A 56442-nucleotide genomic window follows, 5' to 3' on the forward strand; every position below is an offset into this window, starting at 1 on the left:
GCGGTGCTCGGCCTCGGCGTCGGCCGGGTCGACGTACGAGAACATCTCGACCTTGTCGAACTGGTGCACCCGGAAGATGCCGCGGGTGTCCTTGCCGTACGTACCGGCCTCACGGCGGAAGCAGGGCGAGAAGCCGGCGTAGCGCAGCGGGAGCTGCTCGGCGTCGATGATCTCGTCCATGTGGTACGCGGCGAGCGGGACCTCGGAGGTGCCGACCAGGTAGTAGTCGTCCTTCTCCAGGTGGTACACGTTCTCCGCGGCCTGGCCGAGGAAGCCGGTGCCCTCCATGGCGCGCGGGCGGACCAGCGCCGGGGTCAGCATCGGTACGAAGCCGGCCTCGGTGGCCTGCGCGATCGCCGCGTTGACCAGGGCCAGCTCCAGCAGGGCGCCGACGCCCGTCAGGTAGTAGAAGCGCGAGCCGGAGACCTTGGCCCCCCGCTCCATGTCGATGGCGCCGAGCTTCTCGCCGAGCTCCAGGTGGTCCTTGGGCTCGAAGCCCTCGGCCCCGAAGTCACGGATCGTGCCGTGCGTCTCCAGGACGACGAAGTCCTCCTCGCCGCCGACCGGCACGTCCTCGTGGACGATGTTGCCGATCCGCAGCATCAGGCGCTTGGCCTCGGCGTCCGCCTCGTCCTGGGCCGCGTCGGCGGCCTTGACGTCGGCCTTCAGCTGCTCGGCCCGCTTGAGCAGCTCGGCGCGCTCCTCGGGCGAGGCCTTGGGGATGAGTTTGCCGAGCGCTTTCTGCTCGGAGCGGAGTTCGTCGAAGCGGACACCGGACGACCTGCGCAGCTCGTCGGCGGAGAGCAGGGCGTCGACGAGGCCGACGTCCTCTCCACGGGCGCGCTGGGAGGCGCGAACACGGTCGGGGTCCTCACGGAGCAGGCGAAGGTCAATCACCCCTCCAGGCTACCGGTGCGCACTTCCCCCGCTCGAACCGATATGGACGAGCGCGTCACTTTGCCCAGATTGCCGGAATTAGTGATGCTGGGGGAGATTGTGCGGCCGGAGAGGATTCCAGACGTCAATGAGGAGTGCCTATTCGCCCGAATGGGGCAGATGGGTTCACTCGCATGACGTATCGGCCTTGCCTGGAGCGGCAGTTGGGCCTCGCTTGTCCACAGGGTCCGGGGCTCCTGAAAGTTATCCACAGGGTGTGGGGAAGTTCTGTGGATAGCGGAGGGTGGCATTCCAAAATCCGTGTGGTGGCTCGCGGATTCCTGATTCAAACCCGCTTCAGACGCTCGTTCGGGTGGGAATTGGCCATCTTCGCGAGTTGATCAATGGAATTGGGGGGTGTGGGGTGCCTTAGGTGACCTGGTGGACTGTGAACGTGCCTACGGCGACCGGGGTGATTTGTCGATGATGTCGTAGCGGGCTGTCGACTTGTCCCCAGGCTGAAGGCGGCCCCTGTGGATAACTCGGTGGATAACTCGGCGCCACGTCGGTGCAGCGCCGTCAGCCCCGGCCGTCCAGATTCCTGGCCAGCCAGTCGGAGGCCTCGGTGAACTCCGTGTCCGAGGTACCGGGCCGCAGCGGGCGTACGTCCTGCGGCGCGACCCCGGCCCGCGGATACGAGCCCAGGAACCGTACCTTCGGGCAGATCCGCTTCAGCCCCATCAGCGCCTCGCCGACCCGGCGGTCCGCGATGTGGCCCTCGGCATCCACCGCGAAGCAGTAGTTCCCGATACCGGCCCCTGTCGGCCGCGACTGGATCAGCATCAGGTTCACCCCGCGCACCGCGAACTCCTGGAGCAGTTCGAGCAGGGCACCGGGGTGGTCCTCGCCCATCCAGATCGCCACCGACGTCTTGTCCGCGCCCGTCGGGGCCGCCGGTCGGGCGGGGCGGCCCACCAGGATGAAACGGGTCTGCGCGTTCTCCGCGTCGTGAATCTCGGTCACCAGCGGCACGAGACCGTAGGTCGCCGCCGCGAACTCACCGGCGAAAGCGGCGTCGTACCGGCCCTCCTGCACCAGCCGGGCCCCGTCCGCGTTGGAGGCCGCCGACTCCCACACGGCGTCCGGGAGGTGGGCGGCCATCCAGTTGCGCACCTGCGGCTGTGCGGCCGGGTGCGCGGTGACCGACTTGATCTCGGAGAGCTCGGTGCCCGGCCGCACCAGGAGCGCGAAGCTGATGGAGAGCAGCACCTCGCGGTAGATCATCAGCGGCTCGCCGGAGGTCAGCTCGTCGAGCGTCGCGTTGATGCCGCCCTCGACGGAGTTCTCGATCGGCACCAGGGCCGCCGCGGCGGCCCCGCTGCGTACCGCGTCCAGCGCGGCCGGAACGGAGACCATCGGGACGAGTTCGCGGGTGGCGGCTTCCGGGAGCGTACGGAGGGCGACCTCGGTGAAGGTGCCCTCGGGGCCGAGATAGGCGTAGCGCGTGGCGGACATGACGTCACCCTAATGGGCCTTCCGGGCCCCGGGGCTCAGGATTCGAGCAGCCGCTGCCCCACGTACTCCCCCTCCGCCGCACCGCCCGGCACCGCGAACAGGCCGCTCGCCTCGTGCCGGATGAACGGGGACAGCGCGTCGCCCCGGTCCAGCTTCCGCTGTACCGGCACGAAGCCGCGCAGCGGATCGGCCTGCCAGCAGATGAACAGCAGACCGGCGTCCGGCGTGCCGTCCGCCGAGATGCCGTCGTGGTACGAGAAGGGGCGCCGCAGCATGGCCGCGCCGCTGTTCTTCCCGGGCGAGGAGATCCGGGCGTGGGCGTTGTCCGGGATCAGGAGCTTGCCGTCCGGGCCCGCCCGGTCGAGGTCCATCGGCGTGGTCTCGGCGCCGCCGCTGAGCGGGGCGCCGTCCTTCTTCCTGCGTCCTATGACCTGCTCCTGCCGGGCCACCGGAAGCTTCTCCCAGTCGTCCAGCAGCATCCTGATCCGGCGCACGACCGCGTACGAGCCGCCCGCGAGCCACTCGTACGCGGTACCGGCCCCGGCGGGGACGAAGACGCGGCGGTCGAAATCGCTCTCGGAGGGCTTCGGGTTGTTGGTGCCGTCGACCTGGCCCATCAGATTACGGGCGGTCATCGGCCGGGCCGTGGCTCCGGGGGACCGGTTGAAACCGTTCATCTGCCAGCGGACCCTGGCCGCCGGAGCGGCCGCCCGCTGCACGGCGCGCAGCGCGTGGAAGGCCACGAGCCCGTCGTCCGCGCCGATCTGGACCCAGAGGTCGCCCTCGGAACGCCCGGCGTCCAGGTGGTCGGAGGAGAAGGGCGGCAGCGGGTCGAGCCCCGGGGGGCGCCGGTCGGTCAGCCCCGTGCGCCCGAAGAAGGTCCGGCCGAAACCGAAGGTGAGGGTCAGCGAGGACGGCCCGGCGTCCAGTGCGATCCCGGTGTCGTGGTCCGGGCCGTCCGCCGCGCCGCTCCCGGCGGACTCCCCGGCCATCAGCCGCGCGGCCAGCTCCGACCAGCGGCGCATCAGGACGATGGCCTCCTTGCGCCCGGCGCCGGGCACCAGGTCGAAGGCGACGATATGGCCGCTGGCCTGAAGCGGAGTGGTGATCCCCGGTTGATGTTTCCCGTGAAACATCGCTCGCGTGGTCCCGACCGTGGTCAGCGCGGTGGATTCGTCGGGCCGGGTCGCGGCGTAACCGGCCGCACCGCCCGCCGCGCCCAGCACCAGCCCGGCCGCACCGGCCGCACCCGCGCCGCCGATCAGCCGGCGCCGGGAGAGGGAGCCGCCGGTGCGCGCGCCTGCGTCCGCATCGTCCGTACGGCGGCCGTCCCCGGGACGACCGTCCGCGGCACGACTGTCCGCGGTACGGGCGTCCGCGGCACGACTGCTCGCGGTACGACGTCCGTTCGCCGTTCCGCTCCGTGTCTTCTCGCTGCTGTCTGTGCTCACGATTCTGCTCAGCCGATCTTCATGGTCTTGTCGACGGTCGTCTGATCGATGTCAGACGTGCGGACGGTCACGGCGATCTTCCAGTCGCCGGCCATCGGGATCCGGACGTCGGCGGCGGTCCAGTGCCCCTCGGCCAGCCGGACGGGCGCGGCGGGGAGGGGGCCGATGTCCTGGGACTTCAGCGTGAGGGAGACCTTCACCTCGGGGACGTCCATGGGCTTGCCGTCGGCGCCGTCGATCCACAGGTGCAGCTCGGTGGCGCCGCTGCGGGCCGGGGTGATCTCCAGCCGTACCGTTCCACTGCCCTTCTCGCCGCCGGTGTCGAAGGGTGCCTTCATGGTGACCGGGCCCGCGGTGGCCGGGGCGGAGGCCGCCGTCGACGCGCGGGACGCCGCCTCCTCGGTGCGCGCGGGCTCGGTCGAGGTCAGGACGGTCGTCACCGCCAGCAGCACCACGGCGACCCCCACCTCGGCCAGCACCGAGCGGCGCAGCCCGGACCGGTCGGGGTCGGCGTCGCGGAGCCGCTTCTTCTCGGCGGTGGCCACGGCGGCCTGCTGCCGGGCGAGCTGTGCCGCACGCTCGGGGTCGGCATCCTGCCCGGACACATCGGCGGCCACGGAAGCCCCAAAAGCCCCGGAAGTTCCGGGAGGGGCCCCGGCCTCTGCCGCACGGCCGCCCGCGCTCCCGCTTCCGCCCGTACCCAGCCGGGCCGTCCAGCGCCGTGACGTGAAGGCGATCGCGACCATGACGGCGACCAGCACCACCTTCGCGATCAGCAGCTGCCCGTACCCCGTGCCGGTCAGCGCGGACCAGGTGCCGACCTGGCGCCAGGACTGGTAGATCCCGGTCGCGACGAGCACGACGACGCTGCCGAACGCCATGGCGGAGAAGCGCCGTACGGCCGCGGCGTCGAGGTCGGGCGTGCGGCGCAGGGCGACCAGCAGGGCCACGAGACCGCCGAGCCAGGCGGCGACGGCCAGCAGGTGCAGTACGTCGACCGGCATGGCGATGCCCGGCTGGAGCCCGGCGGAGGCGTGCTCGGCGAGCGCCCACGTACCGGCGATGCCGGCGGCGATCACCGTGCCGCCGATGGCCAGCCCGAAGGTGAGGTCCTTCTGCTCACGCCGGTCCTCACGCCGGGGGTAGGTCCCGAAGAGCACGGCGATGAAGAGCGCGGAGGCCCCGAGCAGCAGCAGCCGGGAGACCAGCGCGGCACCGGGCTTGGTGTCGAGCACGGCCTTCAGGCCGTCGAGGTCGAAGGCGTCCGCGAGCTTTCCCGACCCGGTGTACGGGCTGCGCAGCAGCAGCATGGCCAGGGTGGCGACGGTCAGCGTCATCCACCCGCGCACCACGAGACGCTGGAGCGGACGCGCCCCCGCCCCGCGCTGCCAGCAGGCCAGCACGAAGGCGGAGCCGCCGGCCAGCAGGATGAAACCGGCGTACGCGGCGTAGCGCGCGATGCCGTAGAGCGTGCCGACGAGCCCTCCGCCGGCCTCCTGGTCCGGCAGGGCCGCGGCGGTCTGCGAGGGGGCGCCGATGGAGAAGGTGAAGGCGCCGGACACCGGGTGGCTGTCCGCGGACACGGCCTGCCAGGCGACGGTGTACGTCCCGTCGGCCAGCCCGGTGCGCAGTGCCACGCCGTACCGTACGGCGGAGTCGTTCTGCAGGTCGCGGGGTTCGGCGCCGGTGTCGGCGCGCTTGCCGTCCGGGTCCAGGACGCGGACGGAGTCCTTGCCGAGGGCGACCTGTTCGGAGAAGGTGAGCGTGACCTCCTCGGGGGCGGTGGCGACCACCGCCCCGTCCTGCGGATCGCTCCCGGTCAGCGCGGCGTGCGCGGACGCCGGGCCCGCGCCCGCCAGCAGCAGGCCGAACACCAGGCCGGCGAGGACGGCGAGGAGTGCGGCGACGGCGAACGGACGGCGGGTCGCGGGAGTGGCCGGGACCTGGGCCCGGGCCGGTCCGAAGTGCGGGGCGGTGGCTGTCATGACGAGTCAGTCCCTCACTGCGTCTTCGGGTTGTAGGTGGTCTCCTTCACGGGAAGGTCGACCTTTATCGGGTCGGCCTTCTCGAAGTGCAGCTCCACGGACACCTTCTCGCCCTGCTCGGGCCGCTGCTTGAGCTTCATGAACATGATGTGGTTCCCGCCGCGCCGCAGATCCAGGCGGCCGCCCGCGGGCACGTCGAAGGACGTCACCATGCGCATGGCCTCGTTCTTCGTCTCGTGGATCGTGATGTCGTCGGAGAGCGGGCTGGTGACGGAGGTGAGCCGGTCGGAGGTTTCGCCGCTGTTCTTCACGACGAGGAATCCGGCCGCCATGTCACCGACGGGCTGCGGCATGAAGGCGCCGCTCACCGTCAGTTCCGGTCCGCTCTGTGAGGAGGAACAGCCCGCCAGCGTCAGCCCCGCGGTGAGGGCGGCGACGCAGGCGAGCGCGGTGCGCCGGTTCACGGAGTGGCCCCCGTGACGATCTTCGGGAGGTCCTTGGCGTAGTCGTCCGGCGAGGTGTCCTCGCTGTAGACGAGGTAGCCCTTGTCGGTCTTCGGGGAGAACGCGATGACCTGCGAGCCGTGCATCGAGACGACCGTGCCGTCCTTCTCCTTCTTCGGCGCGTCGATGCCGATGCCGATCTGGCGCGCGCCGGCCTGGATGGCGGGGAAGGCGCCGGTGAGGCCGATGAAGGACGGGTCCTGGGCCTTGAGCCACGTGCCGAGCGAGGACGGGGTGTCCCGCTCGGGGTCGGTGGTCACCATGATGACCTGGAGCTTGTCCTGGTCGGCCTTGGGCAGTGCCTTCTTGGCGATGGCGATGTTGCTCATGATGAGCGGGCAGACGTCCGGGCAGTTGGTGTAGCCGAAGTAGATCAGCGTCGGCTTGCCCTTGGTCCGCTCGCGGAGGTCGAACTTCTTGCCGTGGGTGTCGGTGAGGACGAGATCCGGCTTGGTGAACGGCTGGTCCAGGACGGTCGCGGCGCCGGTCTTCGGCTGGACCGACACGTCGGCGATGGGCTTCTTGGCGTTGTCGTCACCGCTGCCGCAGGCGGACAGGGTGAGCGCGGCCGCGGCGGCGAACGCCGCGGCCAGCACCGTTTTCTTGTACATGGAGCACTGATTCCTGGTGGTCGGTGGGACGGGTGGGGCAGTGGATCAGGTGGTACGGCGGCGGCCGGCGAGCACGCCGAAGGCCACTCCGGCCACGCCGACGACGATGCCGACGATGCCGAGAACCCGGGCCGTGGTGTCACTGGCCGAGGCGTCCGAAGCGGCCGCCGTCTCCTTGCCGTCGGCCTTCGCGTCGCCCGCCTTCGGGGCGCCGACCGAACCGTGGCCGTCCTCGGCCGGCGCGGTCAGCGCGAGCACGGGCGCCGGGCTCTCGGGCTCCTCGGCGCCGGGCTTCTGCTCCTCGATCCAGCGGACGACTTCCTTGTCGTCATAGGTCTGGACGGCCTTGAGCACCAGCTGGTCGGCGTTCTCGGGGAGCTGGCCGAGGGAGAGCGGGAACTGCTGGAAGGAGCCGGGGCGGATGCCGCGCTCGTCCTTGGCGCCCTCGGCGGTCCAGGTCACCTTGGAGACGGCCTCGTTGATCTTCTGGCCGTGCATCTCCAGCGGCTTCGCCAGCTTGCTCCTGGTGACCTCGACGTTCCAGCCGGGGACGGCCTGCGGCATGACGGAGGCCAGCGGGTGGTCGGTCGGGAAGTTGACCTCGACCTTGGTGGTCGCGGCGTCGTCGCGCTCGTTGGGCACCTTGACGTTGACGGTGGCGTACCCGCCCTTGGCGGCCTCGCCCACCGGCTGCACGCTGACGTGCGCGGAGGCCGTACCGGCGAGAAGGAGGACGGTGGACGCGGCGAGGCCGCCGGCGAGGGCGATGCGGGAAACGTTCATGACAGGAATCACTCCACGAAGCACGAAGGAAAGGTGGTCCGGCACGCGGGTGCGCGACGGAATCACGACACCTCTCCTCTCCCCCGCGAACGGCGGGCATGCGCCGGGCGGGCACGGTACGGGGAACGGGAGCGTTCCGGGCGCCGGGCGGAGGGTGTCGCGTCAGGCTGCGAGCGCGTACGCGGACGGCGGCCCGCGCCTGATCACCTGGTGCTGCAGAGGGTCCCCGGCGGCGGGAACCGGGGCATCGGCCGCCGTACGGGCGAAGCGCGGCCCGGTCGCCGGGCCGGAAAGCCCGGCCCGCAGGACGCCGACGAGGGCGAACGCCGCACGCAGCGCACTCAGCCGGGCCCCGGCCGCGATCTGCCGCGCCCCGTGGGAGGACAGCCGGACCAGCCGGAAAAGGGCGATCTCGCCACGGCGCAGCAGCCAGCCGGTGGCCAGCGCGGCCAGCAGGTGACCGAGCACCATGGGCAGGTCGGGCAGCAGGCCGAGGGTGCCGGAGCCCATGCCGGGCATGCCCGGCATCCCTGAAGCGGCGGCCACGTCGTACCGCGCGTCGGCCAGCACGGACGCCGGGTCGATCCCCGCGGTGGTGACGATGCGATGGGCATCGGCGGCGTTCAGCTGGGCCGGTCCGGCCCCGCAGACCAGGCTCGCCGCGAACCGGATCAACGCGTCGTCGCCGTTCACCGCGGCGTTCGCAGGGGTGCCGTGGGCGCCCAGGCCGAACAGGGCGTGCAGGGCGATCTGCCCGCCCGCCAGCGCGGCGGTGATGGACGGCAACGTACGCTCGCGCCCGGCGAGCGGCGCCGCCACCGCGAACATCCCCAGGAACCCCGCGAGCAGGGTCCACCAGGGAACCGCCGCACAGGAGGCCAGCGCATGACCGGCCGCGGACAGCGCGACACAGACCGCGGCGAACACCGCGGTCCTCAGGAGCCGCAGACCGGCTCCGGCGCGTGCGACGGGCATAGACATGGCGGGGCCATCATCGCACCGGCCCACCGCCACCGGAACGGCAGGTCCACCGGGTCGGCATCCGCCCCCGCGTGCCCCGACGCGCCCCTCACGTGCCCGACGCGCCTCCCCGCCGTCCGACGCGCCCGGCCGCCTCGGCATACACGGGCGCACGGAGAGCTGGCTATCCGCCGAATGAGCGGTCTCACATCCGGGGTGCGCTTACGAAGGTGACCGCGCGGTAATACGTATCGGTATGTCGAGCCGCAGCCAGGAGGCTGGAGCATGAGCATCTGGTGGTCCCTCCATCTGCGGCGAGAGGCCGCGAGCGTCCCGCTCGCCCGCCGCTTCCTGCTGGGCACCATGGAGACCGCCGGGGTCGACCCGGACATCTCCTTCGACCTGTCGGTCGCGCTCAGCGAGGCCTGCGCGAACGCCGTGGAGCACGGCGGCGCGCACCGGGCCGGGCCGGACCCGGAGAACCGGGAGGACGGGCGGCTCCAAGAGGACCGGCCGGACCCGGAGGAGCCGGCGGCCCCCTCGGGCCGGTACCGGGTCACCGCCTATCTGGACGGCGAGCGATGCCGTATCGAGGTCGCCGATTCCGGCCCCGGCTTCCCCGCAAGGAGCCCGCTCCCCGGCACCGAACGGCAGCCCGGCACCGATGCGTACGCCCCCCGGCCCTGTCCCCCGCCCGACGCCGAGGACGGGCGGGGGCTCTGTCTGATCGAGCAGCTCGCCGACCATGTGCACTTCGGCAACCGCCCCGGCAGCGGGGCCGTCGTCAGCTTCGACAAGATCCTGAAATGGCGGAAGGACGCGCTGCTCATGGTCTCCTGAGCAGCGCGTCCTTCCGTCCGGTTCTCCCGGGTCAGCCCTTGAGCGAGGCCATCCACGCCTCGACCTCGTCGGACCGGCGCGGCAGCTTGTCGGAGAGGTTCCGGTTGCCGTCCTCGGTGACGAGGATGTCGTCCTCGATCCGGACGCCGATGCCCCGGTACTCCTCGGGCACGGTCAGGTCGTCGGCCTGGAAGTACAGACCGGGCTCGACCGTCAGGCAGACACCGGGCTCCAGCGTGCCGTTGACGTACGTCTCGGTGCGCGCGGCGGCGCAGTCGTGGACGTCCATGCCGAGCATGTGACCGGTGCCGTGCAGCGTCCAGCGGCGCTGGAGCCCCAGCTCCAGGACCTTGTCGACGGAGAGGTCGCCCAGCAGGCCCCACTCCACGAGCTTCTCGGTGAGGACCCGCTGCGCGGCGTCGTGGAAGTCGCGGTAGGCGGCGCCGGGCTTCACGGCGGCGATGCCCGCCTCCTGGGCCTCGTACACCGCGTCGTAGATCTTCCGCTGGAGCGGGGTGAACGTGCCGTTGATCGGGAGGGTGCGGGTCACGTCGGCGGTGTAGAGGTCGTTGGTCTCCACACCGGCGTCGAGCAGCAGCAGCTCGCCGGAGCGCACCGGACCGTCGTTGCGCACCCAGTGCAGGGTGGTGGCGTGCGGGCCGGCCGCGCAGATCGAGCCGTAACCGATGTCGTTGCCCTCGATGCGGGCGCGCAGGAAGAAGGTGCCCTCGATGTAGCGCTCGCTCGTCGCCTCGGCCTTGTCGAGGACCTTCACGACGTCCTCGAAGCCGCGCGCGGTGGCGTCGCAGGCCTTCTCCAGCTCGGAGATCTCGAAGGCGTCCTTCACCAGCCGGGCCTCGGAGAGGTAGACGCGCAGTTCCTCGTCGCGCTCCGCGGTGACCTTGTCGGTGAGCGCGGCCTCGACGGAGGCGTCGTGGCCGCGCACGTTGCGGACCGGGCCGGTGGCCTCGGCCAGCGCGGCGGACAGCTCGCGCACGTCCTTCGCCGGGATGCCCAGCAGCTGCTCGGCCTCGGTCAGCGAGTGGCGGCGGCCGACCCACAGCTCGCCCTGGCCGTCGAGCCAGAACTCGCCGTTCTCGCGGTTGGAGCGCGGCAGCAGGTGGATGGTGGCCTCGTGGCCGTCCGCGGTCGGCTCCAGGACGAGGACGCCGTCCTGCGTCTGGTCGCCGGTGAGGTACGCGTACTCGGTGGAGGCGCGGAAGGCGTACTCGGTGTCATTGGAACGGGTCTTCAGGTTGCCCGCGGGGATGACCAGCCGCTCGCCGGGGAACCGCGCGGACAGCGCGGCGCGGCGGTCGGCCGTGTGCGCGGCCTGGGCGATCGGCTCGAGGCCGTGCAGCTCGGTGTCGGCCCAACCCGACTTCATGTTCGCGGCGAGTTCGTCGGAGACGCCCGGGTACAGGCCGTTCTTCCGCTGCTTGACCGTTTCTTCTTCCTCGGTCTCCGGGTTCTCCGGGGTGAGCTCCTCAGCCACGATTTGTCTCTCCTTGATACGACACTGGACCCCGACCATCGTACGGGCGTGCCGATAGGGGGCACAGAGCCGGAAGGCCTGTTACAGGCCCGGCCCGTGTACCGCACCGCGGTTCAGCCGAAGCGGGCGGCCAGGACGACCACGTCCTGGGTGGCGTCGCCGTGGTCGGGGCCGTCCGGCAGCATGGCGCGCAGCACGTGGTCGGCGACGGCCCCGGCGTCGTGGCGCGCCGCCTTCGGCACGGACGCGGCCGCCGAGTGGAGCCGGGCGAACGCCCGGTCCGTCGACCCGCCGGCGCGGCGCAGGAGTCCGTCGGTGCAGAGCAGGACGGTTTCTCCTGGTGCCGGGGCGATCTCCACACTGGGCGCCTCCCAGCAGGCGAGCATGCCCAGCGGGGCGGAGACCGAGGTCTCGACGAACTCGGTGCGCCGGTCGCCGATCACCAGCGGCGGGGTGTGGCCCGCGCCCGCCAGCAGGATCTTGCGCCCGGCCGGCTCGCAGTGGGCGAAGAGCGCGGTCGCGGTCCGGGACGGTTCGGTGAGCCGCAGCAGCAGCTCCAGATCGGAGAGCACGGCGACCGGGTCCTCGCCCTCCATCACCGCGTACGCCCGCAGCCCGGCCCGCAGCCGGCCCATGGCGGCCAGTGCGCCGGGCCCGGACCCCTCCACCGAGCCCACGGCGAGACCGAGCGCACCCTCCGGCAGCGCCAGCGCGTCGTACCAGTCGCCGCCGCCCTGCGACCCGCGGTGGTGCCGGGCGGCCAGCTGTACGCCGTTGACCCGGGGCAGCCTGCTGGGCAGCAGCTCCTCGGTGACGGTGGCGACATCGGCCCTGGCCCGCTCCAGCTCCACCAGCCTGGCCAGGTGCTCACCGGCGTACCGGGTGTAGAGGCCGACGAGATGGCGCCGGCGCTCCAGCGGTTCGGCGGGTTCGTCGTACAGCCAGACCGCGGCGCCGAGCAGCCCGGTCGCCTCGGCGGTGAGCGGTACGGCGTAGCTCGCCGCGTAGCCGAGCAGGGCGGCGACCTCGCGGCGGCGGGGGTCCAGCGCGGTGTCGCCGAGCAGATCGGGGGTGGCCGGTGCGGCCTCGGTATCGGGGAACCCCTCCAGGATGCGGCCGTACGAGGTGGCGGCGCGCGGCACCGTCTCGATCAGCCCCAGCTCGGCGTGGGTGAGTCCGAGGCCGACGGTGCTCACGGGGCCGCGGCGGTCGGAGGGTTCGAGGACGACCAGGCCGCGGCGGGCACCGACCAGGGCGGCCCCGGCGTCCAGCAGTTCGTGCAGCGCCTCGTCGAGGGTGCCGGTTCTGGCCAGCCGCTCGGTGAGTTCGTGCAGCGTGGTGAGATCGGAGATCCAGCCGGCGAGCCGGTCCTGGAGGAAGGTCCCCGGAGCGGACGGAACGTCGGACAGGGACCCGGGAGTGTGCGCTGAAACCGGAACAGTGGGATCGATTCCAGCCACTTTCGGAAGATGCGGGGCGCTCATGGCTTCCGGCTTTCCGACCAGTGTTTTTCGTCGAATAGCATCGCAAACCCCCATGTCATTCTGCGCCGCCATCTGCGCATCCACATGTACACGCAGCACCACATGTACACGCACATGTGAGGCGATGTCCAGCATTGTCCCCACGGGAAATATGGTGTCCAAGAGAACGTCAAGTTGGCCAAAAATCGTGGCTCAGGGTCGCCATTTGCGGTCGACTGGGCGTGCTCGACCAGGGGTGTTCTTCGGGTGAAGTCCTGGAGAGAGCGTCATTTCGGGCATGCTGGGTACGTAATCGATGAAGGCCGGGGACAGTCCGATCGTCCCGGAACCCAGCAGGCGGCCCGGGCGTCCTCTCTGGTGACGGCCACGCCCCCACCCTGAGTGGCGGGGTTCGCACTTCGGGACCGCGGGCGCGATATGCGCGCCGCTCCTCGCCATGCGTGTCCGGACCGTCCCGTCCGGGCCCGTCCCGCACCTGCTCGGCCCATGCTCGGTATCGACGACCCACCCGTACCGCAGACCTGAAGAGCATGTACGCACAGCGAAGCAAGGCTCACGTACAGCAATTCGCACGTGGTGTGACGTGGACCCTCGGCGTTCAACGGAAAGGAACGAGCGCTCATGCGCGAGATCCTCGGAAGGCGACGCAGGCTCCGGCGCGGGGGAAGGACCGCCCCGCTCGACGCGGCCCTGACCTGCGCCACCGCATGGCGGTGGCCCGTACTGCCCGGAGTGGGGCCGGGGGTGGGCGGCGGTCGCGGCTGCGCCTGCCCCGATCCCGAGTGCGCCGTGCCCGGCGCGCACCCCTTCGACCCCGGCCTCCTCGCGGCGACCACCGACGAGCGCATGGTGCGCTGGTGGTGGACCAATCGGCCGGGTGCTCCGATCGTCCTGGCCACGGGCGGGCGCGCGCCGTGCGCGCTGAGCCTGCCGGCCGTGGCCGCGGTCGGGGCGCTGGCCGCGCTCGACCGGATGGGTGTGCGGCTCGGCCCCGTGGTGGCGACGCCGACGCGGTGGTCGATCCTGGTCGCCCCGTACGACCTCGAACGTCTGGGCGAGCTGTTGTACGCCCAGGACTGGGTGCCCAGTTCGCTGCGCTTCCACGGGGAGGGCGGCTACATCGTCCTGCCGCCGTCCGTGGCGGGTGCGGGGCAGGTGCGCTGGGAACGGTCCCCCGTCCCGGGGATCCGGCCGCGTGCACTGGGCCGGACCAGGAAGAGCGGGGGCGCGGTCGCCGCCGCTCCGTGGCTGCCGGATGTGGGGACGGTGCTGGACGCGTTGGTCGAGGCGAGCACCGGCGCGCCGGACGGCGGCAGCCGGCTCGCGTACTGACCGGCGCGGCCCCCGGGACGCAACCCGGTCCGTAACCCGGGTCCGTACCTTGAAGGCACCCCTGCTCGGTGCCCCCGGCCCGGAATCCTGGCCTTGGGCCGGGCCGGGATTCCGGCTGGAATCATGGTCGGATTACCGGTCCGGATCGCGCCGTGCGAAATCTGCTGCTGCAAAGCCCGGTCCGAGAAGTGTGCCTGACGCCCTTTCCGCGGATCCTTCCGTAGGTCTTTCCGTGGATCTTCCCGTAATGCGACACCTTGAAGCTCGTCGAATGTTCATTCGATGAATTCGGGCGGAAAATGGCTCCGGAGTCAGATATTCGAAACCCCTCCGGGGTACGGGTATATGCCCCTCGTCCGGAGTCGCGGAATATGCGGTGTCCGATATCCGGTGTCGTGCATCCGCTGTCCGGCGCGGGCGATCCGGCACGTGTCGTTCCGGTATCTCCCCTGGGAGGCAGGGGTGTTCGGGGAAAGGAATGCGTCCGGGCTGCTCGGCGGCGAGGGTCCGGGTCACGGTGCCCGGAGCGGTGCTCGACGGGGGTGGAGAGGGCCGGAAGGGTTTGTGCGCGGGCCTGTGCGCCGCGCCGCACGCTGTGCGCCGTATCCGGAAATGAGGATGCCCGGTCGCTGGCGACGGGGGATGCACCAGCGACCGGGCTTCTAGAACGGTAACAAGAGATCTGCCGTTCGCAAATTCGATCTCGCGTATTCGGACAGGGATTTACCTGCGAGTACCGGGGTTTGTGACGCGAGTCACGCGATGACCCCCGCTGGGGCCGGGGGCCGTCACTGTCAGCTGAGCGTCACCTGGCGATTGGTGAGCCCGCCACGTGCCCGGCGTTCCTCGGCGCTGAGCGGCGTGTCCGAGGCGAGCGCCCCGGCCAGCCGCTCGGCGAACTCGACCGCGGGCTTCTCGCACTCCTCGGCGCCCATCGAGCTCGGCAGGTCCCAGACCGGGACCATCAGCCCGTGTGCCCGGAAGGAACCGACCAGCCGGGTCCCCTCGCCCAGCGAGGAGGTACCGGCGGCGTGCAGCCGGGCGAGCGCGTCGAGCAGCTGCTCCTCGGCGTGCGGCATGACCCAGCGCAGGTGGTTCTTCTCCGGCGTCTCGCACCAGTACGCGGCTTCCACACCGGCGAGCCGGGTCGTCGGGATGGCCGCCTCGTTCGCGCGCTCCAGGGAGGCGCCCACCTCGGGGGTGGCGTTCTCCGCGTCCGGAACCCAGAACTCGAACCCGGTGTGGACGACGGGCTCGAACGCCGCGGCCGGGTCGAGCACGTCCTGGAGCCGCGGGCCGTCGGCCGGTGCGCGCCGTGCCGCCACCGGCGAGCCGGGCTCGGCCTCCAGCGCCTGCCGCAGCGTGTCCGCGAGGTCCCGGCTGAGGTCGCCGGAGGGGGTGTCGTTCTGCAGGGCGAGCAGTACCGAGCCGTCGTCGCGGCGCAGCGCGGGCCAGGCCATCGGCAGAACGGTCGCGAGCGACACTGAGGGAACGCCCTCGGGCAGCCCGTCCTTCAGCGTCAGTTCGACCGTCGCGGCGGGCACCAGCTCGCGCAGCGCGACCCAGTCGCACTCGCCGGCCAGCCCTTCGAAGGGGCGGTGGACGAGCTCGGTCACGGCCTGGGCGGCGGCGCGGCCGTGGCACGCCTTGTAACGGCGGCCCGAACCGCACGGGCAGGGCTCACGAGCCCCGACCACCGGGATCTCGCCGTCCTTGAGCTGCGGCTTCCCGGCCTTGGACTGAGGGCGCTTCTTGGCCATGGTGGGCTTTCTCCCGGTTGCGACAGTGCGGTCTGGGCCGCGAGCCTAGCCGCCCCCGGCGGGTACCGGACACAGGTGGCCATGACCACCGCACCAGCCCCGCCCCGCACCCGCCTCCGCTTCCAGCACCCTCGTACGTGCTCCGAGTCCTTACCTGATGCGCACCCGCGTACGCGCCCCGAACCCGGCACCCCGCGTCCTGGCGCGCGCCCGCGCACCCCGCGTCCCGCACCCGGCTCCGGGCGGTGTCAGCCCGCGTCTTCGAAGGCGTCCGGGAAACCCAGCCCGTCGAGCGACAGCCCCGAACCCGGCCGGGCCGACGCCACCGGCACACCGGATCTGCCCCGCGTACCGGATGCCCGCTCATGTCCCTCGTTGACCAGGACCCAGACGGTCACCTCGCCGGACGAGCTGTCCCGTACGCCCCACTCCTCGGCGAGCGCGCTGATGATGTTGAGCCCCCGGCCCCCGCGCGCCGTCACCGACGGCGTAGCCGGAACCGGACGTGTCGGGCCGCCGCCGTCCGTCACCTCGACAGTCAGCCCGCCGGTCCGGTCGACGTGCCACGCGGCGCGGACGTCACCGTCCCCCACGTCCGCGTGCCGGCCCAGTGGTCTGCCGTGCCGACAGGCATTGCTGAGCAGTTCGGAAAGAATCAGTACTGCATCGTCGACGACCGAATCCGACACCCCGTGGCTGCGCAACTGCTCGCGCATCCGGTGTCGCGCCTGGCCCACGCCCGCAGGGCCATGGGGTACGGCCATGCTCGACGACGTGGGCACTTCCTGTGCCACCACCAACGCCACCCCCGAGACCTCCTTTGCCCCACGCCACGGTGTGGATGCCCCCCTGAGCTGGACCGGAAACCGGCCATTGGGCTGCCGGTGACGCACTCGTAACGATCGAATACCGTTCGAATGCGCCGGTGCACTCCGTGTAACTGACGCTAAGAACGTCCCAGTTGTGACAGGACCTGTTTTGGGCGGTTCGTGATGATTGCGTCGACCCCCAGGTTGACGCAGAGCTCGACGTCCTCCGGTTCGTTCACCGTCCAGACATGCACGCGGTGTCCCGCGCGGTGCAGTCGCTCGACGTAGCCGGGGTGGTTGCGCACGATCCGCACCCCGGGGCCGGCGATCCGGGCCCCGGCGGGCAGCCGTCCGTCGCGTAGGCGCGGTGAGACGAACTGCATCAGGTACACCGTGGGCAGCGTGGGGGCCGCGGCCTGGACGCGGTGCAGCGAGCGCGCCGAGAAGCTCATCACGCGTACCGGTGACGGTTCGCCGGGCGCCGGGGCGTCGAGTCCGAACCGCTTCAGCTGGTGCAGCAGCCGCTCCTCCACCTGGCCCGCCCAGCGGGTGGGGTGCTTGGTCTCGACGGCCAGCTGGAGCGGGCGTCCGGCGGCCCGGGTCTCGACGACGAGTTCGAGCAACCGTTCGAGGGTGAGTACGGAGGTGAGCTCCCCGGGCACCGGATCCCAGTCCGGGGACTCCGTCTCCGGGGCCCCCGACTCCTCGCGGGCCTTCCAGGACCCGAAGTCGAGGGCGGCGAGATCGGCGAGCTCCAGCGTGGAGACGGCGCCGCGGCCGTTGGACGTACGGTTCACCCGGCGGTCGTGCACGCACACGAGGTGGCCGTCGGCGGTGAGCCGTACATCGCACTCCAGGGCATCGGCACCGTCCTCGATCGCCTTCCGGTACGCGGCCAGGGTGTGCTCGGGGGCGTCGTCGGAGGCGCCCCGATGGGCGATCACCTGGATGGGCTGGTGGGCGGGTTGCTGCCGTGCGTGGGTCACCGCGTCATCGTGTCACCGCGCGGAGGCCGCCTCGCGCACCCCGCCCGGCGGACGGGCGCACTCCGCGAAGCGGGCGGCGCACACGGGCCGTGGTGCGTCTTGTGCCCGGTGCGCGTTTTGCCCGATGTAAAGATTGGTGTGCGGATGCACAGGTCCTGCTTACAGTGGCCTGACGTGCCTTGGGAAAAGCTGTAAGCAGACACCTACACAGCGGATCTCTTGCCGAACTTTGATGTGGAACCGAGGAGTAAAGAGCTGTGAGCACAGAGAACGAGGGCAACGAGGGCACTGCGGCCGGGGCCGTTCCGTCCGTTCCGTCCGCACCTCCCGTGCCGGCCGACGCTCCTCAGGCACCGCCCGGGAGTACGCCCCCTGCCCCCGCCCCTGCTTCCGCGCCCGCTCCGGCGGGCGCGCAGGAGACCCCGCCCGCCCCGGCGGCGCCTCCGCACACGCCCCAGGTGCCGCACGCCCCCCTGTCGGCCGCCGAGGCCAACTGGCCGCCGCCCGCCGTGCCCGCGTACGCCTCCCCCGGTGCGGGCGGCGGCGGCCCGGTCTGGGGCGCTCCGTCCCAGCCGTACGGCCCGGAAGGCCCGCGCAAGCGGCGCGGGGCGAGCAGCCTGGTGGCGGCGGTGGCGGTCGCGGCGCTGATCGCCGGTGGCATCGGGGGTGCCCTCGGGTTCTGGGCGGCCGACCGCAACGGCGACTCCGGGTCGACCACGGTCTCGGCGTCGCCCAACCCGCAGGACCTGAAGCGCGACCCCGGCACGGTCGCGGGGGTGGCGGCCAAGGCGCTGCCCAGCGTGGTCACCATCGACGCCCAGAGCGGTGACGGCGAGGGCGGCACGGGCACCGGCTTCGTGTACGACAAGCAAGGCCACATCCTCACCAACAACCACGTGGTGGCCTCCGCCGCGGACAGCGGCCAGCTCACGGCGACGTTCTCCGACGGCCGGAAGTACGACGCCGAGGTGGTCGGCCGGGCCCAGGGGTACGACGTCGCCGTCCTGAAGCTGAAGAACCCGCCGTCGGGCCTCACCCCGCTGTCCCTCGGAAACTCGGACCAGGTCGCGGTGGGCGATTCCACGATCGCGATCGGCGCCCCGTTCGGCCTGTCCAACACGGTCACCACGGGCATCATCAGCGCGAAGAACCGCCCGGTCGCCTCCGGCGACGCCTCCGGCGGCAGCAACTCGTACATGAGCGCCCTCCAGACCGACGCCTCGATCAACCCGGGCAACTCCGGTGGCCCGCTGCTCGACGCGCGCGGTGCGGTCATCGGGATCAACTCGGCGATCCAGTCGACCGGCAGCAGCATGGGCCAGAGCCAGGCGGGCTCCATCGGCCTCGGCTTCGCGATCCCGATCAACCAGGCGACGAACGTCGCCCAGCAGCTGATCAAGACCGGCAAGCCGGTCTACCCGGTGATCGGTGCCACGGTCACCATGACCGAGAAGACCGGCGGCGCGGTCATCTCCGACCGGGGCGCGGGCGGCACCGAGGCGGTGGCCAAGGGCGGCCCCGCGGACCGGGCCGGACTCAAGGCGGGCGACGTCATCACGAAGTTCAACGACACCGTGATCGACAGCGGCCCGACCCTGATCGGCGAGATCTGGACCCACAAGCCCGGCGACCGCGTCACGCTGACCTACAAGCGCGACGGCCGCACGGCAACGGCCCAGGTGACCCTCGGAGAACGCAGCGGCGACAGCTGACCGACGGCAGACGGGGATTGCCCACCGGATTCGATCAGCCGGTACGCTGTAGGCCCCCCGCCACGAGTGGGGGACCAGGGGTGGGTTGCCCGAGCGGCCTAAGGGAACGGTCTTGAAAACCGTCGTGGCAGCGATGTCACCGTGGGTTCAAATCCCACACCCACCGCTTGAAGGTCAGAGAACGTGCTGATCAGAAGGGGTGTCCCGACCGAGGGACACCCCTTCTGCGTTCACCGAGCACGTGGAGCAGCCCGACCAGAGAGCCACTGCTGACGATCTCGCGTCTGTCGATCAGGCCCCGCACGTCGGCCAGCGGGATCCATTCGATCCGGTCCGACTCGTTCTCCTCGGTCGGCGGTCCCTCGTACGTCGCCCCGTCGGCCCGGAAGATGTGGTGCTGGGAGTCGGTGATGCCGTTGGCCGGCTCGGCGTAGATCAGCGGCTTGATCGGGCCGGGCCGCCAGCCGGTCTCCTCCAGCACCTCTCGGGCTGCCGCTTCAGCCGGGCTCTCGCCTTCCTCGACCAAACCCATGGGAAGTTCCCACGCCCAGGCGTTGGTGATGAAGCGGTGCCGCCACATCATCAGCACCTCGCACCGCTCGTTGACGACAGCAGCCACGGCCAGGTGTCGGAGCTTGACGACGTGGTGCTCCCAGCGGTTCCCGTCCGGCGTCTCGACGTCAGTGAGCCACAGGTTCACCCAGCTGTTCTCGTAGATGGGACGTTCCCCGTGGATCTTCCACCGCATCGCTGCGGCCTCCAGCGTCGCAGAACAGCGGCTGACCGGCGCTTGGTTCGACCACGTTTCACATCAGGCTGACGAATACCGGCGAACGTGTCCTATGGGGTTGCCACCTCATGCGGGAGCTCGCACAAGTCGTTCCTCGTGTGCAGGCGCCGGAGGTCCTGGAGTGCGGCGACGGGGAAGGGGTGCTGTACCCACTTGGCCCGGTACCCGTCCTCACCGTGTACCCGGAGCACGTCCTGCGCCGCCTCCATGATGGCGTGGCTCAGTAGGGCGCGGGGCTGTTTCGACCGCCACACGAGCTTTCCCTCCGAGTCCGGCTTGTCATAGCTGGTGGACATGTCGGGGAACTCGTAGATCGCGATGTTCACATCCGAATCCTGGCCTCGAAGGACCCACCTCACCTCGGCGGGTTCGAGGTCGAATGAGACCCGCTGGACAGAGGTGGGGCCGTAGAGACCCGCCACGCGATGGAGCAGGTCGGCGAGTGCGTCGGTGCAGTAGCTGACGAAGCGTTTCTGCTCGGAAGCGCTGTCCGCGATACGGCACGTGGCCCAACCGGAACCGCTGAGTTCCCAACTGAATTGGAGATCGCCCGGCACCGTTTCACCTCCGGTGATTGCCTGTGGAGACGGTACAGCCGAGGTGTTGCTGCTGTGTCCGGGGGCGCGGTCGGCCGGCCTCCGGCGTCGTGGAGAAGGGGCCGACCGGGGCGGGGCCGGCAGCTCTTTCATGTCCCGGGCTGTTGTCAGTGGCCGCTGTTAGCGTCCGGTCGCTCTGGAAGAGGTGTGTGGGGAGGGGCGCATGGGGGCTTCGGGGTGGGACTACTCGGTGCCGTACCAGGAGGATCTCGTCGGGGCGTTCGAGGCGCTGCGGCGGAAGGTCTTCGAGGAGCGGGACTACTACTGGGAGCCCGCGGAGGAGGGGCGGCCGTGGCCGGGGAGTATCGAGGAGTTGTGGGACGACGAGATCGTCCGGGAAGCGGGGACGCACTCGATCCTCGACATCTTCCGGATCATCGGGCCGGAGGACGAGCCCGAGCACTTCACGATGAGGCAGGTGACCGAGGAGGAGGCGCTGCGGGTCCTGGGGACGAGGAAGCTCACCCGGGCGCATGTGCCGAGGTTCGAGGGGTTCGACCACTGGGGCTGGTACGGGCGGTGTGCGGTGCTCCATGACGAGCGGGGGGAACCGCGGGAGATCTGCTTCTGGGGGTACTGGGGCGACTGAGGCGGCGACAACACCCCTGGCGGGAACGGGGGTCCGGTACCGATCGAACTTGGGTACGGATACTCACGACGCGGTCGCGGGCCCGCCGGAAGCATGGGAGCACCAACAGCTTCGGGGGGAACCGATGATGAATGTTCGTGCTCTGGTCCGTATGACCTTCGGCAATGCCGCTTCGGCCGTCTATCTGGGGATCGTCGGCGCGTCCGTCGTGTTCGAAGCGGCCGTCGTGCTGTTCGGGGAGCCGGGGATGGTCGGGGTGTGGCCCGTGCTGCTCACCGCACCCACCTCTCTGGTCGTCGTGGGCGCGGCGGGAGCGGTCCTGGGCACGGACGGGTCGGCCTGGCTCCTGTTCGTCGCGCCCGTCGTGGGCGCGCTGGTCCAGTCGTTCGCGCTGGGGGCGCTGTGGGGGCTCTGCGTGGCCGGCGGGGGCGGGTCCGTCCGGCTCGCGGCTGAACCGAGGAGCGGCAACACGCGTGCAGAGACTGTGGGTTTGCTGTGCGTGGGAGCCGGAGGGTGGGGGTCCGGATCGGTTGATAGCCCGCTGTTTCATGGAATGTGGTGCCCGGGCGGGCGGGTGCGTGGGAGGGGAGGATTCCGGACGGAGTGAGGAGCGGCGGGGCGCTGTGCGGGGGAGTCCCGTATCACGTTTAATCGCGGGTCATTCGCTGACCAGCGGGGTGAGGGGCGTGCGGCGGCGGGGGGCGCGGTGGGGACCGTTCGATATCAGCCAACTGCGGCTGTGGAGTCGGCCAGGGGTGATCGGTCTTGTCGCAAGATGTGGCGCCACATGGACCCCCCTCCTACTAGATTGTCAAAGCAGCACGAGACCGATCATGATCTGCACCCCAACGTTCATCAGCTGTCATTCGACAGCCGGTCACTACAAAGAATCCTGGTGAACACCATGTCCGGGCAGTCTGTCCACCCGTACCGCCGCGTACGGCCGGGCTGGCAGTGCTGGATGGTCGCGACGTTCGCAGTAGTTCTGACCTGATCCGGTTGTCCGGGGCCCCCACGCTCCCGGCCGAGAGTATGAGGCACGTTCTGTGAAGGTTCGTACGAGACGGTCGGCCGCGTTGATCTCCGGCGGGCTGGTGGCGGTGCTGCTGGCGGGGTGCGGGTCCGAGGACCAGATCTGGCCGTTCGAGAGCAGCAAGGGCCGGATGGTGGTCGGCATGTCCGACGGCATCCTGGCGACGGACCCGGCCGCGGGGTACGACCCCGGCTCCTGGCTGCTCTTCAACAACGTCTTCCAGTCCCTGCTGAGCTTCCCGCCCGGAGGCTCCACCCCGGTGCCTGAGGCGGCCGACGAGTGCGGGTTCTCCGACGGCAGCAAGACGTACACCTGCACGCTGCGCGAGGGGCTGAAGTTCAGCAACGGCCACAGCCTCACATCGGCGGACGTCAAGTACTCCTTCGACCGGGCCATCAGGATCAACGACCCGGCGGGCCCGGCGCCGCTGCTCTCCACGATCGCCTCGATCAGCACCCCGGACGAGAAGACCGTCGTATTCCGCCTCAAGGTGCCCGACGCGACGTTCCCCAGCAAGATAGCCTCGGGTGCCGGATCCATCGTCGACAGCCGGGTATATCCCAAGGACAGCCTGCTCAAGGGCGGGAAAACGGTCGGCTCCGGTCCGTACAAGCTGGATTCCATCGATAATTCGCAGGCCGACTTCTCGGTCTATTCGGGCTATCGGGGAACCGCCGAGGTGAAGAACTCCGGCGTGACGATGAAGCTTTTCCGAGGCGACCAGCAGGCGCTCAAGTCCGCCCTGGAGAAGGGCGATGTCGATATCGCGTACCGCGGTCTCACCGCCAAGACGATAGCCGCCCTGGACACCTCGCCCACCGCCGACAAGGACGGCCTCGACGTCGTCCAGGGCAGCAGCGCGGAAGTCCAGCACATGGTCTTCAACGTCAAGGACCCGGTGGTCGGCAAGCTCGCCGTGCGCAAGGCCATCGCCCACCTCATCGACCGGTACGCCCTGGTCAGCAAGGTGTACGAGTCCACGGCGACCCCGCTCTACTCGATCGTCCCGGTCGGCATCACCGGCCACGGCAACTCCTTCTTCAACATCTACGGGGACAAGCCGCAGCCGCAGAAGGCGAAGGAAATCCTCAGGGACGCCGGCATCACCGAGAAGGTGCGGATCGTTCTCTGGTCCACCCCCAGCCGTTACGGGCCGGCGACCGACGACGAATTCCAGACCATCGCCGACCAGTTGAACGCCAGCGGGCTTTTCGACGCCAATATGAGGTCCGTGCCCTACGGCGATTACGAGAAGGGCATCGCCGACGGCAAGTACGGCGTCTACGTGAAGGGCTGGGTGCCGGACTATCCCGACCCCGACAACTTCACCCAGCCGTTCTTCGGTGACGGAAACGTCCTGTCGAACAATTACGAGAACGCCGACATCACCAAGCAGATCATCCCGCAGACCTCGTCGATGACCGACCGTTCCAGCGCCCGGCAGTCGTTCATCAAGCTCCAGGACGCCGTGGCCCGCGATCTGCCGCTCCTGCCGCTCTGGCAGGGGAAGCAGTACGCGGTCGCCAAGGAGAACGTCCGGGGACTGCAGAACTGCCTGGACACGTCGACGGTCTTCCGGTTCTGGGAGCTCAGCACCGCGGGATAGGCCGCGCAAGAGTTCGTCCAACGGCCCGCGTGCGGGTGCTTCGGCACCTCGCGCGGGCCGTTTCGTGTGTCCCGGACGCGGTGGTGAGGCCCGTGACCTTGACAGCGGCAGTGAATCTGACGGACAGTCAGAAACCCTGATCCGTAAGCACCGTGTCCGGGAGGCGGCTGCCGTGCACCTGGCCCAGACGGAGCGCCAGCTGCTGCTGCGCGCCGAACTCCGCGCGTACTTCCGTGAGGTGATGCCCGCGAGGAGTGCGGGTACGGCTCCGGGGGCGGCGGACCCAGACGAGCAGCGGCGCGTCCTGCGCGCGATCGGCGCCGACGGGATGCTCGGGCTCGGCTGGCCGGTCGAGTACGGGGGCCAGGGGCGCGGTGCCGACGAGCAGTTCATCTTCTTCGACGAGGCGTACCGGGCGGGCGCACCGGTCTCGATGGTCACCCTCAACACCGTCGGCCCGACGCTGATGAAGTACGGCACCGAGGAGCAGAAGGCGTACTTCCTGCCAAGGATCCTCCGCGGCGAGCTCGTCTTCGCGATCGGCTACAGCGAGCCCGAGGCCGGTACGGACCTCGCCTCGATGCGGACCAGGGCGGTGCGCGAGGAGGGCGCCGACGGGGCCGGCCACTGGGTGATCGACGGGCAGAAGATCTTCACCAGCAACGCCCAGAACGCCGACTGGATCTGGCTGGCCTGCCGTACCGATCCCGAGGCGCCCAAGCACCGCGGCATCTCGATCGTGCTCGTGCCGACCGATGCCCCCGGCTTCTCCTGGACCCCCATCGAGACGGTGGGCGGGTTGACCACGACCGCCACCTACTACGACGGAATCCGGGTGCCCGCCACCAACCTCGTCGGCCCGGAGAACGGCGGCTGGGGGCTGATCACCAACCAGCTGAACCACGAGCGGGTGGCGCTCGCGGCGATCGGGATGCAGGCCGAGGACTTCTACGGGGCGGCGCTCGCCCATGCCCGTACCCCGGACCCGGAGACCGGCCGGCGCCCGGCCGACGAGCCGTGGGTGCGCGCCCGGCTGGCCGAGGCGTACGCCCGGCTGGCGGCGACCCGGCTGCTCAACTGGCGGCTGGTGGCGGAGGTCGGGGCGGGTTCACCGGCCCCGGGCGAGGCGAGCGGGGTGAAGTTCGCGGGGACCGAGAGCGCCGTGGAGGTGTACCGGATGTGCCAGGAGATCACCGGGGAGGCGGGCCTGCTGAGGGGCGGTTCGCCGGGGGCGTTCGGGGACGGGGAGCTGGAGCGGATGAACCGGGCGGCGCAGATCAACACCTTCGGGGGCGGGGTGAGCGAGGTGCAGCGGGAGATCGTCGCGACGATGCGGCTCGGCATGGTGAGGGGCAGGCGGTGACCGTGGTGCGGGAGGAGCGCGAGGGGTACGAGGGGCACGACGGGCAGCTGGGGAGCGACGAGCTGTACGGGCGGCTCAAGGCGTTCGAGGGCCGGGCCGCGGCCAGCGCGGGCACCGGCAAGGACCCGGTGAACGAGCCGATGATCAGGCACTGGTGCGAGGCGATGGGAGACACGAACCCGGCGTACCGGGGGCCGGACGCGGTCGCTCCGCCGACGATGCTCCAGGCGTGGACGATGGGCGGACTGTCGGGCCACACCGATCGGTCGGCGGCGTACGAGGAACTGTTCGGGCTGCTCGACGGGGCCGGGTGCACCTCGGTCGTCGCGACCGACTGCGAGCAGGAGTACCTGCGGCCGCTGCGGCCCGGGGACCGGATCACCTTCGACGCGGTGATCGAGGCCGTCTCGGAGCGGAAGACGACCAGGCTGGGCACCGGCTACTTCGTCACCACGCGCATGGACGTCCGGGCGGAGGGGGAACTCGCGGGGAGGCACCGCTTCCGCATCCTGAAGTACGCGCCCGCGGCGAAACCGGCAGCTGAACCGAAGCCGGAACCGGCCCCGGTGAAGCAGGCGGAGAAGGCGGAGAAGGCGGGGCAGACGGAGAAGGCAGGGCAGGCGGAGAAGGCCGTACGTCCGCGCCCCCGCCCCGTGATCAACCGCGACAACGCCGGTTTCTGGCAGGGCGTGAGCGAGCACCGGCTGCTGATCCAGCGCTGCGGCGACTGCGGCACGCTCCGTTTCCCCTGGCTGCCCGGCTGCAACGCCTGCGGCGGCCAGGCGTGGGACACGGTCGGGGCGAGCGGTGAGGGCACCGTCCACAGCCATGTGGTGATGCACCACCCGCCGTTCCCGGCCTTCGCCCCCGACGGCGGGGGCGGCCCGTACGCGGTGGCGCTGATCGAACTGGCCGAAGGGGTGCGGATGGTCAGCAACGTCGTCGGGGTGCCGTACGACAAGGTCCGCATCGGCATGCCGGTGCGGCTCGAATTCCTGCGTGTAGACGCGGAGTTGGAACTTCCGGTGTTCCGGGGAGGGGAGGGCTGAGATGGATTTCGCACCCACCGAGGAGCAGACCGAGGCCAGGCTGCTGGCGGCCCGGATCCTCGGCGACCTGTCGACGCCCGAGCGGCTGGCGGTGGCGGGCACCGGCACGGACGCCGAGCTGTGGAAGGAGCTGTGCGCGGCCGGACTGACCGCGGCCGTCGAGGAGATCGGGCTGCTGGGCCTGGTGCTGCTGCTGGAGGAGCAGGGGCGTACGACGGCGCAGGTGCCGCTCGCGGCGAGCTGCGTCTACGGGCTGCTGGCGGTCGCCGGGCACGGCAGTGCCGAGCAGCGCGAGCGGCTGCTGCCCGCGCTCCGGGACGGCACCGCCGTCGCCACCGGGGCCTTCCCGGAGCGCGGCGGCGTGCGGTCCGACGGTGACGGGCGGCTGAGCGGGAGCGTGCCGTACGTGCCGTGGCTGCGGGACGCCTCGCTCGTGCTCGTACCGGACCGGGAGCGACGGCTGTGGCTCGTGCGGACCGGCGGCCCCGGGGTGCTGGCCGAGCCGGTGGAGACCACGGCGCCATGGTCGGCGGCGCGGCTGGTGCTGGACGGGGCGGCGGGGGAGCGGCTCGGCGGCGCGGGGGCGTACGCGGGGGTACTGGCCGCGGGACGGACGGCGTTCGCCGGGGTGCAGGCGGGGGTGTGCGCCGGTTCGCTGGCCCGTGCCGTGGACCATGTGAACACCCGGGAGCAGTTCGGGCGCCCGCTCGCCACCAAGCAGGGGGTCCTGCTGCGGGCCGCCGACGCCCATATGGACACCGAGGCGATCCGGGTCACCGCGTACGAGGCGGCCTGGCGTCACGACGCGGGGCTGCCGTACGCCCACCGGGCGTTGACCGCGGCCTGGTGGGCGTCGGAGGCGGGGAAGCGGGTGGTGCACGCCGGTCAGCATCTGCACGGCGGCACCGGCGCGGACCTCGACCACCCCGTGCACCGCCACTTCCTCTGGGGGCGGCAGCTCGACGCCTATCTGGGCTGCGGTGGCGAAGTGCTTCAGGAACTCGGCGAGTCGCTGGTGAAGGAGGGGATGGAGTGAAGGCCGGTGACCGGCTCGCGCCGCTGGAGATCGAGGTGACCCGCACCCTGATCGTGGCGGGCGCGATCGCCTCGCGCGACTACCAGGACGTGCACCACGACGCGGAACTCGCCCGGGAGAAGGGCTCCCCGGACATCTTCATGAACATCCTGACGACCAACGGCCTGGTCGGCCGGTACGTCACCGACCGGCTCGGCCCCCGGGCGGCGCTCCGCCGGGTCGCCATCCGGCTGGGCGCGCCCAACCACCCCGGCGACACCTTGGTCCTCAGCGGCACGGTCACCGCCGTCGGGGCCGACGGTACGGCCGAGATCGCCGTCGTCGGGACCAACGGCATCGGCCGTCACGTCACGGGCACGGTGGTCGCCCGGCTGGACCCGGGCGACGGGCAGGAGGCGGCATGAGCGTACGCAGGGCCGACCGGCTGGGCGGCCGGGCCGCCGTCGTGGGGATCGGCGCGACCGAGTTCTCCAAGGACTCCGGGCGCAGTGAGCTGAAACTGGCCGTCGAGGCGGTCCGGGCCGCCCTGGACGACGCCGGGCTGTCCCCCGCCGATGTGGACGGGCTGGTCACCTTCACCATGGACACCAGCCCGGAGATCACGGTCGCCCAGGCGGCCGGGATCGGCGAGCTGTCGTTCTTCTCCCGCGTCCACTACGGCGGCGGCGCGGCCTGCGCCACCGTGCAGCAGGCGGCGCTGGCCGTGGCGAGCGGGGTCGCCGACGTCGTGGTCTGCTACCGCGCGTTCAACGAGCGCTCCGGGCGCCGCTTCGGCTCCGGCGTGCAGCAGCGGGAGCCCACCGCCGAAGGCGCCGCGCTCGGCTGGAACCTGCCCTTCGGGCTGCTCACCCCGGCCTCCTGGGTCGCCATGGCCGCCCAGCGCTATCTGCACGCTTACGGGCTGACGCCGGAGGCCTTCGGCCACGTCGCGGTCACCGACCGGCGCCACGCCGCCCGGAACCCGGCCGCGTACTTCTACGGGAAGCCGATCACGCTCGCCGACCACGCGGCCTCGCGCTGGATCGTCGAACCGCTGCGGCTGCTGGACTGCTGCCAGGAGACCGACGGCGGGCAGGCGATCGTCGTCACCAGCACCGAACGGGCCCGGGACCTGCGCCGCCCGCCCGCCGTGATCGTGGCCGCCGCGCAGGGCGCCGGGCGGGCGCAGGAGCAGATGACCAGCTTCTACCGCGACGACCTGACCGGCCTGCCGGAGATGGGCGTGGTCGCCCGGCAGCTCTGGCGCACCTCCGGACTCGCTCCCTCGGAGATCGACGTGGGCATCCTCTACGACCACTTCACCCCGTTCGTCCTGATGCAGCTGGAGGAGTTCGGTTTCTGCGGCCCGGGTGAGGCGGCGGACTTCGTGGCGGCGGACGCGCTGCCCCTGAACACGCACGGGGGGCAGCTGGGCGAGGCGTACCTGCACGGGATGAACGGCATCGCGGAGGCGGTCCGGCAGATCCGCGGAACGTCGGTGAACCAGGTGCCGGGCACCGCGAGAACCCTGGTCACCGCGGGCACCGGCGTCCCCACCTCGGGCCTGATCCTCGGTACGGACGACTGACCGCGGGACCTGCTCCCGGACGGGGTCCGTGGCTCCTCGGGGCCACGGGCACCCCCCTGAGCCGGGTGGACGGCGACTCCACCTACAGGAGGTGGAGCAGGCCCTACCCCTACGCCCTGAGGCGGACGCGATTTCGGGACCTGGGGCCGATCCCCGCGACGGCGCCCGCTCCTAGCGTGGAGCCATGACCACGCCAGTCTGCACGGGCGGCTCCGGGGGAGTCGCCACCACCGGGCGCACGCCGTACGCCGGGCACGGACCGCGCACGGCGCCGCGCACCGCACACGCCTCGCGCGCCCCGTACGCCCCGTACGCCCCGTACGCCCCGTATCCGTCGTTCACCTCCTTCGTCCGGGCGCGGGGGCCGGTGCTGCTGCGCGCCGCGCGTTCGCTCACCGCCAACCCGAGCGACGCCGAGGACCTGCTGCAGACCGCGCTGACCAAGACCTACGTGGCCTGGGAGCGGATCGAGGACCACCGGGCGCTCGACGGCTACGTCCGCCGCGCCCTGGTGAACACCCGGACCTCGCAGTGGCGCAAGCGCAAGGTCGACGAGTTCGCCTGTGACGAGCTGCCCGAGCAGGAGACCGTCCAGGGGCCCGACCCGGCCGAGCACCAGGTGCTGCGCGACGCGATGTGGCGCGCCGTGCTCAAGCTGCCGGCCCGGCAGCGCGCGATGGTGGTGCTGCGCTACTACGAGGACCTGAGCGAGGCCCAGACGGCCGAGGTGCTCGGGGTCTCCGTCGGTACCGTGAAGAGCGCGGTCTCCAGGGCGCTCGGCAAGCTCAGGGAGGACCCGGAGCTGGCTCCGGTGCGATGATCCGGCTGGTCCCGCCGTACGCGGAGAGACAAACGACACGGTCGAACAAAACCGATTCGTACTCCCGGAAGTAGTGACATACCGAGTGGTATGTGCGCAGAATCAGGCCAACCCTACTGCCGCGTAGCGCCCACCGGGAGGACGCCGTGCTGAGCACCATGCAGGACGTACCGCTGACTGTCACCCGCATCCTCAACCACGGGATGACCATCCACGGGAAGTCGCAGGTCACGACCTGGACCGGCGAATCCGAGCCGCAGCGCCGCAGCTTCGCCGAGGTCGGCCGCCGGGCGACCCGGCTCGCACGCGCGCTCCACGACGACCTCGGCATCGACGCCGACCAGCGGGTCGCGACGCTGATGTGGAACAACGCCGAGCACGTCGAGGCGTACCTCGCGATCCCCTCCATGGGCGCCGTGCTGCACACGCTCAACATCCGGCTCCCCGCCGAGCAGCTGGTCTGGGTCGTGGGTCACGCCGACGACAAGGTCGTCATCGTCAACGGCTCCCTGCTGCCGCTGCTCGCCCCGCTCCTCCCGCAGATGCCCTCGGTCGAGCACGTGATCGTCACCGGTCCGGGCGACCGCTCCCTCCTTGACGGCGCGGCGCCCCGGGTGCACGACTACGAGGAGCTGATCGCGGGCCGTACCGCCCACTACGACTGGCCCGAGCTGGACGAACGCCAGGCCGCCGCGCTCTGCTACACCTCCGGCACCACCGGCGACCCCAAGGGCGTCGTCTACTCCCACCGCTCCGTCTACCTGCACTCCATGCAGGTCAACATGGCCGAGTCGATGGGCCTGACCGACCAGGACACCACGCTCGTGGTCGTCCCCCAGTTCCACGTCAACGCCTGGGGCCTGCCCCACGCCACGTTCATGTCCGGCGTCAACATGCTCATGCCGGACCGGTTCCTCCAGCCCGCCCCGCTCGCCGAGATGATCGAGCGAGAGCGGCCGACCCACGCCGCCGCCGTCCCGACCATCTGGCAGGGACTGCTCGCCGAGGTCACCGCCCGTCCCCGCGACCTGACCTCCATGGCCCGCGTCACCATCGGCGGCGCGGCCTGCCCGCCCTCCCTCATGAAGGCGTACGACAAGCTGGGCGTCCGCCTCTGCCACGCCTGGGGCATGACGGAGACCTCGCCGCTCGGCACCATGGCGCACCCGCCCGCCGGACTGACCGAGGAGGAGGAGTGGCCCTACCGCGTCACCCAGGGCCGCTTCCCGGCCGGCGTCGAGGCGCGGCTGGTCGGCCCCGGCGGCGAGCACCTGCCGTGGGACAACGAGTCGGCCGGTGAGCTGGAGGTACGGGGCAACTGGATCGCCGGTGCCTACCACGGCGGTCCGGACGGCGAACCGATCCGCCCCGAGGACAAGTTCAGCGCGGACGGCTGGCTGAAAACCGGCGATGTCGGAGTGATCAGCGAGGACGGCTTCCTCACGCTCACCGACCGGGCCAAGGACGTCATCAAGTCCGGCGGGGAATGGATTTCCAGCGTCGAGTTGGAGAACGGACTCATGGCGCACCCCGACGTGGCCGAGGCGGCGGTCGTCGCCGTCCCGGACGAGAAGTGGGGCGAGCGTCCGCTGGCGACCGTGGTCCTCAAGGAGGGCGCGAGCGCCGACTACGCCGCGCTGAAGGACTTCCTCGCCGCGTCCGGCATCGCCAAGTGGCAGTTGCCGGAGCGCTGGACGATCATCCCGTCCGTCCCGAAGACCAGCGTCGGCAAGTTCGACAAGAAGGTGATCCGCAGGCAGTACGCGGAGGGTGAGCTGGACATCACCCGGCTCTGACACGCACCGCCGGTTCCGGCAGGCACCGCGGATCCCGGCACGCACGGTTCCGGCAGGCACCGCGGTGAGGAGGGCGGTACGGGAGACTCCCGTACCGCCCTCCTCGTCCGGCGACGCGTCAGTTCGTGCCGATCTTCGCGAGCAGGTCGACGATGCGGGACTGGACCTCGTCGCTCGTGGACCGCTCGGCCAGGAAGAGGACCGTCTCGCCCGAGCTGAGCTTCGGCAGCTCCGCCCCGGTCATGTCGGCCGAGGTGTAGACGACCAGCGGAGTGCGGTTCAACTGGCCGTTCGCGCGCAGCCAGTCGACGATCCCGGCCCGGCGGCGGCGCACCTGCATCAGGTCCATCACCACCAGGTTGGGCCGCGTCCGGCCGGCGAGCGACACCGCCTCGCTGTCCGTGGCCGCCCGCGCCACCTGCATGCCGCGGCGCTCCAGGGTCTCCGTCAGCGCCAGCGCGATCTCCTCGTGCTCCTCGATCAGCAGCACCCGGGGCGGATGCTGCTCGCTGTCGCGCGGGGCGAGCGCCTTGAGGAGCACGGCCGGGTCCGCCCCGTACGCCGCCTCCCGCGAGGCCTGGCCCAGACCGGCCGTCACCAGCACCGGGACCTCCGCCGCCACCGCCGCCTGGCGCAGCGACTGGAGGGCCTTGCGGGTGATGGGGCCGGTCAGCGGATCGACGAAGAGCGCGGCGGGGAACGCCGCGATCTGGGCGTCCACCTCCTCGCGCGAATGCACGATCACCGGACGGTAGCCGCGGTCGCTCAGCGCCTGCTGGGTGGAGACGTCGGGCGCGGGCCAGACCAGCAGCCGGCGCGGGTTGTCCAGCGGCTCCGGGGGCAGCTCGTCGTCGACCGGCCGCGGCGAGGGGCGGTTGGCGACCTCGACCGCGCCGCCCGGACCGTCCAGCGGCTCCGGACCCTCGGCACCCTCGTCGGGCGCCCCTATCGCGTACGCCCGGCCCTCGGCCTCGGCCTCCGGCGCGGTACGCAACTGCCCCGGCACGGCCGGAGCGGTCGCCGACGGGGCGGCCTGCCCGGCGTGCTCGTCCTCGGGCGGGGCGGCGAGCTTGCGGCGCCGCCCGGCACCGCCGCCGAGCGTCTGGTTCTGCTGGTGCGCGATGTGCTGGGCGAAGGGCACACCCTGCCCGAGCGTCCGCACGCTGAACGCGCGCCCCTGCGTCGAGTCCGGGGAAACACCCGGCATCGGGGCTTCCGCGGGCAGCGGCTGACGGCGCGCGTCCGGCACCGGCGCGGCATCCTGAGCGTGGCCCTCGCCCGTCCCGGCGGCCGCGACGGGCGTGGGCGTGGTGCCGGTGGCGTGCGCGGTCGGCCCGGCGGACGGCTGCTCCGCACCCTCGCCGGAAGCAGCGGGGCCGGCGGGCGGCTCGGCGGGGCGGGCCCGGCGGCGGCCGGTCGGCGCGGCCGGCACGGGGTGCGCCTGCGGCGGCGTGTGGTCCGCGTCGGGCGTGGTGCGTACGGCGTCGTGGCGGCCGTTCCCCGAGGCGTCCGTGTCACCGGCCGCGGCGGGGGCCGGGACGGGGGCCCGGTCGGCCTCGGCGGGCGGCAGGGCGAACGCGGTCCGGGGACCGGTGGGCTCGGACTGGGCCGCCCGCTCCCGGTCGGCGGCGAGCGCGCGCCGGGCCCGCCGCCCCTGCGGCGTCTGAGGCGTCTGCGGGCCCTGGGACGCCCGGGGGATCTGAGGCGTCTGCGGTACGGGAGCGGGTGCGGGGACCGGCACGGAGGCCGGTGCCGGGGCCGACGGGGAAGCGGCCAGCGCCAGCTGGCCCTCGGCGCCCTGCGGCGCGCGATGGCCGCCCGCAGGCACCGGAACCTGCCCGTCCGCCGGAACGCCCTGCGGCGGCACGGCCTGGCCGAGCTGCGGCCGGGTGCCGCCCTGCGCGCCCTCGGCCGCCGTCACCACGGCACCCTCGGCCGGGGCGGGCGCCGAGGCGGCGGGCAGCGCCAGTGCCTGCCCGGCCGCCTGCGGCCGCGCCTGCTGAGTGCCCTGGGGCGGCGTCGTACCGGAGACCTGGACACCGGCCTGGACATCGGTCCGGGTGCCGGCCTGGATCCCGGCCTCGGCCGGGCTCGGCCGTCCCCGCCGACGCCCCGAGCCGCCCTGTGTGTCCTGCGCGTCCACCGGTGTTTGGAGCGCCTGTTCGTCCTGGACGGGCTCACGGCGCGCCCGCCGCCGCCCGGTCGGCTCGACGCCCGCGCCGGAACCGCCCACCGGGCTCTCCAGGAACGCGTCCGTGGACGCCCGCCGCGCCCGTCGCCGCCCGCTTCCCGGCTGCTGTCCTGCGGCCTCCGGCCCGGTGGCGGGAGCCTGCACGGGCTCGGAAACGGAGTCAGGAACGGACTCGGCAACGGACTCGGGACCGGACGCCGGACCGGAATCGGAATCAGAAGCGGATTCGGGAGCAGGGGCGGGAAGCTGCTCGGGCACGGGGGCCGCCACCGTCCCCGACCCCGCACCCAGCGGCACCTCCAGCACATAGGCGCTGCCGCTCATCCCCGGCACCTCGTGCGTCTGGAGCACGCCGCCGTGCGCCCGTACGATCCCGCGCACGATCGGCTCGTGCACCGGGTCGCCCCCGGTGTACGGGCCGCGCACCTCGATGCGTACGACCTCACCGCGCTGGGCCGCCGCGACCACGACCGTGGAGTCGACGTACCCGCCGCCGGGCACCACCCGGGCCTTGCCCGTCGAGTCGACCCCGGCGACGTCCGCCACCAGGTGGGCGAGCGCGGTCACCAGCCGGGCCGCGTCGACCTCGGCCTCGATCGGCGGCGCGTGCACGGCGAACTGCGCGCGCCCGGGGCCGATCAGCTCGACGGCCGCGTCGATCCCGGCCGTCACGACCGAGTCGAGCAGCGCGGTCGCCTTGACCAGCTCCTCGGAACCGGCGTCCAGGCGCTGGTAGCCGAGCACGTTGTCGACCAGGGTGGTCATCCGGGCGTAGCCCGCGGCCAGATGGTGCAGGATCTGGTTCGCCTCGGGCCACAGCTGGCCCGCCGGGTCCGCGGCGAGCGTGGCGAGTTCGCCCCGCAGCTCCTCCAGCGGTCCGCGCAGCGATTCGCCGAGCACGGCGGTGAGCTGGCCGTGCCGGGCGGTCACCGCCGTCAACTGGTCGCCCTGCGCCTCCAGCTCGGACGCGTACCGCTCGGACCGGTCGGCCAGCTCCGCGCTGTGCCGCTCCGTCAGCTCGGCCAGCTCCGCGGCGTGGTTCGCCGTCAGCTCGGCGAGCTCGTCGCCGTGGCGCTCGGCGAGCTCCTCGTACGGCCTGCGGTCGGTGAACGTCATGACGGCGCCGACCAGCTGGTCGCCGTCCCGGACCGGCGCGGTGGTCAGGTCGACCGGCACCTGCGCGCCGCTCTTGGACCACAGGACCTGGCCGCGCACCCGGTGCTTGCGACCGGAGCGCAGCGTGTCGGCGAGCGGCGACTCCTCGTACGGGAACGGCTCGCCCTCCGCCCGCGAGTGCAGGATCAGCGGATGCAGCTCCTTGCCGCCCAGGTCGCTGGCCCGGAAACCGAGGATCTGCGCGGCGGCGGGGTTGACCAGCACGACGCGGCCGTCCGTGTCCGTACCGACCACGCCCTCGGAGGCGGCCCGCAGGATCATCTCGGTCTGCCGCTGCGAACGGGCCAGCTCGGCCTCGGTGTCCACGGTGCCCGACAGGTCCCGCACGACGATCATCAGCAGCTCGTCGCCGGTGTACCCGCTGCCGTAACCGCTCTGGAAGTCGGTGTACGCGGCCTGCCCGTCCTCCAGGCTGGCGCTGGTGACCTCGACGGGGTACTCGGTGCCGTCGGTCCGCCGGGCGGTCATCCGGGCCGGCTTCGTACGGCCCCGCTCGTCCGTCTCCTCGGGCCGCCGCATCGAACCGGGGATCAGCTTGGAGTCGAACTCCGGCAGCAGATCGAGGAGCCCGCGGCCGACGAGCGCGGTGCCCGGCGTCTCGAACATTTCGAGCGCGATGGTGTTGGCGTTGACGACCGTGCCGTTGCAGTTGACGAGCAGCAGCCCGTCGGGGAGTGCATCGAGTATGGCTGCGAGGCGAGCAGCGCCCCGGGATGGCCTGCTGCTCACGACGACGCTTCCTCCCTGATTACCGCACCTAGCTGACAGCGGGCCCCATCTTGCCCCTCGGGCCGCGGCCTGTCACTGAAGGAGTCTAAAGGCAGCGAGGCGGCGCGGGGCTGCGGATGAGGGGGAGCTCTCACCAAGGTCCTGTGCATACGGTGTGCGGCCCCGTCCGTCATCCGGCCTCGGGGAGCACCGGGCGCAGCGTGTTCCAGCGGGAGATCTCGCAGCCGTCGCTCCGGCTGAACGACGCGTCGAGGCTCCGTCCCCGCCAGGTTCCGGTGACCCGGGCGGTGGCCGGGCCGCCGAACTGCATGGTGCACAGCGCGTCCCGGGGCACCGGGGCGAACGGGTCCAGGTCCTTGCGCGCCAGCGCGTCCAGCCGGCCGCAGGCCGCCCGGGCCGACGGGTGGCTGCCGCCCGCCGGGGTGCAGAGCAACCGGAAGACGCCGTCGGCCCCGGCGTGTCCCGAGCCGGAGACCGTGATCGTCAACCGGGTGCGGACGCTGTCGGTGCCCGCCGGAGCGGCGACGGCCGACGCGGCGAGGGAGGCGACGGCGGCGAGCGACGCGAGGGGAACGAGGGCGGTGCGGGCGGGGCGGCACGCCTTGCGGGACATACGGGCTCCTGTGCTCATGCGCTTCGGCGAGCCGCCGACGGGACGGGGCGGACGGGGCGGGAGAGGAGGACGGGGAACCGGCTTCCCGTTTCTCCCGTTTTCCCGCCCTCCTTCCCTAACGCTCCGCACGCCGCGGCGTTGCGCGTCCGGAAGCACTTTGCCCTCGCACCCGAGTGCCTAGTACCGTAGGCAGCGATTGGTGAGGCACCGCTCAGCTGTGTCATCATCTGCACGCACCACTCGCGCTCGCGCGAGGTGTGCATGGAGGCGTCGCCTAGTCCGGTCTATGGCGCCGCACTGCTAATGCGGTTTGGGTTTTAAAGCCCATCGAGGGTTCAAATCCCTCCGCCTCCGCTCTCCGATCAGGGAGTTCGGCCACTTCGGCCGGACTCCCTGATTCGTTTCCGGGATTCTTCGCGGCTGCTTCCGGGTCACTTCCGGATGGCGCAGGGATCGCAGCATGCCGGCGCCGGTTCGACGCAGATGGTGACGGAGTCGGTGTTGTTGCCGGGGTCGGGGTCCTTCTCGTTGCCGCTGACGGCGGCGGAGTTGGTGACCGAACCGGGCGTGGTGGCCTTGGCGCGCAGGACGAGGACGGCCCGGGCGCCGTCCTCCAGGACGCCGACGGCCCACCGCCCGGTGGCCGGGTCGTAGGCGCCGGGTCCCTCGGCCGACAGAAGGGCGAGACCGTCCGGGAGCCGGTCGGTGACGGTGACGCCGGTGGCCCGGTTCGGCCCGGCGTTGTGCACGGTGATCCGGTAGGTCACGGTCTGGCCCACGGTGACGGTGGTCGCGTCGGCCGCCTTGACCACGTCCAGGTCGGCGGCCGGGTTGACCTGGGTGACCTGCTCGTTCGAGGTGGAGGTCAGCGGCTCCGGGGTGTCGCCGAGCCGGTTCTCGTACGAGGCGGTGGCGGTGTTCCTGATCAGGCCGCCGCCGGAGGCGCGGTCGATGGTGACCCGGTACTCGGCCGTGGTGCCCGCCGGCAGGGTCTCGGTGCTGGGCAGGCTGCCGCCCTCCCCGGCCGTGGTGGTGTTGCCGAGCGCGAAGACGACCTTGTCGCCCCGGGGGTCGTAGTACGCCTGGTCGTTGTCGCGCGCGTCCGTCTTCGCCCCGGCGTTCGGGCCGTCGACGATGCGCAGCGAACCGGGCACGTACGTCGTCCCCGGCGGGACGGCATCGGTCAGCACGAGGTTCTCGGCCGCGCCGCCGCCCTCGTTGCGGGCGTTGATCCGGTACGTGATGACGTCGCCCACGTCCAGCGGCCCGGTCGGGGCGGCGTTCTTGGTGAGGACGACATAGGGGGCGGTGCCGAAGAAGATGCCGTCCAGGAAGTTGCCGATGCTCTGGTTGCCGCCGGCCGCGGACACGGACCGGAAGGCGAAACGGGTCAGCGTCTGACCGGCCGGGACGGTGTACGTGCCGGTGTAGTAGCCCCAGGCCGTGGTGCCGTCCGTGAAGCGCCGCTGCTGCACCGTGGCACCGGGCGCGCCGATGTCCAGCGCCATGGTGTCGTCGCCCTGGCGGCCGCGGTGGTACAGCCGCCAGTACAGCTTCGTGCCGGGGGTGGTGGGCAGGTCCTGGTAGAGCGTGGAGACCTGGTTGGCGTTGAGCTCGGCGAACTGCGTGCCCTCGGCCGACGGCACCCCGTTGAAGCCCGAGTGCCACAGCTCGATGCGGTGGTCGGTGGCGGTGGTGAGCCAGCCCGGGACGCGCTTGGGCGCCTGGGTCTGCGAGGAGTCCGGCAGGATCTCCACGCCGCTGACGGCGGGCTGTTCGAAGCTGCCGTTGGCCAGGGCGACCCGGAGCGGGGCAGGAGGTGTGGACATGGGTTCTTCCCCTCACGTCGACGCTGCTGGAGCACACCGCCGTCCGGCCGCACCTCCGTGCGCCGCGGCGGAGCCGATACGTCGAATAGCGCACCGCATGCAAGTGGTTACGTAAAGTGACGACCGGCGGGGTCCGGCCAATGTGTGCCGCCAGGTTTGATCCCCGTGCTCCTGGGAGTGGTGCTCGCCGCCCCGCCCCGGCCGCGCCCCACGCGCCGCACGGGCCCCCTGCCCCTCTCGCCCCCACCCCGTCATGGCCTGAACCGTGCGCCGGGATCCGGCGGCCCACCCTTGCGCAGAGTGAAACCTTCGCCATTGAAGTTGACGCCCGCCCCCCGTTGCCCGCGATGGCCCCACGGCCGCCCGGCAGCCCGGTCGTGCAGACGCGAATTGCGGCGTTTCTGCAGGTCAGGGAGGGTTTGGCTAATGGATTTCGCGCTACGGCGCAGGTCATGTAATGTTGTTCTCGCAACGCCGACCGGGAAGAAAAAAACCGGGAAGCACAAGCACTCGTAGCTTAACGGATAGAGCATCTGACTACGGATCAGAAGGTTGCAGGTTCGAATCCTGCCGAGTGCACATGAGTGAGAGGCCCGGACGAGAGTCCGGGCCTCTTGCGTTGTGCGGTCGTACGGCGGCAGGGGACGTGGCGAAGGGGCCCGGACTGCCGGGCGCCCCTCGGTTCTCTCCTTGCCGCGTGTCGCGGGGCGGGGCTACCTCACGTCGACGAAGTCGCCGGCGGCGTTGACGGCGGGGGTCGTGGACGTGCCGGCGAAGCTCCAGCGCCAGTAGCCGTCCTGCGCGGCCTTGACCGTGGTCCTCAGGGTGCCGGTGGTGGAGCCCTTCACCGTCTTGACGGTGGTGTACGTGCTGCTGTTCTTCTTCCGGAACTGGAGCTTCACCGGCTGGTTGGCGTAGCCCGCGTACTTGCGGGTCTCCCAGTTGGCGCGGTCCAGCTTGCCCGTGACCGTGAGGGTCCGGCCCTTCTTCACGGGCTCCGGGGAGGCGTTGACGGTCAGTCGCGAGAGCCGCTGGAACCTGGCCGTGGAGAACGAGTCCGTGAGGGTGGCCATCCCGTCCTCGGCCCATGCGCCGGCGTAGACCCGCCAGGCCGTGGCGTTGGTGTTCCAGAGGTAGCCGGGATCGACGGTGATGGTGAGGGTGCAGGTCGAGGTCGTGGAGCTCGCGGCCTTGCACTTGGCCCGGTCCGTGTCCGGATGGAAGCCGAAGTCGTACAGGTTCGGGTTGTTGGCTCGTCCTCGCCAGAGGTAGACGAGGGCGTCGTCGATGCCCGAGGGGTGGGAGGCGGTGATGGAGACCGCCACCTTCTTGGTGGCGGCGGTGCCGAGCACGATCGGCTTTCCACCGTTGACGACGACCTTGCTGATCACCGGGGCGGACGGAAAGCCGCTCGCCTGCGAGGCCGGTACGGCGAGGGCGGACAGGGCCAGGGCGCCGGTGACAGCGGTGACGGTGGCACGGATGCGCATGTGTTCCTCGGGTCTGGTCTGCGGGTCGGGCGACCCGCAGACCAGACCCGGGGCGAACGCGAAAGGTTGTACGCGCGGTCCGGTTCTCAGACGGCGGCGAAAGGTTCGTGGTGCCAGCGCCAGCCGGCGGTGCCGTCGGCGTGGACGCCGAGCATGAACTCGGGGACGGGGGCTCCGTCGGGGAAGGTCAGGGTGAGGGCGGCGCGTATGCGGTCGTAGCAGGACTCGGCACGTTCCCAGTCCTCCGCGTCGAGGGCCTGCTCCTGCTCGGCGAACAGGGGGCGGAACTCCTCGAAGCCGGGCAGCGCCTCGACGTCGGCGTGCATCCACGGCATGTCCGAGCCGGTCACGGTCAGGCGGGCGACCGTGCGGTCGCCGTGGTGGAGGTGCCAGACGTCAGGGGCGGCGGCGGAGGCGGAGGCGGTCATGGGGTCATGATGGCGGGTGGCACTGACAGGGTCTGGCGTGGCTGGGAGGCAGGGGCTGTGGGGTGGCGGTGTACCGGGTTGCGGTGGGGTGAGGGGGTGCCCGTGCTCGGCTGGTGCCGGGGCGGGGTGGTGCGGGGGAGCGTGCAGGCGTACGGGGCGGAGTTCGGGTTCCGGGCCGTGGGGGAGCGGGGCTGTGTCGGGGCGCGGGGGAACGTGTGCCCGGTGGGGGCAGTGGTGCCGGGGCGCAGTACGGGGGCGCGGTGCCCGGAGTGCGCGCGGCTGGACCGGGCGCACTCGGTGGCCGCCGACACGCTCGCGGACGACCCGAGGACGTACCGGGTGTATCTGGCCTGGTTCGGGCCCGGGATGGTGAAGGTCGGGATCACCGCGGAGGAGCGCGGCGCGGCGCGGCTGCGGGAGCAGGGGGCCGTGGTGTTCAGCTGGCTGGGGCGCGGGCCGCTGATGGCGTGCCGCCGTACGGAGGAGGTGCTGCGGGCGGCGCTCGGGGTGCCGGACCGGATTCCGTACGCGAGGAAGCGGGCGGTGCGGGGGACGCTGCCGGGGGCACAGGAGCGGGTCGACGAGGTTTCCGGGCTCTACCGGCGGGCCGCGGCGCTGGAGGGCGGGAGCGGGTGGCCGGAGTCGTTGGAGAGGCTGCCGTTCGAGGCGGTTGATCATGTGGCGTTGTTCGGGCTCGCCGGCGAGGGCGGCGAGGGCGGCGAGGGCGGTGAGGGCGGTGAGGGCGGCACGGGTGGGGTGCGGTGGGCCGTTGCCGAGCTGGTGGCCGGGGGTGTGGTCGGCGGGCGGCTGGTGGCGGCGGCCGGGCCCGATCTGCATCTGGCGACGGCGGGCGGTGTGGTGGTGCTGGACACCCGGCTGATGACCGGCTGGGAGCTGGTGGCGGCGGACCCGCGGGGCGGGGTCGGGGTGCCGGTCGTGGATCTCGGGGGCGGTGGGGTGCAGGGCGGGCTGTTCTGAGATCGTCGGAGCGGCTCGGACGACGGAAGGGGTGGTGCGGGGTGAGCGGTGACGTGAGCGGTGACGCCGGTGAGGTCGTGCGGTTCTGGGAGCGGCTGGGGCTGCCCGGGATCATCGACGTGCATACGCATTTCATGCCGGAGCGGGTGCTGCGCAAGGTCTGGGCGTACTTCGACTCCGCGGGGCCGCTGACCGGGATGGAGTGGCCGATCGCCTACCGGCGCGACGAGGACGAACGACTGGCGCTGCTGCGGTCGTTCGGCGTGCTCGGGTTCACCTCGATGCTGTACCCGCACAAGGCCGGCATGGCCGCCTGGCTGAACGGCTGGGCCGCCGACTTCGCCCGTCGGGTGCCGGACTGCCTGCACACCGCGACCTTCTTCCCGGAGGAGGGCGTCGAACGGTATGTGCGCGAGGCCGTCGAGGCGGGGGCGCGGGTCTTCAAATCACACGTCCAGGTCGGCGCGTACGACGCCAACGACCCGCTCCTGGAACCCGTCTGGGGCCTCCTCGCCGAGGCCGGGATCCCGGTGGTGATGCACTGCGGTTCGGGCCCGGCGCCCGGCAGGCACACCGGCCCCGGGCCGGTGGCCCGGCTGCTCGCCCGGCACCCCCGGCTGCCGCTGATCGTCGCGCACCTGGGGATGCCGGAGTACGAGGAGTTCCTGACGCTGGCCGAGACGTACCCCGAGGTGCGGCTCGACACGACGATGGCGTTCACCGATTTCACCGAGGACTTCAGCCCCTTCCCGGCGGCCGCGCTGGGACGGCTCGCGGCGCTGGAGGACCGGGTTCTGCTGGGTACGGACTTCCCGAACATCCCGTACCCGTACGTGCATCAGCTCCACGCGCTGGAACGGCTGGGGCTGGGCGACGACTGGCTGCGGGCGGTCTGTCACGGGAACGCGCGGGAGCTGTTCGGGGTGGGGTGAGCGGGCGTCCGGCCGGGGATTTCTCAGGGAATTCACAGAAACAGGTAAGGGTGCTTTCAGAGGAGCCGCACAGGCTCGGGGCATGACGACGACGACCTTGCCCCAGGGACGTACCGAACCGCCGGGGGCGGACCGCACCCCTGTCCGTGTGCTGGTGGTGGACGACGAGGCCCCGCTCGCCGAGCTGCTGTCCATGGCCCTGCGCTACGAGGGCTGGGAGGTCCGCAGCGTCGGGGACGGGGCCGGGGCGGTCCGGATGGCGCGGGACTTCCGGCCCGACGCGGTGATCCTCGGCATGAGGCTGCCGGACAGCGACGGGCTCGCCGTGCTCGGCCGGCTGCGGGGGGAGATCGCCGAGGTGCCGGTGCTGTTCCTGACCGCGCGGGACGCGGTGGAGGACCGGATCGCCGGGCTCACGGCGGGCGGCGACGACTGCGTGGCCAAACCGTTCAGCCTGGAGGAGGTCGTGGCCCGGCTGCGCGGGCTGATCCGCCGGGCCGGCACGGTGGCCGTACGCGGCGAGTCGGCGCTCGTCGTCGGCGATCTGGTCCTCGACGAGGACAGCCACGAGGTGAGCCGGGGCGGGACCGCCATCCATCTCACCGCGACCGAGTTCGAGCTGCTGCGCTTCCTGATGCGCAATCCGCGCCGGGTGCTGAGCAAGGCGCAGATCCTCGACCGGGTGTGGAACTACGACTTCGGCGGCAAGGCCAATGTCGTCGAGCTGTACGTCTCGTACCTGCGCAAGAAGATCGACGCGGGCCGGTCGCCGATGATCCATACCCGGCGCGGGGCGGGGTATCTCATCAAGCCCGGTGAGTAGCCACGCTTCCCGGAGCCGGAGCCGGAGCCGGAGCCGGAGCCGGCATGCGGTCTTCAGGGCGGGGCGGCAGCGGCCGGGGCGCCGCCCCTCGGATCTCCTTCCGGGCGCCGGGAAATTCCACGGTGTCCGCCGTCGGCATCGCCGCCCTCTCCGGCCCGAGCGGCCCGACCGGCCCGAGCAGCCCGAGCAGCCCGAGCAGCCCGAGGAGCGGGGCGCGGGGCGTGTTCAGCGCCGCAGCAGCAGGTCCGCGACGACGGGGCGGTGGTCCGAGGCGAGCGACTCGGCCACCGCCGCGCCGCGCGCCCGTACCGTGTCCTTCGACACCGCCACGTAGTCGATCCGCCGCACCGGGTCCTGCGCCGGGAACGTCGGCCCGCCCGGCTCGACGTCCGTCAGCTCCTTCCACAGCGGGGCGAGTTCGGGTGCGTCCGGCGCCGCGTTGAAGTCGCCGAGCAGGACCTGCCGCACCGGCCCGCGCCCCGGGCCCCGGTCCTCCGCCATGATCCGGCGGGTGTCGGCGACCTGGGCGATCCGGACGGACGGGTCCGCGCGGTAGTCCAGGTGGGTCGCGTAGACGTGCACTGGCAGCCCCTTCACCCGTACGACCACCTCGCCGAAGCCCGGCGCGGGCGCCGGGACCGGATCCGGGTCCTGGGTGGAGAGCCGGGTGAGGTCGTGGTTCTCGGCGCTCACGACGGGATACCGCGACAGCACCGCGACCCCGAACTCCCGCCGGGGCTCCCCGGGAACGGCCGGACCGAGGCTGTAGACCGGGGCGAACGACACCCGCATCCCCAGCCGCCCGGCCAGCTCGGCCGCCAGGTCCCGCCACTCGCTGCGGGCGCCCCAGTGCACATCGACCTCCTGAAGGCCGATCACGTCCGCGTCCAGCGCACGCAGTTCGGCGACCTGGCGGCCGGGATCGAAGACATCGTCCATGCCCGCGCCCGCATGGATGTTGTACGTGACCACGCGGAGCGGGACGGAGGGGCCGTGCCCCTCTCCGGCAGCCGCCGCGGGAGGCGCGAGCGCCCCCGCCAACAGCCCTGCCGCGACGAGCACTTCCACCGTACGACGACGCACTGACATGCCACTCCAGCCTCGGGAAGGTCCTGCCGATCAGCGTCGGGCACGGTACTCGCCGAAACTTGTTGTACACCGTACAGCTGAGCTGTACGGTGTACAGCGCTTGATCCTTGTACACCGTATGGGGAGTCGGAATCCAGGTATCAGGAGGCCGTATGACGACGACCGTCGCCGGGCAGAAGAACCTCTCGTCCGGCCATCCGCAGCGCTGGCTCATCCTCGGCGTCATCTGTCTCGCCCAGCTCACCGTGCTGCTCGACAACACCGTTCTCAACGTGGCGATCCCCTCCCTCACCCGGGAGCTGGACGCGTCCACCGCCGATGTCCAGTGGATGATCAACGCGTACTCGCTGGTCCAGTCGGGCCTGCTGCTCACGGCAGGCAGCTCCGCGGACCGCTACGGCCGCAAGAAGATGCTGATCGCCGGGCTCGCGCTGTTCGGCATCGGATCGCTGGTCGCCGGACTGGCCCAGTCCTCCGCGCAGCTGATCGCCGCCCGTGCGGGCATGGGCGTCGGCGGCGCGCTGCTGATGACCACGACCCTCGCCGTCGTCGTGCAGATCTTCGACGAGGCCGAGCGGGTGAAGGCGATCGGCATCTGGTCGACCGTCAGCTCGCTCGGCTTCGCCGTCGGACCGCTGATCGGCGGCGTGATGCTCGACCACTTCTGGTGGGGCGCGATCTTCCTGATCAACATCCCGGTCGCGGCCCTCGGCCTGGTCGCCGTGGCCCGGCTCGTCCCCGAGTCGAAGAACCCCGCGGGCGAGCGCCCCGACCTGCTCGGCGCGCTGCTCTCCACGATCGGCATGACCTGCGCCGTGTACGCGATCATCTCCGGCCCCGAGCACGGCTGGACCTCGGGCCGGGTGCTGCTGACCGCCGTCGCCGGGGTCGCCGTCCTCATCGGGTTCGTGCTGTGGGAGCTGCGCATCCCGTATCCGATGCTGGACATGCACTTCTTCCGGAACCAGAGGTTCGTCGGGGCGGTCGCGGGCGCGATCCTGGTCGCCTTCGGGATGGGCGGTTCGCTCTTCCTGCTCACCCAGCAGCTCCAGTTCGTCCTCGGCTACGGGCCGCTGGAGGCCGGGCTGCGCACGGCGCCGCTGGCGCTGACCGTCGTCGCGCTCAACCTCACCGGGCTCGGCGCCCGGCTGGTGCCCAGGCTGGGCACGCCGGGCACCATCGTGTCCGGGATGGGCCTGCTGGCCGCGGGCCTCGCCGCGATCGCGCTGTTCGGCGGCGACGGCTACGGGGGCATGCTGCTCGGCCTCTTCGTGATGGGCGCGGGCATCGCGATCGCCATGCCCGCCATGGCCAACGCCATCATGAGCGCCATTCCGCCGGAGAAGGCGGGCGTGGGTGCCGGGGTCAACGGCACGCTCGCCGAGTTCGGCAACGGCCTGGGCGTCGCGGTTCTCGGCGCGGTGCTGGGTTCGCGGTTCTCGGCGCTGGTGCCGACCGCCGTGGGCGCCGCGTCGCTGCCCGCCGCACTCGCCGCGGCCACCGGCGCCGGGGAGCGGGCGCGGATCACCGACGCCTTCGCCTCCGGGCTGGAGACCAGCCAGCTCTTCGGGGCGGTCGCGGTGCTGCTCGGCGGGGTGCTCGCCGCCGTGCTGCTGCAGCGTGCGCAGCGGATGGAGCGGGAGGAGGCGGAGAGGGCGGACGCCGCCGGGGACCCGGCGGCGGCATAGCATCAAGGACAGGACGAGGAGGATGTGCCATGGTGTCCGCGGCCGACCGAGTGAAGAAGCCCGTCAGGACCAGTGTGTGGCTGGATCAGCGGGCCCCCTCACGTACCCGCAGGCCGGACCAGGCGGCCGGGCTGGACCGGGAGAGGATCACCACGACCTCGGTCCGGCTGCTGGACGCCGAGGGGCTCGCCAAGTTCTCCATGCGCCGCCTCGCCGCCGAGCTCGACGTCACCGCGATGTCCCTGTACTGGTACGTGGACACCAAGGACGACCTGCTGGAACTGGCCCTCGACGCGGTGTACAGCGAGTTCGCCGTGCCCCGCGAGGAGGCGCACTGGCACGAGCGGCTGCGCGGACTGGCCGCCGAGTACCGGGCGCTGCTGGTCCGGCACGCCTGGGTGTCGACGCTCGCCGGGCACTTCCTCAACATCGGCCCGCACGCGATGCTCATGTCGTACGCGGTCCAGGACGTGATCCGGGCGACCGGCCTGTCGCCGCACCACCAGGCCGGGGCGCTCTCCGCGGTCTTCCAGTTCGTGTACGGGTTCGGCACCATCGAGGGCCACTTCGCGGAGCGCAGCGCGGCGGCCGGGCTCAGCCAGGAGGAGTACCACCAGCAGGCGATGAGCACGATCCGCTCGCAGCCGCAGCACAGCCGGATCGTCGAGTCCTCGAAGGAGATCATGGACGCCCGGGGCGGTGACACGGTCGAGGAGATGCGCGACCGGGACTTCGAGGTCGCCCTGGAGCTGCTGATCGCGGGCATCGAGGCGATGCGGGACCGCTGAGGCCCCGCACCGCCCGCTCCCCTCAGCCCGCTCTCCTCGGCCCTCGGCCCTCAGTCCTCGGACGTCGGCCGGGCCGGGAAGCCGCCGGTGGCCACCGGCCCCCACCGCTCCGGGGTGATCCGGATGATCGACTTGCCCTGCTTCACCATCGCCGCCCGGTACTCGTCCCAGTCCGGGTGCTCGCCGGAGATGTTCCGGTAGTACTCGACGAGCGGCTCGACCGACTCCGGTGCGTCGATCACCTCGGCCGTACCGTCGATCTGGACCCAGGGCCCGTTCCAGTCGTCGGAGAGGACGATGACACTGACGCGCTCGTCCCGCCTGGCGTTGCGGGTCTTGGCCCGTTCGGGGTACGTCGAGACCACGATCCGCCCCGCGTCGTCGACCCCGCAGGTCAGCGGGGAGCCCTGGGGGCGCCCGTCGGACCGGGTGGTCAGCAGGACCGCCCGGTGCCTGGGGCGTACGAAGGCCAGCAACTCGTCCAGGTCCACGGCTGTGTTCGTCGCGATTCGGGGTGCCATGTCCGCAGACTACGACGGCAGCCCGCGGCCCACGACGCGGAGCCGCGGACGGACCACGACGTAGAGCCGCGGACGGGCTGCCGACGCGGAGCCGCGGACGGCCTGTCGGTGCCGGCCCGCGGACGGGGCGCCGGTGTTGATCCACGACCTGGCAGCCGGCGCCGGTCCGCGTACTACGACGGCAGCGTCTCGCCCTGCACGGCCTGGATGTCGAGCTCCACCCGCAGCGTCGTGCCGATCGCCGCGATGCCCGCCTGCACCACCTGGTTGTAGTTCATCGCGAAGTCCTCGCGGTGCAGCTCCGCCGTGGCGCTGAAGGCCGCCCGCACCCCGCCCCACGGGTCGGGGCCGGTGCCCAGGTAGCTGAGGTCCAGGTCGACCGGCCGGACCACGCCGTGCATCGACAGCTCGCCGTGGACCAGCCAGCGGTCGGGGCCGGTCGGGGACAGCCCGTTCGAGCGGTACGTGATCTCCGGGAAGCGCTCGGCGTCCAGGAAGTCGGGCGAGCGCAGGTGCTTGTCGCGCATGCTGTTGCCGGTCTCGATGCTCGGCGCGGAGATGACGGCCTCGACCCGGGACAGCTGGACGTCCTCCGCGATCTCGATCCGGCCGCTGAACTCGGTGAACCGGCCGCGCACGCTGGAGATCCCCAGGTGCTGCGCGACCGCGGCCACCGAGCAGTGTGCCGGGTCCAGCGACCAGGCCCCCGGCGGCGGCAGCTCCACCCCGCCCTGCCGGTTCAGCACCACCGTGCCGGCCTCCACCCGCCCGCTCGCCGTGACCATGGCGGTCGACGCGGCGGGGGCGTACCCGACCGCCGTGACGATCACCGTGTACGCCCCGGCGGCCAGGGGGCCGTCGGTCCGCACCGCCCCGTCCTCGTCGGCGGCGGCCCGCAGCACCTGCGTACCGGTCATGTCGGTGACCGTCACGACCGCGTGCTGTACCGCCCAGCCGTCCCGGGTCCGTACCTGTGCGCGAAGTCCCATCCCGTTCTCTCTCCTTGCTCCATGACTCAATGAGTCGGGCCCCGGGCGGGGACGGCAGGCCGTCCCCTGCCTGTCGTCCCCGCGCCGGGGCCCATTTCCACCTGCCGGCCGGTGCCTCCGCTCGAAGCACCGGCCGGCCGGAGGTCTGTTACTCGCCGGGGTGGGCGAGCTCGATGTCGTGACCGTCGGCCCCGCGGCCCGCCACGGTCAGCGCGCTCGCCACCGGCGGGTAGCCGGTCGCGATGACCGAGTACTCGCCCGCGTCCAGGTCGGTGAAGGCGTACGCCCCGTCCTCCCCGGTCGTCGAGGTGGCGACCACATTGCCCGCCGCGTCGACCAGTGTGACCCGGGCGTCCGGCAGCGGACTACGCGCGGTACCGGCCCGCACGACGCCCTGGACCAGCGCACCGGCCCGGAGTTCGGCCTCGACCCGGGTGATCCCCTGGCCGCCGACCTCCACCGGCAGCGCCAGCGGCCGGAAGCCGAGGGCGTTGACCGCGACGGTCACGGTGCCGGGGACCAGCTCGCCGAAGGCGAACTCGCCCGCCTCGTCGGACGCCCCGGTGGCCAGGACGTCGCCGCGCACATCGGTCACGACGACCATGGCGCCCTCGACCGGGGCGGAGGACTCCGCCGACCGTACGAGACCGGCGAGGCCGCTCGTACCCGAGAGCAGGATGTCGAACGCGAGCGGCTCGTCACCCACGACCACGGTGGACGCCTGCGGCTGGAAACCGTCGGCGGAGGCGATCAGGACGTAGCTTCCGGACCCCGGGGCCTCCAGCCCGTACGAGCCGTCGGCCTGGGCGACGGAGCGTCCCAGCTGGCGGCCGGCCAGCGAGATCAGCGTGACGGCGGCACCGGCCACCGGCGCGTTCTCCGCACCGCGCACCACACCGTGCACGGCCATGCCCTGGAGGGCGGCGGCCGGAAGCGTCGCGGTGTCGGCCGGGGCTGCCTGGGGGGCCGGGGCGGCCTCGACCGCCGGGGCCCGGACCGCGTCGGCGACGACGGCCGCGGCGACCGGGGCCTCGACCGGCGTCTCGACCGGGGTCCCGGCGGTGGCCGGGGCCTCGCTCGACGCGCTGGTCTTGAGCGCGACCTCCTTGATGAAGATGGTGATCAGGAAGGCGATCAGCGCGGCCGGAGCGGCGTACAGGAAGACGTCGCCGACACCGTGCCCGTAGGCACTCTCCACGATCGTGCGGAACGGCTCCGGCAGCTTGTCCACGTCGGGGATGCCCCCGCCGCCGGTGCCGCCGTGGCCCAGGGCCGCGCCCTTGGGGCCGAGCTCCGCGATCCCTTCCTTGACGTAGTGGGTGACGCGGTTCGCCATGACGGCACCCAGCGCCGAGACGCCGATCGCACCACCGAGGGAACGGAAGAAGGTGACGACGGAGCTGGCCGCGCCGAGGTCGGACGGGGCGACCTGGTTCTGCGTGGCGAGCACCAGGTTCTGCATCATCATGCCGATGCCGAGACCCATGACGGCCATGAAGACCGCGATGTGCCAGTACTCCGTGTCGTACCGGAGAGTGCCCAGCAGGCCCAGTCCGGCGGTGACCAGGAAACCACCGGTGACCAGCCAGGCCTTCCAGCGGCCGGTCTTGGTGATGACCTGGCCGGAGACCGTGGAGGAGATGAACAGGCCCGCGATCATCGGGATCGTCATGACGCCCGACATCGTCGGCGACTTGTCGCGCGCCAGCTGGAAGTACTGGCTGAAGAAGACGGTGCCCGCGAACATCGCGATACCGACGAAGAGGGAGGCCAGCGAGGCCAGCGCGATGGTGCGGTTACGGAAGAGGCGCAGCGGGATGATCGGCTCGCCGGCCTTGGACTCGACGGCGACGAAGATCGCGCCGAGCACGACGGAACCGGCGACCATCGCGGCGGTCTGCCAGGACAGCCAGTCGTACTTGTCGCCCGCGAAGGTCACCCAGACCAGCAGCAGCGACACGGCGGCGCTGATGAAGAACGCGCCCCACCAGTCGACCTTGACCTGACGCTTCACGACCGGGAGCTTCAGCGTCTTCTGGAGCACGACCAGCGCGATGACGGCGAACGGCACACCGACGTAGAAGCACCAGCGCCAGCCCATCCAGCTGGTGTCCGTGATGACACCGCCGAGCAGCGGACCGCCGACGGTGGCGACGGCGAAGACCGCGCCGATGTAGCCGCTGTAGCGACCGCGCTCGCGCGGGGCGATCATCGCGGCCATCACGATCTGCGCGAGGGCGGAGAGACCGCCGACACCGATGCCCTGGATGACACGGCAGGCGATCAGCATCCCGCTGCTGGTCGACATACCGGCGACGACCGAGCCCGCGACGTAGATCACCAGGGATATCTGGACCAGCAGCTTCTTGCTGAACAGGTCGGAGAGCTTGCCCCAGAGCGGGGTGGTGGCGGTCATCGCCAGGAGCGAGGCCGTGACGACCCAGGTGTACGCGCTCTGGCCGCCGCCGAGGTCGGAGATGATCTCGGGCAGGGCGTTGGAGACGACCGTCGACGACAGGATCGCGACGAACATGCCGAGCATCAGCCCGGCAAGTGCCTCCATGATCTGCCGGTGTGTCATCGGCGCGCCGGACGCGGGATCGGACGATCCCCCGTGCTTGGCGTGGCCGCCCCGCACACCGGTCGGTGTGGTCGTAGCCATTTAAGTCCTTGTCTTTGCTTCTGTTACACAGGTGTACGGGTGTGTACGTCGCTGTCGCGGCTGTCGCGGTCGCTGCCGACCGGCCGGGATCGGCAGTCGTCGCCGTGCTTTCCGGGGCCGCACCCGCCGGTCCCGCGGCAGGCGAAGCTGTCGCGCAGCCGGGCCAGCAGCGTGTTGAGCTGCCCGACCTCGTCGTCCGACCAGTCGGAGAGGTTGTGGGCGAACATCTCGGTGGTCCGCCGGTTCAGATCGCCGAGTACGGCACGTCCCTCGGGGGTCAGCCGCAGGATGCGGGACCGCTTGTCCGCCGGATCCGGGGACCGTTCGATCCAGCCGCGCTCCGCCACATGGGCGACATGACGGCTCGTCACCGACATGTCGACGTCCAGCAGCTCGGCCAGCCGGCTGATCCGCATCTCGCCGTGCTGCCGGAGCAGGGCCAGCACGGCGGCGGACCCGGCCGGACACTCGGCGGGAAGGATGCGGGCGAGACCCCGTTTGACGGCTCCGACGGCGCTTAGTTGCCGGGCCAGCTCTTCGTACTGACTCCGTGCGGCCACGGGACCCCCAGACATCTCACCGGTGCATCTTGTTGCTTAGGGCAACCATAGAAGCCGTTGGTTGCTGCAGGCAAACGAAAGGTGGCTTGCAGAAGTAAAGGAACGCAAAAGGCTGCGTAGGGCCGGAGTCAAGCCCGCAGCGTAGGGGCTACGTGTGGGGCGCAGTGTGTGTCATGCCACAGCAGAGAGCCCGGTGACGCTGCTTCTGCCCCGGCCCGCCCCGGCTCACCCCTCCGGTCGGCCCGCACCGCCCTGCTGCCGGACGCCGCCGATCCCCGTCGTGCTCCGTCGGCCCCGGCCACGAACTCCGCGGGGGCTTCGCGTGTCCTGCTCCGCCCCTGCCCTGCCCCGCCTCGTCCCTCGTCGGGTGCCGCCCGCCCTCGCGGCCCCTGCCGCCTCTGCCGCCGCAGGGCTCCGTCCGCCTCTCCTGCCGCAGGGCTCCGTCCGCCTCGGACGCCCCCTCCGCAGGACGCCGCCCGCCCCCGCCCCGGACCGGATGCGTACCGCCGCCTCCTCTCCCCCCCCTTCCCCTTCCCTGACCCGGGGGTTGGGCGGTGCGGCCGAGTTCGCTAGGGTCCTGGCACATGGCACACAACCCCCACGCCCCGCAGGGCCCCGAGGGCAACCACGACCCGGCCGGCAGCACGCAGATGTTCCGCGCCTTCGTCGACGAGGGCGAGCCGCAGCGTCGGCAGCAGCCGGCAGCCGTCGCCTCGTCCGGACCGAGGGTCGGGGTGATCGTCGGCGCCGTCGTGGTGATCGCCGCCCTCGCCGCGGTCGCCTGGCTCGCGCTCGGCTGACCGCCCCGGTCGCCGACCGGCGTACCCGCCCCCCGTCCCCCGTCACTTCGATACGGCGGTGACGTCCCGGGTCTCGACATGCATGCCCAGGGGCACCCGCCAGGCGTCCACGCAGACGGTGTACGTCGCCGTCCGCGCCGCTCCCGCGTCGATCGGCGCGGGCAGCGGCCCGGTCGACTCCACGGTCGCCCAGTCGACCCCCAGCGAACCGATCACGTGCGTGGCGAACGTGACCGTTCCCGAGCGCACCGGCGATCCTCCGGTGTTCCGGAACTCGACGGTCACCTTCTCGCACCAGCGCTCGTCCGCCGCCTCCCGCACCGGGGTGCCCACGCTCAGCACGGCGGGCCCGGAAGGCGTACCGGGGCCCGAGGGCGACGAGGGGGCGGAAGGCGTCCCGGGCCCGGAAGGCTTCGAGGGTCCCGAAGGAGCCGAGGAGCCGGAAGGCGTCGAGGGGGCCGAAGGCCCGGTGGCGGGCCGGGACGCCCTTCCCGCGCCGCGCCCGGGAGTGCCTGAGGGGGAGAGGGAGGCGTCACCGGTCGCTCCGCCCGAGGGGCCCCTCCCGTTGCCTCCGCCCTTCCCGCTCCCGCCGGCCCCGCGGCTCCCGCCGCCCGGGTCGAGCGGGACCATCGTGACCTTGCCCGGCGCGTCCCCCGCGCCCGCCGCGGCCGCCCCGGGGTCCGTACCCGCCGCCCCGAGCGCCGCATGGCCCTCGCCCGTCGCGCCGCCGCAGGCGGCCAGCACCCCGCCCAGACACAGCACGGCCGCCGAGGCGGCGATCAGGGTGCCCCGGCGGCCGTTCGATCCGAGAATCCGACGTCGCATCGCGCCAGTGTGGCTGACGGTCCGTCAAATCGGAAGGGTCGCGCTCCGGTACGGAAATCCACGGCGTCAGTCGGCGATGAGTCCTTCCCGCAGCTGGGCGAGCGTGCGGGTCAGCAGCCGGGAGACGTGCATCTGCGAGATGCCGACCTCCTCGCCGATCTGCGACTGGGTCATGTTGGCGAAGAAGCGCAGCATGATGATCTGGCGCTCGCGCGGCGGCAGCTTGGCCAGCAGCGGCTTGAGCGATTCGCGGTACTCGACGCCCTCCAGGGCCGAGTCCTCGTAACCGAGCCGGTCCGCGAGGGAGCCCTCGCCGCCGTCGTCCTCGGGGGAGGGCGAGTCCAGCGAGGAGGCGGTGTACGCGTTGCCGACGGCGAGCCCGTCGACCACGTCCTCCTCGGAGACGCCGAGCGCCTTCGCCAGCTCGGGCACGGTCGGCGAACGGTCGAGCTTCTGCGCGAGTTCGTCGCTGGCCTTCGTCAGGGCCAGCCGCAGCTCCTGGAGGCGGCGCGGCACGCGCACCGACCACGAGGTGTCGCGGAAGAAGCGCTTGATCTCCCCGACGACGGTCGGCATCGCGAACGTCGGGAACTCCACGCCCCGTTCGCAGTCGAACCGGTCGATCGCCTTGATCAGGCCGATCGTGCCGACCTGGACGATGTCCTCCATCGGCTCGTTGCGGCTGCGGAACCGCGCCGCGGCGTACCGCACCAGCGGGAGGTTCAGCTCGATGAGTGTGTCCCGTACGTAGGCGCGCTCCGGGCTGTCAGTGCCGTCCGGGGACGGTCCGAGCGCGGCGAGCCGCAGGAACAGGGAGCGGGACAGAGTGCGGGTGTCGATGGCTTCCGGCGAGCTGGTGAGCACAGCGGGTGCCGGTTCGCTCTTCGTGAGCGTGAGCACCTTCGAGCTGCCCTGTTCTGCGGACATGCCACCCCCTTTGAGGTCGCGGACGGTCGCGTGAGCCGCGACCATCGGAGGAACGCAGCCTCCACCTGAATACCGGAGGCGAGGCCACGGCAAACGCGGTTCCCGCAGAATGTCACATGTCGGCAACACGCTGTAGTGACATGTCGACAAGTCTTTGTGACATAAGCGCAGTTAACAAGGGGTGTACGCCATTCGGGCCGCGTGAAACGGACTTCGCGTGCTCTACCCGATCCGGTTACGCGTCGATCCTGTTTGCGGACCGGAGCCGGGCGAAGCTGCGGGCCAGCAGTCTTGACACATGCATCTGGGACACGCCCAGCTCGGCGCTGATCTGGGACTGCGTCAGGTTGCTGTAGTAGCGCAGCAGCAGAATGCGCTGTTCGCGTTCGGGCAGCTGTACGAGCAGGTGCCGTACGAGATCGCGGTGCTCGACCCCGGCGAGGGCCGGGTCCTCGTAGCCGAGCCGGTCGAGCAGGCCGGGCAGTCCGTCGCCTTCCTGGGCGGCCTCCAGCGAGGTCGCGTGGTACGAGCGCCCCGCCTCGATGCAGGCGAGCACCTCGTCCTCGGAGATCCTCAGCCGCTCGGCGATCTCCGCGGTGGTGGGCGAGCGGCCGTGGGCGGTCGTCAGGTCCTCGGTGGCGCCGGTGACCTGGACCCAGAGCTCGTGGAGCCGCCGGGGGACGTGGACGGTCCGTACGTTGTCCCGGAAGTATCGTTTGATCTCCCCGACGACGGTCGGCATCGCGAAGGTCGGGAACTGGACACCGCGCTCCGGGTCGAACCGGTCGATGGCGTTGATCAGCCCGATCGTGCCGACCTGGACGACGTCCTCCATCGGCTCGTTGCGGCTGCGGAACCGCGCCGCGGCGTACCGCACCAGCGGCAGGTTCGCCTCGATGAGAGCCGCCCGTACCCGGCCGTGCTCGGGGGTTCCGGGCTCCAGGTTCTTGAGCTCGCCGAAAAGCACCTGGGTGAGCGCCCGGGTGTCCGCCCCCCGGCTCCGGGCGGCCTTCACCGCCCCGGCGGGCGCGACCGGATCAGCCTGACCGGGCTGACCGGATTGGCCGGGCTGACCGGGCTGGGGAGGCACTTGAGGCGCTGCACTGGCCGGCACGATCAAGCCACCCCTCTGCGGTCAACTTCATCAACTCATCCATCAAAAGCGGTCATAGCATCACAAGACATGCCCACTGTGTGCAAGCACCGTATAGCGTCGTGTTGGGTTCAACTTGGTTTAAAAACCAGAAAAAGCCCCTCACCGTGATGGTGAGGGGCGTGCGGGCGGTGCGGACCGAAGGGGATCCGGCCTGTCCGAATCAGAACGGGTAGTCGGCGATCACCCAGGTGGCGAATTCGCGCCACTGACCGGCGGCGGCCTGGTGGGCGGGGTGCTCGATGTAGCGCTTCAGCGCGTCCTGGTCGGCGACCGCGGAGTTGATGGCGAAGTCGTAGGCGATCGGCCGGTCCGTGATGTTCCAGGCGCACTCCCAGAACTCCAGCTCGGGGATCTGCCCCTCCAGCTCCCGGAAGGCCTTCGCCCCGGCCACGGCCCGCGGGTCGTCCCGCTCGACACCGTCGTTGAGCTTGAACAGGACCAGATGGCGGATCACGGCCCACTCCTCTTATTTGATGAGCTCGGACATGAACTCGCCGACGCCCTGTGCGGCACTCGCAATGCCCTCGAACCCTACCTGTACGAGGTCGGCCGCGCGGGCTGGGGACGTGATGATCGTGTACAGCACGAAGCCGACTATCACGTAGAGAGCTATCTTCTTCGCTTGCGCCATCAGCCCCTGCCTCCCCTTCGGCCGCCTGTGTCGATCCCCTGCGCAGTCGGGTGATTCTATCCGTACGTATGGCCGGATCCCTTGGAGCACCGCAGCCCCTCACATCACCTTTAGGGACCAAGGACCCACCGATCGAGGTCCTTCGCCCGCCCGCCCGGACCCCGCGAAGGAGCAGGATGGACAGTGAGCCCGGCGGATGAGGCAGGAATCCGAAGGGCGAGGAACGGCCCTCACTGTGGGGCCCTCCCAGCGGTCCATCCCCCCCCCCCGGACCGCACCGAGGGCTTGAGGTCCGTCCCCACCGGGGGAAGCGGCTTGTCCCCCCGATGCCGCTTCCCCCGACCTGCGTCTTCCCTCGACCTGCGTCTTCCGCCGACCTGCGTCTTCCGCCTCTGCGGCGAACACCTCTGAGCCCCGCCCCCGCACTTCGCCGGGGCGGGGCTCACTCCGTGCTGTCGGCCGGTACGCCGCGGGCGGCGTAGTACGCGCGGAGGGCGGCTTCGGCGCCGGAGCCCAGGGCGGTCTGGATGCGCTGGTAGCGGGCGGACCGGAGGTCGCCCGCGACGATGAGGCGAGGGTGCTGGGCGGTTGGCGGGCAGTATCCGGACGAGACGGGGCGGAGGTCGCCCGGTGGGGGTGCGGGGGCGTTGCCGATGCTCAGGTAGGTGGCGTCGGCCGTGAGGTGGTGGGGAGTGCCCCGGCGGTCCCGGGTCTCGGCCGTCGCCGGCGCGTGCAGGGTCAGATGGGTCACGGGGTGCAGGGCGACCCGGGGGTCGTCCCGGATCTCCTCGACCTTGTAGTCGTCGCTTGCCGGGTACGCGACCAGCAGGCGGGTGCGCGTGTCCGGGTGGGCGCGCAGGAACGTGCCGATCGGACGGTCGCCGCCCAGGACGAGGAGGGTGCGGCCTTCGGCGTCCTCCGGCCCGGCCCGCCAGAGCGGGGGGAACGGGGAATCGCAGGACGTGGTGATCCAGGAGACGGCACGGGGCTGGACCGGGCCCACTCCGGTGGCGACGACCGCGTGCGGGGCGGTCAAGCGCCGACCGCTGTCGAGGGTGGCGGCCACGTGGTCGTCGTGGGCGCGCAACTCGGTGACACGGCGGCCGAGTTCGAGGCGGCAGAGCGGGGTGTCGATCAGTTCCCGGGTGATGGCGGTGGCCAGGGTGGTGCCATCGGTGTGGCCGCCCATGACGTTGTTCAGGGCCGGGATGCGGTACAGGTTGCGGCAGAGGGCGTCCGGCTCGATCAGGACCGAGCGCATGCCCACGCT

Annotated in this window: 50 protein-coding genes and 3 tRNA genes (2 of these 53 only partly in view); 22 read left to right on the plus strand and 31 right to left on the minus strand. The window is 71.6% G+C overall.

What is annotated here, in order from left to right; translation table 11 throughout:
* The 8 genes from serS to ACFCV8_RS00315 form a co-directional block, all read right to left on the minus strand.
* Positions 1 to 897, minus strand: the 5' portion of a protein-coding gene (gene serS, locus ACFCV8_RS00280) for a serine--tRNA ligase (RefSeq protein ID WP_376682969.1). The gene continues 393 nt to the left of window position 1, outside the view; the window shows 897 of its 1290 coding nt (coding positions 1–897); its start codon is at positions 895 to 897; its stop codon lies beyond the left edge, outside the window.
* Between the two features lie 558 nt (positions 898 to 1455).
* Positions 1456 to 2391, minus strand: a complete 936-nt coding sequence (gene pheA / locus ACFCV8_RS00285) for a prephenate dehydratase (protein WP_376682970.1) — start codon at positions 2389 to 2391, stop codon at positions 1456 to 1458.
* A gap of 35 nt (positions 2392 to 2426) precedes the next feature.
* A complete protein-coding gene (gene efeB / locus ACFCV8_RS00290; RefSeq protein WP_376682971.1) occupies positions 2427 to 3842 on the minus strand; it encodes an iron uptake transporter deferrochelatase/peroxidase subunit in 1416 nt (471 codons plus the stop codon).
* An 8-nt stretch (positions 3843 to 3850) separates the two neighbouring features.
* Positions 3851 to 5827 carry a copper resistance CopC/CopD family protein gene (locus tag ACFCV8_RS00295; protein WP_376682972.1) on the minus strand — a complete coding sequence of 659 codons (1977 nt, stop codon included), beginning with the start codon at positions 5825 to 5827 and terminating at the stop codon, positions 3851 to 3853.
* A 14-nt stretch (positions 5828 to 5841) separates the two neighbouring features.
* Positions 5842 to 6291: a copper chaperone PCu(A)C gene (locus ACFCV8_RS00300; RefSeq protein WP_376682973.1), complete on the minus strand. Its 450-nt coding sequence runs from the start codon at positions 6289 to 6291 to the stop codon at positions 5842 to 5844.
* A complete protein-coding gene (locus ACFCV8_RS00305; RefSeq protein ID WP_376682974.1) occupies positions 6288 to 6941 on the minus strand; it encodes an SCO family protein in 654 nt (217 codons plus the stop codon). The genes ACFCV8_RS00300 and ACFCV8_RS00305 overlap by 4 nt, the downstream gene beginning before the upstream one ends.
* A gap of 45 nt (positions 6942 to 6986) precedes the next feature.
* Positions 6987 to 7724 (minus strand): YcnI family protein, encoded by a 738-nt coding sequence (locus ACFCV8_RS00310; RefSeq protein ID WP_376682975.1) that lies wholly within the window; start codon positions 7722 to 7724, stop codon positions 6987 to 6989.
* 162 nt (positions 7725 to 7886) lie between these two features.
* Positions 7887 to 8705 (minus strand): hypothetical protein, encoded by an 819-nt coding sequence (locus ACFCV8_RS00315; protein ID WP_376682976.1) that lies wholly within the window; start codon positions 8703 to 8705, stop codon positions 7887 to 7889.
* A gap of 264 nt (positions 8706 to 8969) precedes the next feature.
* On the opposite strand from ACFCV8_RS00315, the gene ACFCV8_RS00320 reads away from it, so the two are divergent.
* Positions 8970 to 9524, plus strand: a complete 555-nt coding sequence (locus tag ACFCV8_RS00320) for an ATP-binding protein (protein ID WP_376682977.1) — start codon at positions 8970 to 8972, stop codon at positions 9522 to 9524.
* A 31-nt stretch (positions 9525 to 9555) separates the two neighbouring features.
* Here the strand turns inward: ACFCV8_RS00320 and ACFCV8_RS00325 are convergent, their stop codons facing one another.
* The gene (locus ACFCV8_RS00325; RefSeq protein WP_376682978.1) at positions 9556 to 11019 is read right to left on the minus strand and encodes an aminopeptidase P family protein; all 1464 of its coding nucleotides are present in this window, start codon (positions 11017 to 11019) and stop codon (positions 9556 to 9558) included.
* A 113-nt stretch (positions 11020 to 11132) separates the two neighbouring features.
* Positions 11133 to 12479 (minus strand): PP2C family protein-serine/threonine phosphatase, encoded by a 1347-nt coding sequence (locus tag ACFCV8_RS00330; RefSeq protein ID WP_376682979.1) that lies wholly within the window; start codon positions 12477 to 12479, stop codon positions 11133 to 11135.
* Between the two features lie 645 nt (positions 12480 to 13124).
* Between ACFCV8_RS00330 and ACFCV8_RS00335 the strand changes: the two genes are divergently transcribed.
* Positions 13125 to 13835 (plus strand): bifunctional DNA primase/polymerase, encoded by a 711-nt coding sequence (locus ACFCV8_RS00335; protein ID WP_376682980.1) that lies wholly within the window; start codon positions 13125 to 13127, stop codon positions 13833 to 13835.
* A 794-nt stretch (positions 13836 to 14629) separates the two neighbouring features.
* Here the strand turns inward: ACFCV8_RS00335 and ACFCV8_RS00340 are convergent.
* From ACFCV8_RS00340 to ACFCV8_RS00350, 3 genes are all read right to left on the minus strand, one after another.
* On the minus strand, positions 14630 to 15595 hold the full coding sequence (locus ACFCV8_RS00340) for a DUF5926 family protein (RefSeq protein WP_376682981.1): 966 nt from the start codon (positions 15593 to 15595) through the stop codon (positions 14630 to 14632).
* 248 nt (positions 15596 to 15843) lie between these two features.
* Positions 15844 to 16488, minus strand: coding sequence for an ATP-binding protein (locus tag ACFCV8_RS00345; protein WP_376682982.1), 645 nt, complete (start codon positions 16486 to 16488; stop codon positions 15844 to 15846).
* 53 nt (positions 16489 to 16541) lie between these two features.
* Complete coding sequence (locus ACFCV8_RS00350; protein WP_376682983.1) at positions 16542 to 17390, minus strand: glycerophosphodiester phosphodiesterase; 849 nt, start codon at positions 17388 to 17390, stop codon at positions 16542 to 16544.
* Between the two features lie 257 nt (positions 17391 to 17647).
* Here ACFCV8_RS00350 and ACFCV8_RS00355 point away from each other — a divergent pair, with 257 nt between their 5' ends.
* The gene (locus tag ACFCV8_RS00355; protein ID WP_376682984.1) at positions 17648 to 19102 is read left to right on the plus strand and encodes a S1C family serine protease; all 1455 of its coding nucleotides are present in this window, start codon (positions 17648 to 17650) and stop codon (positions 19100 to 19102) included.
* A 79-nt stretch (positions 19103 to 19181) separates the two neighbouring features.
* Positions 19182 to 19268: transfer RNA gene (locus ACFCV8_RS00360), tRNA-Ser, on the plus strand.
* Between the two features lie 24 nt (positions 19269 to 19292).
* On the opposite strand, the gene ACFCV8_RS00365 is transcribed toward ACFCV8_RS00360, so the two are convergent.
* Both ACFCV8_RS00365 and ACFCV8_RS00370 read right to left on the minus strand, forming a co-directional pair.
* The gene (locus ACFCV8_RS00365; protein ID WP_376682985.1) at positions 19293 to 19850 is read right to left on the minus strand and encodes an NUDIX hydrolase; all 558 of its coding nucleotides are present in this window, start codon (positions 19848 to 19850) and stop codon (positions 19293 to 19295) included.
* Positions 19851 to 19942: 92 nt separating this feature from the next.
* Positions 19943 to 20449 (minus strand): hypothetical protein, encoded by a 507-nt coding sequence (locus ACFCV8_RS00370; RefSeq protein ID WP_376682986.1) that lies wholly within the window; start codon positions 20447 to 20449, stop codon positions 19943 to 19945.
* Positions 20450 to 20651: 202 nt separating this feature from the next.
* Between ACFCV8_RS00370 and ACFCV8_RS00375 the strand changes: the two genes are divergently transcribed.
* From ACFCV8_RS00375 to ACFCV8_RS00420, 10 genes are all read left to right on the plus strand, one after another.
* Positions 20652 to 21077, plus strand: coding sequence for a hypothetical protein (locus tag ACFCV8_RS00375; RefSeq protein ID WP_376682987.1), 426 nt, complete (start codon positions 20652 to 20654; stop codon positions 21075 to 21077).
* Positions 21078 to 21228: 151 nt separating this feature from the next.
* On the plus strand, positions 21229 to 21684 hold the full coding sequence (locus ACFCV8_RS00380; protein WP_376682988.1) for an SCO4225 family membrane protein: 456 nt from the start codon (positions 21229 to 21231) through the stop codon (positions 21682 to 21684).
* Positions 21685 to 22123: 439 nt separating this feature from the next.
* Positions 22124 to 23716 carry an ABC transporter substrate-binding protein gene (locus ACFCV8_RS00385; RefSeq protein ID WP_376682989.1) on the plus strand — a complete coding sequence of 531 codons (1593 nt, stop codon included), beginning with the start codon at positions 22124 to 22126 and terminating at the stop codon, positions 23714 to 23716.
* Positions 23717 to 23888: 172 nt separating this feature from the next.
* Positions 23889 to 25079 (plus strand): acyl-CoA dehydrogenase family protein, encoded by a 1191-nt coding sequence (locus ACFCV8_RS00390; protein WP_376682990.1) that lies wholly within the window; start codon positions 23889 to 23891, stop codon positions 25077 to 25079.
* 2 nt (positions 25080 to 25081) lie between these two features.
* Positions 25082 to 26128, plus strand: a complete 1047-nt coding sequence (locus ACFCV8_RS00395) for a bifunctional MaoC family dehydratase N-terminal/OB-fold nucleic acid binding domain-containing protein (protein ID WP_376683032.1) — start codon at positions 25082 to 25084, stop codon at positions 26126 to 26128.
* Position 26129: 1 nt separating this feature from the next.
* A complete protein-coding gene (locus ACFCV8_RS00400; RefSeq protein ID WP_376682991.1) occupies positions 26130 to 27164 on the plus strand; it encodes an acyl-CoA dehydrogenase family protein in 1035 nt (344 codons plus the stop codon).
* Positions 27161 to 27568: a MaoC family dehydratase gene (locus tag ACFCV8_RS00405; protein WP_376682992.1), complete on the plus strand. Its 408-nt coding sequence runs from the start codon at positions 27161 to 27163 to the stop codon at positions 27566 to 27568. Before ACFCV8_RS00400 ends, ACFCV8_RS00405 begins: the two co-directional genes overlap by 4 nt.
* Positions 27565 to 28731 (plus strand): lipid-transfer protein, encoded by a 1167-nt coding sequence (locus tag ACFCV8_RS00410; RefSeq protein ID WP_376682993.1) that lies wholly within the window; start codon positions 27565 to 27567, stop codon positions 28729 to 28731. Before ACFCV8_RS00405 ends, ACFCV8_RS00410 begins: the two co-directional genes overlap by 4 nt.
* Positions 28732 to 28915: 184 nt before the next feature.
* Positions 28916 to 29551, plus strand: coding sequence for a SigE family RNA polymerase sigma factor (locus ACFCV8_RS00415; RefSeq protein WP_376682994.1), 636 nt, complete (start codon positions 28916 to 28918; stop codon positions 29549 to 29551).
* 146 nt (positions 29552 to 29697) lie between these two features.
* Positions 29698 to 31347 carry a long-chain fatty acid--CoA ligase gene (locus tag ACFCV8_RS00420; RefSeq protein WP_376682995.1) on the plus strand — a complete coding sequence of 550 codons (1650 nt, stop codon included), beginning with the start codon at positions 29698 to 29700 and terminating at the stop codon, positions 31345 to 31347.
* 118 nt (positions 31348 to 31465) lie between these two features.
* Here ACFCV8_RS00420 and ACFCV8_RS00425 read toward each other — a convergent pair whose 3' ends face one another.
* Positions 31466 to 35443 carry a PAS domain-containing protein gene (locus tag ACFCV8_RS00425; RefSeq protein WP_376682996.1) on the minus strand — a complete coding sequence of 1326 codons (3978 nt, stop codon included), beginning with the start codon at positions 35441 to 35443 and terminating at the stop codon, positions 31466 to 31468.
* Between the two features lie 169 nt (positions 35444 to 35612).
* Entirely contained in the window at positions 35613 to 36056 is a 444-nt protein-coding gene (locus ACFCV8_RS00430; protein ID WP_376682997.1) for an SSI family serine proteinase inhibitor, read from the minus strand.
* A gap of 263 nt (positions 36057 to 36319) precedes the next feature.
* Between ACFCV8_RS00430 and ACFCV8_RS00435 the strand changes: the two genes are divergently transcribed.
* Positions 36320 to 36410, plus strand: a tRNA-Ser gene (locus ACFCV8_RS00435).
* A 77-nt stretch (positions 36411 to 36487) separates the two neighbouring features.
* Here the strand turns inward: ACFCV8_RS00435 and ACFCV8_RS00440 are convergent.
* Positions 36488 to 37885: a hypothetical protein gene (locus ACFCV8_RS00440; RefSeq protein WP_376682998.1), complete on the minus strand. Its 1398-nt coding sequence runs from the start codon at positions 37883 to 37885 to the stop codon at positions 36488 to 36490.
* A 506-nt stretch (positions 37886 to 38391) separates the two neighbouring features.
* On the opposite strand from ACFCV8_RS00440, the gene ACFCV8_RS00445 reads away from it, so the two are divergent.
* A tRNA-Arg gene (locus ACFCV8_RS00445) sits at positions 38392 to 38464 on the plus strand.
* 134 nt (positions 38465 to 38598) lie between these two features.
* Here ACFCV8_RS00445 and ACFCV8_RS00450 read toward each other — a convergent pair.
* On the minus strand, positions 38599 to 39375 hold the full coding sequence (locus ACFCV8_RS00450) for a DUF5707 domain-containing protein (protein WP_376682999.1): 777 nt from the start codon (positions 39373 to 39375) through the stop codon (positions 38599 to 38601).
* An 86-nt stretch (positions 39376 to 39461) separates the two neighbouring features.
* Positions 39462 to 39803, minus strand: a complete 342-nt coding sequence (locus ACFCV8_RS00455; RefSeq protein WP_376683000.1) for a hypothetical protein — start codon at positions 39801 to 39803, stop codon at positions 39462 to 39464.
* A gap of 9 nt (positions 39804 to 39812) precedes the next feature.
* On the opposite strand from ACFCV8_RS00455, the gene ACFCV8_RS00460 reads away from it, so the two are divergent.
* The 3 genes from ACFCV8_RS00460 (at position 39813) to ACFCV8_RS00470 (ending at position 42536) form a co-directional block, all read left to right on the plus strand.
* A complete protein-coding gene (locus ACFCV8_RS00460) occupies positions 39813 to 40781 on the plus strand; it encodes a DUF2797 domain-containing protein (protein WP_376683001.1) in 969 nt (322 codons plus the stop codon).
* 41 nt (positions 40782 to 40822) lie between these two features.
* Positions 40823 to 41713, plus strand: a complete 891-nt coding sequence (locus ACFCV8_RS00465) for an amidohydrolase family protein (protein WP_376683002.1) — start codon at positions 40823 to 40825, stop codon at positions 41711 to 41713.
* 82 nt (positions 41714 to 41795) lie between these two features.
* Positions 41796 to 42536, plus strand: coding sequence for a response regulator transcription factor (locus ACFCV8_RS00470; protein ID WP_376683003.1), 741 nt, complete (start codon positions 41796 to 41798; stop codon positions 42534 to 42536).
* A 225-nt stretch (positions 42537 to 42761) separates the two neighbouring features.
* Here ACFCV8_RS00470 and ACFCV8_RS00475 read toward each other — a convergent pair whose 3' ends face one another.
* Positions 42762 to 43625 (minus strand): endonuclease/exonuclease/phosphatase family protein, encoded by an 864-nt coding sequence (locus tag ACFCV8_RS00475; protein WP_376683004.1) that lies wholly within the window; start codon positions 43623 to 43625, stop codon positions 42762 to 42764.
* A 152-nt stretch (positions 43626 to 43777) separates the two neighbouring features.
* On the opposite strand from ACFCV8_RS00475, the gene ACFCV8_RS00480 reads away from it, so the two are divergent.
* Both ACFCV8_RS00480 and ACFCV8_RS00485 read left to right on the plus strand, forming a co-directional pair.
* Positions 43778 to 45313 (plus strand): MFS transporter, encoded by a 1536-nt coding sequence (locus tag ACFCV8_RS00480; RefSeq protein WP_376683005.1) that lies wholly within the window; start codon positions 43778 to 43780, stop codon positions 45311 to 45313.
* A gap of 29 nt (positions 45314 to 45342) precedes the next feature.
* A complete protein-coding gene (locus ACFCV8_RS00485; protein WP_376683006.1) occupies positions 45343 to 46101 on the plus strand; it encodes a TetR/AcrR family transcriptional regulator in 759 nt (252 codons plus the stop codon).
* A 50-nt stretch (positions 46102 to 46151) separates the two neighbouring features.
* Here the strand turns inward: ACFCV8_RS00485 and ACFCV8_RS00490 are convergent, their stop codons facing one another.
* From ACFCV8_RS00490 to ACFCV8_RS00505, 4 genes are all read right to left on the minus strand, one after another.
* Positions 46152 to 46622 carry a PPOX class F420-dependent oxidoreductase gene (locus tag ACFCV8_RS00490; protein ID WP_376683007.1) on the minus strand — a complete coding sequence of 157 codons (471 nt, stop codon included), beginning with the start codon at positions 46620 to 46622 and terminating at the stop codon, positions 46152 to 46154.
* A 173-nt stretch (positions 46623 to 46795) separates the two neighbouring features.
* Complete coding sequence (locus ACFCV8_RS00495) at positions 46796 to 47611, minus strand: YceI family protein (protein WP_376683008.1); 816 nt, start codon at positions 47609 to 47611, stop codon at positions 46796 to 46798.
* A gap of 148 nt (positions 47612 to 47759) precedes the next feature.
* On the minus strand, positions 47760 to 50273 hold the full coding sequence (locus tag ACFCV8_RS00500; protein ID WP_376683009.1) for an MFS transporter: 2514 nt from the start codon (positions 50271 to 50273) through the stop codon (positions 47760 to 47762).
* A gap of 23 nt (positions 50274 to 50296) precedes the next feature.
* Positions 50297 to 50833: a MarR family winged helix-turn-helix transcriptional regulator gene (locus tag ACFCV8_RS00505; protein ID WP_376683010.1), complete on the minus strand. Its 537-nt coding sequence runs from the start codon at positions 50831 to 50833 to the stop codon at positions 50297 to 50299.
* Between the two features lie 584 nt (positions 50834 to 51417).
* On the opposite strand from ACFCV8_RS00505, the gene ACFCV8_RS00510 reads away from it, so the two are divergent.
* Positions 51418 to 51633 (plus strand): hypothetical protein, encoded by a 216-nt coding sequence (locus ACFCV8_RS00510; RefSeq protein WP_376683011.1) that lies wholly within the window; start codon positions 51418 to 51420, stop codon positions 51631 to 51633.
* A gap of 42 nt (positions 51634 to 51675) precedes the next feature.
* Here ACFCV8_RS00510 and ACFCV8_RS00515 read toward each other — a convergent pair whose 3' ends face one another.
* The 6 genes from ACFCV8_RS00515 to ACFCV8_RS00540 all read right to left on the minus strand — a co-directional run.
* On the minus strand, positions 51676 to 52458 hold the full coding sequence (locus tag ACFCV8_RS00515) for a hypothetical protein (RefSeq protein WP_376683012.1): 783 nt from the start codon (positions 52456 to 52458) through the stop codon (positions 51676 to 51678).
* Between the two features lie 66 nt (positions 52459 to 52524).
* Complete coding sequence (locus ACFCV8_RS00520; RefSeq protein WP_376683013.1) at positions 52525 to 53385, minus strand: RNA polymerase sigma factor SigF; 861 nt, start codon at positions 53383 to 53385, stop codon at positions 52525 to 52527.
* 235 nt (positions 53386 to 53620) lie between these two features.
* Positions 53621 to 54499 (minus strand): RNA polymerase sigma factor SigF, encoded by an 879-nt coding sequence (locus tag ACFCV8_RS00525; RefSeq protein ID WP_376683014.1) that lies wholly within the window; start codon positions 54497 to 54499, stop codon positions 53621 to 53623.
* A 202-nt stretch (positions 54500 to 54701) separates the two neighbouring features.
* The gene (locus ACFCV8_RS00530) at positions 54702 to 54995 is read right to left on the minus strand and encodes a Dabb family protein (RefSeq protein WP_376683015.1); all 294 of its coding nucleotides are present in this window, start codon (positions 54993 to 54995) and stop codon (positions 54702 to 54704) included.
* A 12-nt stretch (positions 54996 to 55007) separates the two neighbouring features.
* Positions 55008 to 55172: a hypothetical protein gene (locus ACFCV8_RS00535; RefSeq protein ID WP_376683016.1), complete on the minus strand. Its 165-nt coding sequence runs from the start codon at positions 55170 to 55172 to the stop codon at positions 55008 to 55010.
* A 442-nt stretch (positions 55173 to 55614) separates the two neighbouring features.
* On the minus strand, positions 55615 to 56442 hold the 3' portion of the coding sequence (locus ACFCV8_RS00540) for an FAD-dependent oxidoreductase (RefSeq protein ID WP_376683017.1). The gene runs 99 nt beyond the window's last position; the window shows 828 of its 927 coding nt (coding positions 100–927); the start codon falls outside the window, past its right edge — the gene reads right to left on this strand; it ends in the stop codon at positions 55615 to 55617.

It is taken from the genome of Streptomyces sp. NPDC056347 (genome assembly GCF_042262625.1).
Lineage (GTDB): Bacteria > Actinomycetota > Actinomycetes > Streptomycetales > Streptomycetaceae > Streptomyces.

Excerpts from the sequence above, each read along its gene's own strand:
- pheA (WP_376682970.1), bottom strand. The coding sequence starts at position 2,391 with ATGTCCGCCACGCGCTACGCCTATCTCGGCCCCGAGGGCACCTTCACC.
- ACFCV8_RS00295 (WP_376682972.1), bottom strand. The coding sequence starts at position 5,827 with ATGACAGCCACCGCCCCGCACTTCGGACCGGCCCGGGCCCAGGTCCCG.
- ACFCV8_RS00305 (WP_376682974.1), bottom strand. The coding sequence starts at position 6,941 with ATGTACAAGAAAACGGTGCTGGCCGCGGCGTTCGCCGCCGCGGCCGCG.
- ACFCV8_RS00310 (WP_376682975.1), bottom strand. The coding sequence starts at position 7,724 with ATGAACGTTTCCCGCATCGCCCTCGCCGGCGGCCTCGCCGCGTCCACC.
- ACFCV8_RS00315 (WP_376682976.1), bottom strand. The coding sequence starts at position 8,705 with ATGTCTATGCCCGTCGCACGCGCCGGAGCCGGTCTGCGGCTCCTGAGG.
- ACFCV8_RS00320 (WP_376682977.1), top strand. The coding sequence starts at position 8,970 with ATGAGCATCTGGTGGTCCCTCCATCTGCGGCGAGAGGCCGCGAGCGTC.
- ACFCV8_RS00335 (WP_376682980.1), top strand. The coding sequence starts at position 13,125 with ATGCGCGAGATCCTCGGAAGGCGACGCAGGCTCCGGCGCGGGGGAAGG.
- ACFCV8_RS00340 (WP_376682981.1), bottom strand. The coding sequence starts at position 15,595 with ATGGCCAAGAAGCGCCCTCAGTCCAAGGCCGGGAAGCCGCAGCTCAAG.
- ACFCV8_RS00365 (WP_376682985.1), bottom strand. The coding sequence starts at position 19,850 with ATGCGGTGGAAGATCCACGGGGAACGTCCCATCTACGAGAACAGCTGG.
- ACFCV8_RS00375 (WP_376682987.1), top strand. The coding sequence starts at position 20,652 with ATGGGGGCTTCGGGGTGGGACTACTCGGTGCCGTACCAGGAGGATCTC.
- ACFCV8_RS00380 (WP_376682988.1), top strand. The coding sequence starts at position 21,229 with ATGACCTTCGGCAATGCCGCTTCGGCCGTCTATCTGGGGATCGTCGGC.
- ACFCV8_RS00400 (WP_376682991.1), top strand. The coding sequence starts at position 26,130 with ATGGATTTCGCACCCACCGAGGAGCAGACCGAGGCCAGGCTGCTGGCG.
- ACFCV8_RS00410 (WP_376682993.1), top strand. The coding sequence starts at position 27,565 with ATGAGCGTACGCAGGGCCGACCGGCTGGGCGGCCGGGCCGCCGTCGTG.
- ACFCV8_RS00415 (WP_376682994.1), top strand. The coding sequence starts at position 28,916 with ATGACCACGCCAGTCTGCACGGGCGGCTCCGGGGGAGTCGCCACCACC.
- ACFCV8_RS00430 (WP_376682997.1), bottom strand. The coding sequence starts at position 36,056 with ATGTCCCGCAAGGCGTGCCGCCCCGCCCGCACCGCCCTCGTTCCCCTC.
- ACFCV8_RS00440 (WP_376682998.1), bottom strand. The coding sequence starts at position 37,885 with ATGTCCACACCTCCTGCCCCGCTCCGGGTCGCCCTGGCCAACGGCAGC.
- ACFCV8_RS00450 (WP_376682999.1), bottom strand. The coding sequence starts at position 39,375 with ATGCGCATCCGTGCCACCGTCACCGCTGTCACCGGCGCCCTGGCCCTG.
- ACFCV8_RS00455 (WP_376683000.1), bottom strand. The coding sequence starts at position 39,803 with ATGACCGCCTCCGCCTCCGCCGCCGCCCCTGACGTCTGGCACCTCCAC.
- ACFCV8_RS00460 (WP_376683001.1), top strand. The coding sequence starts at position 39,813 with ATGGCGGGTGGCACTGACAGGGTCTGGCGTGGCTGGGAGGCAGGGGCT.
- ACFCV8_RS00470 (WP_376683003.1), top strand. The coding sequence starts at position 41,796 with ATGACGACGACGACCTTGCCCCAGGGACGTACCGAACCGCCGGGGGCG.
- ACFCV8_RS00475 (WP_376683004.1), bottom strand. The coding sequence starts at position 43,625 with ATGTCAGTGCGTCGTCGTACGGTGGAAGTGCTCGTCGCGGCAGGGCTG.
- ACFCV8_RS00480 (WP_376683005.1), top strand. The coding sequence starts at position 43,778 with ATGACGACGACCGTCGCCGGGCAGAAGAACCTCTCGTCCGGCCATCCG.
- ACFCV8_RS00485 (WP_376683006.1), top strand. The coding sequence starts at position 45,343 with ATGGTGTCCGCGGCCGACCGAGTGAAGAAGCCCGTCAGGACCAGTGTG.
- ACFCV8_RS00490 (WP_376683007.1), bottom strand. The coding sequence starts at position 46,622 with ATGGCACCCCGAATCGCGACGAACACAGCCGTGGACCTGGACGAGTTG.
- ACFCV8_RS00495 (WP_376683008.1), bottom strand. The coding sequence starts at position 47,611 with ATGGGACTTCGCGCACAGGTACGGACCCGGGACGGCTGGGCGGTACAG.
- ACFCV8_RS00500 (WP_376683009.1), bottom strand. The coding sequence starts at position 50,273 with ATGGCTACGACCACACCGACCGGTGTGCGGGGCGGCCACGCCAAGCAC.
- ACFCV8_RS00510 (WP_376683011.1), top strand. The coding sequence starts at position 51,418 with ATGGCACACAACCCCCACGCCCCGCAGGGCCCCGAGGGCAACCACGAC.
- ACFCV8_RS00515 (WP_376683012.1), bottom strand. The coding sequence starts at position 52,458 with ATGCGACGTCGGATTCTCGGATCGAACGGCCGCCGGGGCACCCTGATC.
- ACFCV8_RS00520 (WP_376683013.1), bottom strand. The coding sequence starts at position 53,385 with ATGTCCGCAGAACAGGGCAGCTCGAAGGTGCTCACGCTCACGAAGAGC.
- ACFCV8_RS00535 (WP_376683016.1), bottom strand. The coding sequence starts at position 55,172 with ATGGCGCAAGCGAAGAAGATAGCTCTCTACGTGATAGTCGGCTTCGTG.